This is a genomic window from Sphingobacterium paludis (assembly GCF_004364125.1).
GTDB classification, from domain to species: domain Bacteria; phylum Bacteroidota; class Bacteroidia; order Sphingobacteriales; family Sphingobacteriaceae; genus Sphingobacterium; species Sphingobacterium paludis.
In genome coordinates, this window is the sequence record NZ_SNZV01000007.1 from 1 (window position 1) to 57671 (window position 57671).

Annotated in this window: 46 protein-coding genes and 1 pseudogene (1 of these 47 running past the window's edge); 18 read left to right on the top strand and 29 right to left on the bottom strand. The window is 43.3% G+C overall.

Translation table 11 applies throughout. The features are described 5' to 3' along the window. Window positions 1–723: 723 nt before the first annotated feature. Window positions 724–2682, bottom strand: a complete 1959-nt coding sequence (locus B0I21_RS14095; protein WP_208292354.1) for a sensor histidine kinase — start codon at window positions 2680–2682, stop codon at window positions 724–726. A 207-nt stretch (window positions 2683–2889) separates the two neighbouring features. Between B0I21_RS14095 and B0I21_RS14100 the strand changes: the two genes are divergently transcribed. Both B0I21_RS14100 and B0I21_RS14105 read left to right on the top strand, forming a co-directional pair. Continuing rightward, a complete protein-coding gene (locus B0I21_RS14100) occupies window positions 2890–3261 on the top strand; it encodes a diacylglycerol kinase family protein (RefSeq protein WP_133641132.1) in 372 nt (123 codons plus the stop codon). Between the two features lie 781 nt (window positions 3262–4042). Then, window positions 4043–4792 carry a GIN domain-containing protein gene (locus B0I21_RS14105; protein ID WP_133641133.1) on the top strand — a complete coding sequence of 250 codons (750 nt, stop codon included), beginning with the start codon at window positions 4043–4045 and terminating at the stop codon, window positions 4790–4792. Window positions 4793–4857: 65 nt separating this feature from the next. On the opposite strand, the gene B0I21_RS14110 is transcribed toward B0I21_RS14105, so the two are convergent. Further along, window positions 4858–6813, bottom strand: a complete 1956-nt coding sequence (locus tag B0I21_RS14110; RefSeq protein ID WP_243836145.1) for a gamma-glutamyltransferase family protein — start codon at window positions 6811–6813, stop codon at window positions 4858–4860. Between the two features lie 537 nt (window positions 6814–7350). Here B0I21_RS14110 and B0I21_RS14115 point away from each other — a divergent pair. After that, entirely contained in the window at window positions 7351–7647 is a 297-nt protein-coding gene (locus tag B0I21_RS14115) for an HU family DNA-binding protein (protein ID WP_037494061.1), read from the top strand. A gap of 63 nt (window positions 7648–7710) precedes the next feature. Here the strand turns inward: B0I21_RS14115 and B0I21_RS14120 are convergent, their stop codons facing one another. The 6 genes from B0I21_RS14120 to B0I21_RS14145 form a co-directional block, all read right to left on the bottom strand. After that, the gene (locus B0I21_RS14120) at window positions 7711–8196 is read right to left on the bottom strand and encodes a hypothetical protein (RefSeq protein WP_133641134.1); all 486 of its coding nucleotides are present in this window, start codon (window positions 8194–8196) and stop codon (window positions 7711–7713) included. 142 nt (window positions 8197–8338) lie between these two features. Then, a complete protein-coding gene (locus tag B0I21_RS14125; protein WP_208292355.1) occupies window positions 8339–10606 on the bottom strand; it encodes an alpha/beta hydrolase family protein in 2268 nt (755 codons plus the stop codon). A 211-nt stretch (window positions 10607–10817) separates the two neighbouring features. Beyond that, the gene (locus B0I21_RS14130; protein WP_133641135.1) at window positions 10818–13076 is read right to left on the bottom strand and encodes a GH92 family glycosyl hydrolase; all 2259 of its coding nucleotides are present in this window, start codon (window positions 13074–13076) and stop codon (window positions 10818–10820) included. A 148-nt stretch (window positions 13077–13224) separates the two neighbouring features. Then, window positions 13225–13494: a hypothetical protein gene (locus B0I21_RS14135; protein ID WP_133641136.1), complete on the bottom strand. Its 270-nt coding sequence runs from the start codon at window positions 13492–13494 to the stop codon at window positions 13225–13227. A gap of 76 nt (window positions 13495–13570) precedes the next feature. Then, entirely contained in the window at window positions 13571–14755 is a 1185-nt protein-coding gene (locus tag B0I21_RS14140; protein ID WP_133641137.1) for a PepSY-associated TM helix domain-containing protein, read from the bottom strand. Between the two features lie 3 nt (window positions 14756–14758). Next, window positions 14759–17098, bottom strand: a complete 2340-nt coding sequence (locus tag B0I21_RS14145; protein WP_243836146.1) for a TonB-dependent receptor — start codon at window positions 17096–17098, stop codon at window positions 14759–14761. A 231-nt stretch (window positions 17099–17329) separates the two neighbouring features. On the opposite strand from B0I21_RS14145, the gene B0I21_RS14150 reads away from it, so the two are divergent. Then, the gene (locus B0I21_RS14150; protein ID WP_133641138.1) at window positions 17330–18604 is read left to right on the top strand and encodes a DEAD/DEAH box helicase; all 1275 of its coding nucleotides are present in this window, start codon (window positions 17330–17332) and stop codon (window positions 18602–18604) included. Window positions 18605–18672: 68 nt separating this feature from the next. Here the strand turns inward: B0I21_RS14150 and B0I21_RS14155 are convergent, their stop codons facing one another. From B0I21_RS14155 to B0I21_RS14175, 5 genes are all read right to left on the bottom strand, one after another. Then, window positions 18673–20130: an aldehyde dehydrogenase family protein gene (locus B0I21_RS14155; protein ID WP_133641139.1), complete on the bottom strand. Its 1458-nt coding sequence runs from the start codon at window positions 20128–20130 to the stop codon at window positions 18673–18675. Window positions 20131–20270: 140 nt separating this feature from the next. After that, window positions 20271–21422: a Gfo/Idh/MocA family protein gene (locus B0I21_RS14160; protein WP_133641140.1), complete on the bottom strand. Its 1152-nt coding sequence runs from the start codon at window positions 21420–21422 to the stop codon at window positions 20271–20273. 49 nt (window positions 21423–21471) lie between these two features. Further along, entirely contained in the window at window positions 21472–22056 is a 585-nt protein-coding gene (locus tag B0I21_RS14165) for a gluconate 2-dehydrogenase subunit 3 family protein (protein ID WP_133641141.1), read from the bottom strand. Window positions 22057–22060: 4 nt separating this feature from the next. After that, the gene (locus B0I21_RS14170) at window positions 22061–23740 is read right to left on the bottom strand and encodes a GMC oxidoreductase (protein ID WP_133641142.1); all 1680 of its coding nucleotides are present in this window, start codon (window positions 23738–23740) and stop codon (window positions 22061–22063) included. 686 nt (window positions 23741–24426) lie between these two features. Continuing rightward, on the bottom strand, window positions 24427–25647 hold the full coding sequence (locus B0I21_RS14175) for a DEAD/DEAH box helicase (protein WP_133641143.1): 1221 nt from the start codon (window positions 25645–25647) through the stop codon (window positions 24427–24429). 195 nt (window positions 25648–25842) lie between these two features. On the opposite strand from B0I21_RS14175, the gene B0I21_RS14180 reads away from it, so the two are divergent. Next, window positions 25843–26946: a mechanosensitive ion channel family protein gene (locus B0I21_RS14180; protein WP_133641144.1), complete on the top strand. Its 1104-nt coding sequence runs from the start codon at window positions 25843–25845 to the stop codon at window positions 26944–26946. 53 nt (window positions 26947–26999) lie between these two features. Here B0I21_RS14180 and B0I21_RS14185 read toward each other — a convergent pair whose 3' ends face one another. From B0I21_RS14185 to B0I21_RS14210, 6 genes and pseudogenes are all read right to left on the bottom strand, one after another. Beyond that, entirely contained in the window at window positions 27000–27857 is an 858-nt protein-coding gene (locus tag B0I21_RS14185) for a hypothetical protein (RefSeq protein WP_133641145.1), read from the bottom strand. A 71-nt stretch (window positions 27858–27928) separates the two neighbouring features. Next, entirely contained in the window at window positions 27929–28300 is a 372-nt protein-coding gene (locus tag B0I21_RS14190) for a GntR family transcriptional regulator (protein WP_133641146.1), read from the bottom strand. After that, complete coding sequence (locus B0I21_RS14195) at window positions 28301–29116, bottom strand: hypothetical protein (RefSeq protein ID WP_133641147.1); 816 nt, start codon at window positions 29114–29116, stop codon at window positions 28301–28303. It abuts the gene before it with no gap. Beyond that, window positions 29109–29951: an ABC transporter ATP-binding protein gene (locus B0I21_RS14200; RefSeq protein WP_133641148.1), complete on the bottom strand. Its 843-nt coding sequence runs from the start codon at window positions 29949–29951 to the stop codon at window positions 29109–29111. Before B0I21_RS14200 ends, B0I21_RS14195 begins: the two co-directional genes overlap by 8 nt. Window positions 29952–30085: 134 nt before the next feature. Continuing rightward, the gene (locus B0I21_RS14205) at window positions 30086–30433 is read right to left on the bottom strand and encodes a hypothetical protein (protein ID WP_133641149.1); all 348 of its coding nucleotides are present in this window, start codon (window positions 30431–30433) and stop codon (window positions 30086–30088) included. A 494-nt stretch (window positions 30434–30927) separates the two neighbouring features. Next, window positions 30928–31403: pseudogene (locus B0I21_RS14210) on the bottom strand (LIC11966 family surface protein). Between the two features lie 322 nt (window positions 31404–31725). Between B0I21_RS14210 and B0I21_RS14215 the strand changes: the two are divergent. The 3 genes from B0I21_RS14215 (at window position 31726) to B0I21_RS14225 (ending at window position 36003) form a co-directional block, all read left to right on the top strand. After that, window positions 31726–32685 carry a lipid A deacylase LpxR family protein gene (locus tag B0I21_RS14215; RefSeq protein WP_133641151.1) on the top strand — a complete coding sequence of 320 codons (960 nt, stop codon included), beginning with the start codon at window positions 31726–31728 and terminating at the stop codon, window positions 32683–32685. A gap of 240 nt (window positions 32686–32925) precedes the next feature. Next, a complete protein-coding gene (locus B0I21_RS20400) occupies window positions 32926–34347 on the top strand; it encodes a LuxR C-terminal-related transcriptional regulator (RefSeq protein ID WP_133641152.1) in 1422 nt (473 codons plus the stop codon). A gap of 357 nt (window positions 34348–34704) precedes the next feature. Next, window positions 34705–36003: a sensor histidine kinase gene (locus tag B0I21_RS14225; RefSeq protein WP_133641153.1), complete on the top strand. Its 1299-nt coding sequence runs from the start codon at window positions 34705–34707 to the stop codon at window positions 36001–36003. Window positions 36004–36070: 67 nt separating this feature from the next. Here the strand turns inward: B0I21_RS14225 and B0I21_RS14230 are convergent, their stop codons facing one another. From B0I21_RS14230 to B0I21_RS14245, 4 genes are read right to left on the bottom strand one after another with little or no spacing between them, the layout of a single operon-like run. Further along, the gene (locus B0I21_RS14230; RefSeq protein WP_133641154.1) at window positions 36071–36691 is read right to left on the bottom strand and encodes a response regulator; all 621 of its coding nucleotides are present in this window, start codon (window positions 36689–36691) and stop codon (window positions 36071–36073) included. After that, window positions 36684–38711, bottom strand: a complete 2028-nt coding sequence (locus tag B0I21_RS14235; protein ID WP_208292356.1) for a tetratricopeptide repeat-containing sensor histidine kinase — start codon at window positions 38709–38711, stop codon at window positions 36684–36686. The genes B0I21_RS14230 and B0I21_RS14235 overlap by 8 nt, the downstream gene beginning before the upstream one ends. 46 nt (window positions 38712–38757) lie before the next feature. Beyond that, complete coding sequence (locus B0I21_RS14240; RefSeq protein WP_133641156.1) at window positions 38758–39369, bottom strand: hypothetical protein; 612 nt, start codon at window positions 39367–39369, stop codon at window positions 38758–38760. A gap of 21 nt (window positions 39370–39390) precedes the next feature. Beyond that, entirely contained in the window at window positions 39391–40404 is a 1014-nt protein-coding gene (locus tag B0I21_RS14245) for a TolB family protein (protein WP_133641157.1), read from the bottom strand. A 241-nt stretch (window positions 40405–40645) separates the two neighbouring features. On the opposite strand from B0I21_RS14245, the gene B0I21_RS14250 reads away from it, so the two are divergent. Next, complete coding sequence (locus B0I21_RS14250) at window positions 40646–41488, top strand: SDR family oxidoreductase (RefSeq protein ID WP_208292357.1); 843 nt, start codon at window positions 40646–40648, stop codon at window positions 41486–41488. Window positions 41489–41654: 166 nt separating this feature from the next. Beyond that, window positions 41655–42554 (top strand): PepSY-like domain-containing protein, encoded by a 900-nt coding sequence (locus B0I21_RS14255; RefSeq protein WP_133641158.1) that lies wholly within the window; start codon window positions 41655–41657, stop codon window positions 42552–42554. Between the two features lie 229 nt (window positions 42555–42783). Here B0I21_RS14255 and B0I21_RS14260 read toward each other — a convergent pair whose 3' ends face one another. The 6 genes from B0I21_RS14260 to B0I21_RS14285 all read right to left on the bottom strand — a co-directional run bounded on the left by B0I21_RS14260 (window position 42784) and on the right by B0I21_RS14285 (window position 50485). Then, window positions 42784–43692 carry a LytR/AlgR family response regulator transcription factor gene (locus B0I21_RS14260; RefSeq protein ID WP_208292358.1) on the bottom strand — a complete coding sequence of 303 codons (909 nt, stop codon included), beginning with the start codon at window positions 43690–43692 and terminating at the stop codon, window positions 42784–42786. Between the two features lie 508 nt (window positions 43693–44200). Further along, entirely contained in the window at window positions 44201–44767 is a 567-nt protein-coding gene (locus B0I21_RS14265) for an NAD(P)H-dependent oxidoreductase (protein WP_133641160.1), read from the bottom strand. A gap of 323 nt (window positions 44768–45090) precedes the next feature. After that, on the bottom strand, window positions 45091–46110 hold the full coding sequence (locus tag B0I21_RS14270; protein ID WP_166637862.1) for an SDR family NAD(P)-dependent oxidoreductase: 1020 nt from the start codon (window positions 46108–46110) through the stop codon (window positions 45091–45093). A gap of 132 nt (window positions 46111–46242) precedes the next feature. Next, window positions 46243–47400, bottom strand: a complete 1158-nt coding sequence (locus B0I21_RS14275; protein WP_133641162.1) for a zinc-dependent alcohol dehydrogenase — start codon at window positions 47398–47400, stop codon at window positions 46243–46245. Between the two features lie 179 nt (window positions 47401–47579). Next, window positions 47580–49718 carry a catalase gene (locus tag B0I21_RS14280; protein WP_133641163.1) on the bottom strand — a complete coding sequence of 713 codons (2139 nt, stop codon included), beginning with the start codon at window positions 49716–49718 and terminating at the stop codon, window positions 47580–47582. A gap of 227 nt (window positions 49719–49945) precedes the next feature. After that, on the bottom strand, window positions 49946–50485 hold the full coding sequence (locus tag B0I21_RS14285; RefSeq protein WP_133641164.1) for a type 1 glutamine amidotransferase domain-containing protein: 540 nt from the start codon (window positions 50483–50485) through the stop codon (window positions 49946–49948). 87 nt (window positions 50486–50572) lie between these two features. On the opposite strand from B0I21_RS14285, the gene mnmE reads away from it, so the two are divergent. From mnmE to B0I21_RS14325, 8 genes are all read left to right on the top strand, one after another. After that, window positions 50573–51949: a tRNA uridine-5-carboxymethylaminomethyl(34) synthesis GTPase MnmE gene (gene mnmE, locus B0I21_RS14290; RefSeq protein ID WP_133641165.1), complete on the top strand. Its 1377-nt coding sequence runs from the start codon at window positions 50573–50575 to the stop codon at window positions 51947–51949. Between the two features lie 189 nt (window positions 51950–52138). Further along, on the top strand, window positions 52139–53266 hold the full coding sequence (locus B0I21_RS14295; RefSeq protein WP_133641166.1) for a tyrosine-type recombinase/integrase: 1128 nt from the start codon (window positions 52139–52141) through the stop codon (window positions 53264–53266). 4 nt (window positions 53267–53270) lie between these two features. After that, entirely contained in the window at window positions 53271–54455 is a 1185-nt protein-coding gene (locus B0I21_RS14300) for a hypothetical protein (protein WP_133641167.1), read from the top strand. 108 nt (window positions 54456–54563) lie between these two features. Next, window positions 54564–54905 carry a hypothetical protein gene (locus tag B0I21_RS14305; RefSeq protein WP_133641168.1) on the top strand — a complete coding sequence of 114 codons (342 nt, stop codon included), beginning with the start codon at window positions 54564–54566 and terminating at the stop codon, window positions 54903–54905. A 101-nt stretch (window positions 54906–55006) separates the two neighbouring features. Then, a complete protein-coding gene (locus tag B0I21_RS14310; protein ID WP_133641169.1) occupies window positions 55007–55264 on the top strand; it encodes a hypothetical protein in 258 nt (85 codons plus the stop codon). A 4-nt stretch (window positions 55265–55268) separates the two neighbouring features. Next, entirely contained in the window at window positions 55269–56183 is a 915-nt protein-coding gene (locus tag B0I21_RS14315) for a virulence-associated E family protein (RefSeq protein WP_262708493.1), read from the top strand. Window positions 56184–56422: 239 nt separating this feature from the next. Beyond that, window positions 56423–57334, top strand: coding sequence for a toprim domain-containing protein (locus B0I21_RS14320; protein WP_243836163.1), 912 nt, complete (start codon window positions 56423–56425; stop codon window positions 57332–57334). 101 nt (window positions 57335–57435) lie between these two features. Continuing rightward, window positions 57436–57671, top strand: the 5' portion of a protein-coding gene (locus tag B0I21_RS14325; RefSeq protein WP_133641172.1) for a hypothetical protein. 103 nt of this gene lie beyond the right edge of the window; the window shows 236 of its 339 coding nt (coding positions 1–236); its start codon is at window positions 57436–57438; the stop codon falls past the right edge of the window.

Genomic DNA, 57671 nt, shown 5'->3' on the forward strand with positions numbered 1-57671 from the left:
TTTTGTTGTATCTTACGTTCCGAACTGACAGGTTGATTTGTTTGTTAGTGTATAACTTTCATCTTCCGACTACTCGTTACGCTACATGATCATATCTCTTAAAGAACTGTTATCGCCGCCGCGTCGCGCTTTGGCATCCTATATATCGTGGCATCGCTGCCCGAACTATCTTTTTTTTGTTTCCCTCCGTTTCGTTGGGACTGCAAAGGTAGAAGATTTTTCCGGATCCGCAAAATAAAGTTTAACTTTTTTTTCGCTGCCCCAAAGGGCAAAAACCGGCGGAACGCCCCTTGTATACAGGCTTTTCCATCTCCACGTGTTCGCTTTTCAATCGTCCCTCCCTTGCGGAGTGGTGCAAAGATAGAACTTTGGCACAATCCCTGCAAACAATAACCGCTTATTTCTTGCCAAAACACCGCAAGACACTGGGGATCTGTGGGATATTTTTACCGAAGGGAGCTAAACGCTATACGTAGATTGCAGCCTATCGCTTTTAGCCAAATAAATAGGGTCTTTTATACGTTCTACTAAAGAGCAAACAACTGCGGGCAAAGTACAAGACGGAACGTCCTAATATATCGTACCCTACGAATACTATCTGTACTGCAACAAACCTAGTCATACGCAACCTCTCATCGCAAAGCAATACGGATCACTAAACAGCAGGATAGACATTCATGAACAACGTCTCGCGTGAACCCTGGACGCTACCGGCTTGCCTCACTAATCGACTTCAGAATAGTGATCGTGAGTTTCTTTCAATTTGGTATTTTTCGGGATACAAATGTAGAATGTACTACCAAGACCAATTGTACTCTCCATCCTGATGTACCAACCCATGCGGTTGGCAAATTCATGGCACAACATCAGACCTATACCCGCGCCTTTTTCTTGCAGAGTCCCTAGGTAGCTCTCCTGCACATCACGTTTTTGTAACTTTGATAGCTTCTCTTTATCCATCCCCGCCCCTTCATCAGCGATACCGATCACAACCTCTTTATCCAGATCTTCATGGCGTACAGTAATAGACTTTCCCAAGTAACTGAACTTAATTGCATTGCTTATGATGTTACGCAGAATAAATTCAAAACGTTTCAGATCGCCTTGAATCACGACGGTTGGATCAACGAGATTCTTTAAATGTAACTCCTTTAAGTCCAATCGATCGGAGAACAAGGATTTACAAACTTCGACCAGGTCGAACACAGCCAAAGATTGCATCTCCAAACTCTCATTTCCCATTTGCTGTGATGACCATACGAGCAACTCGTCTAACATTTTGGACGCCGTTTCTACCTCGTGGCCGATGGCAATCAAGGTCCGCTTAACATCATCCGCCGGCAGATCGATCAATTTAGAGACCGAAAGCAAAACCTGAAAATTAGCTATTGGCGCACGCAGATCGTGCGAGACCACGGAGAAAATACGCGACCGAAAGCGGTCGGCTTGAAAAAGTTCCTTGTGCTGTTCGTGAATACGTTCGGCCTGTTCTTTAATTTCATCACGTGCCTGCTCTACGTTTCGCTTCTCATTGCGCAACTGCACATTCTTGCGCTGTAGCAATATCAGCATAAGCACGAATGTCAGCAAAACCGCCAAGGCACCGCCCAATAACAGCTTAAACAACAACGTCTCCCCTTCTATGGCGACATTTTCAAGCTGCAAATTTTTATTTTCAAGTTCTTTCTTTTCTGTTTCGTACTTCTCCCGAAGCTCTTCGCGAACTTTCAAACGAAGCATCTCCATTTCTTCACTATCCGCAACGGTGGCGCTATCCACATCAGTAAGCACGACATGTTTATCATTTTCCTTTACCGCCTTGGCTATTTTTTGGAAGTCGGAACTAAATTCATCGAAAAGATCATGAAGTCCACTTTTCTGTATATTACGCCGGATGATCTCAACCTCCTTCTGTGCCAAATCAAACTGCCCCCGGCGCACAAAAATATTCGCTCTATTTATCCGCGAATAGCATATGCCGTATGTAAAATTACCAGCTTCGGCAATATTGATCGCTAAATCTGTGTAGTATTCGCTTTTCAGAACATCCTCATTCTTTAGATACAAATAACCTAGTAGTATATAGCAATTGTACAGGTCTACCTCTGGCGCTTTTCGTTTTGCAAAATCTATGGTTTTTAATAGGTATGTTATTGCGTTGACCACATCTGATTTATTAAACCCTTTCAATGCTCCCTGCGCTCGTATATTACCCATATTAATCGCGATATTCGCTTCGTTGCGTACATCGCCTATTTCCCGCGCGATAACCATAGCCTGCTCATAGTATACCAAGGCCTGCTTAGCATCTCTGCTCACGTTAAACACATTCCCTATATTCAGAAGGGAAAGCATAGCACCCTTTCTATCCCCCTTTTTTTCGCGAGCACGGAGGACTTTGAAATGTGTGTTGATACTCTCATCGAAATTATACAATTTTGATTCGATGACGCCGATCACATTCAAAAAAGAAAGCTGGATTTCTTCCATCTTATTTGCTACGGCTAATTGGTATCCCTTTTCCGCAATCTCTTTTGCTTCCTGAGGAGCACTTTTGTACAATTCCGTAGAAACTTTATAGTGTGCCATGACCTTCAGCGAGTCATCGCTCAGCTTCGCCAGCTCGCTGTTTAACTTGTCCCAACCTGTTTGCTGGCCCGAACTCAGCAGACAGCATACCATGAGTATGCAACTGAGAATGATTGATTTTGAAGTAGGTATCAAACGTTTCTTTGTTTAATGCGGTTAATAATAAATGCTACAAAAATAATAAAAGCTAGGAATTAGTGCCACTCGGTAAGACAGTTAATATAGAATATCTATCGCACACACTATCTTTTTTTGTATAATAGCATGATCTACGCTGCACAAGCAATTTAGCCAGGAGCTATGAAAAAACAAAAATTCAAACTTGAATCTAGCATGAAAAGCTTCCGTTACGCAGTTAATGGATTCGTGATTGCGCTTAAAGGGGAATTTAATTTACGGATACATGCCGTAGCAACATTGTTCGTCCTTACAGCGGGCATTTATTTCGACCTGCCCCTTGTGGAATGGATTCTTCTATGTTTAGCGATTGCCCTAGTAATCATTTCAGAATTGGTTAACACGGCGATAGAATATTTATGTGACGTTGTATCGCCACAGAAAAATCCGCAGATCGGGAAAGTGAAGGATGTCGCTGCAGCAGCGGTACTTTTTGCTTCGCTTATTGCATTAACCGTTGGCCTACTGGTCTTTCTCCCCAAGATCTCTTCGTAAGCAGACACACTGTACAAAAAAAAGGGCAACGACTGTAGTGTATACTCAACAACAGATTGGGAGTTATTCAACAAGCCGAATCCCCACGCTGACACAATGTAGAATAACAGCTACAAAGCCATACTCGTCCTGGCCGCAATCAAAAAATCCAGTATTGTAAAAATAAAGTGATGATCACAGTGTGGCATAGCGATTGTACAGTTAACAGTAATTCATAATTTTTAGGTTAATAATTGGTTAGTTTAAAAGAAATCCTGAAGCGCCTGCTACGGGATTTTTTTTTGCAAAACGAGGTTGTTTGGCTATCCTAATCTCCGCGCAAGTGAATCAAATAACCGCAACCAGATTCACATTCCATTCGTACGTACTTGACAGCGTGCGCTCCTTGACAGCTTATTTTGCTCAATTGTACATGCTAACATTGGTTTATAAATCCCTATCCATTTTCAAGAGGAAAAAATAATTAAAAAACTAGTGTTCAAATTTTGGTGAATTTAAAACTGATATGTACCTTTACTCCCGCATTACATTTAGACCGACACATTATTTGTGTTCTATTTTTAAATAGGTTGAAAAATTCCCTGTCCCATACAGGGAATTTTCTTTTTTCTACCTTAAAGATGACCACACAGCGTCGATTTAATCTATACAACGGAAATAGGAATGGAAATCCACGCCTTTTCCAAAGAATTACGGCTTTGAAAACATTTCATTCTAGACAAGATTATCAATTCGAGCTCATTTTTCCTAACTTCATGCCGAAGAATAAACAATCAATTTTATGAAAAAACTATTAACCCTTGTATTTATCCTAAGCATGATGCTGGCCCGCGGGCAGCATAAAGAAACACGTTCAATCCCTAGTCTGAAAGGCATCACTGTTTCCAGTTCTATCAAAGCGACCTATGTGCAATCCAACCGCAACGAAGTGGTGGTTGACGTGGAAGAACGCGGTCATTTGAACAAGCTACAGACAGGCGTGGAGCATGGAACGCTCATCATTCGATACGCACCAAACAGCAATATTCGCACTAGACAGGCTAACCGTGTGACGATTTACACATCCTCTCTATCGTTGGAGAAAATTAAGGTCACGTCTAGCGCGGAATTACATATCGAAGCACCAATTAAAAGCTCAAAAGCGCAGATCGAGGTGAACTCTTCAGGAAAATTGTATGCCTCGCATCTTGTGGCAGACAACGCCAGCATTAAAACAAGCTCGTCTGGACGTTTCGATGCAAAAATCACAGCCGCCTCCGTCACGATAGACGCATCCAGTTCTGCAAAAATCAACCTGCTTGGATCCGCGAGCTCTGCCAGTATAGCGATAAGCTCATCCGCAGAAGCGAACCTTTCCAAGCTGAAAATAAAGCATGCTGTTGTTGAAGCAAGCTCGTCGGCGAAAGCAACCGTTGATGTACGCGATAATCTGGCTGCAAAGGCATCATCTTCGGGAAAGATAATCTACGTAGAAAAACCTAGCCGCTTGACCGTAGATAAGTCATCAGGCGGCTCCGTGCGTCAGCAGTAGCTCCGCTCGCGCGTATGCCAGAGCGAAAGATCATTCTGGCATACGTTGGTAAACCATGGATAGCCTTACCAACCAATTCCGTAATCTTCACCATTGTTGCTGCTTCCCCCCCATAGGGTTTTGTGCTTTTCATCAAAGAAAATAGCGTTGATAGGACCACTGGTACGTTCGCCAAACTGAATGCTATAGCCCATAGTCTTTAATTTCTCGACAACCTCTTGCGTAACACGTTTGTCCAGCAACAGGCTGCCCGGCCTTGGCTTTCTATCGGCTATTTTTGTACCGCCTAAGGACAGCCAGAGCTGGTTACTATTTATATTTGGTGCTTCACTGGCCTCTTGTACCGTCATTCCAAACTCCACTACATTCAAGAAAAACTGCAATAAATTTTGGTCTTGCGTGTCTCCGCCCTGTACGGCGAATGACAAGAAGGGCTTTCCGTCTTTTAAAGCTAGTGAAGGTGTCAATGTGACCCTAGGGCGCTTACCGGGTGCAACCACATTGAACGGGCTGATCAAGGAATCGAGTACAAAACTTTGTAATCGTTGGCTCATACCAACGCCCGTGCGCCCGGCAATACAAGCGGGTAACCATCCACCACTAGGTGTAATCGATACTACCCAGCCAGCAGAATCAGCAGCTTCTACACTGGTCGTACCTCGTAGCAAACGATCCATATATGCGCTATCCACTGCGGATAAGTCTGCTGCCGATAAGGTGTTAGGGTTCGCGACGGTAACCGTTGGCGTGGCATCATGCTTCGGAACAAAATCTTTGATTCCGCTACCTGCCGTATCCAGTAATTTTGCGCGTTCCGTTAGGAGCGCCGAGAACGGATTCTTTTTTCCTTGCCATGCATAAGGATCGCCCGGTGCAGCGAGAGGATTATTTTGCGTGGGATTAATTTCTTTTGCACGGGCTCTTGCATAGTCTTCACTCAGCAAGCTTTCTATAGGCGTTTTCGGTAGAAAATAGGGGTCGCCGTAGTAAAAATCACGGTCGGCGAAAGCTAAATTCATCGTTTGATAAACCGTGTGGATGTAGCTTGCGGAATTGTATCCCATCGTTTTCAGATCGAAATGCTTCAGCATGTTTAGGCTTTGCAACAAGGCCGGCCCTTGCGTCCACTCTTGCAGCTTGTACACATCAATACCTTTATAATTTACGTGCAATGGTTCTTCTTCGATGGGCTTCCAATTTGCCAAATCGGCCTTGGTGATTAACCCGCCTTGTTCCTGACTACCGCGAACAAATTCTTCCGCAATATCACCGGTGTAAAAGCGGTCATAGGCAGCCATAATCGCTTCTTCCCGGCTTTTACCTGCACGCAGGGCTGTTTCTTCGGCGTTGATCATCTTCTGCAATGTAAGCAGGAGATCTTTCTGCACAAAAAGCTCACCAGCTTCCGGCGCTTCACGCTCCTCCCCTTCGTGCGTCAAAAACACATCTTTACTGTAAGGCCACTGCTTGATCCGATCTTTGCCGCGCTCGATACTGTTTGCTGTCTGTGCATCAATCGGGTAGCCGGCTGCCATTTCTATGGCGGGTTTTAAGACACTAGCAAGGCTTTTGGTGCCATAATGTGCCAACATATAACATAGTCCGCCCGGCGTTCCCGGCGTAACAGCCGCCAGCGGGCCATATTCCGGTGGAAAAGCGTACCCTTTTTTCTTAAAAAAGTCTACTGTGGCTCCCGTGGGCGCCACCCCCAATGCGTTGATGGCAATTACTTTCTTGAGCTTCGGATGGTAGATTAGTGCCTGCGTCTCGCCGCCCCAGCTCAGCACATCCCACATGGTGCAGGTGGCGGCTAACATCGCACAAGCTGCATCCACCGCGTTGCCCCCATCGTTGAATAGCTTTGCACCCGCAGTGGCTGCCAGCGGCTTTCCCGTTATAGCCATCCAATGTTTACCATGAAGCGGCGGCTTTTGTGTGCGCTGCGCCTGCGCGCTGTGAAGAATGCTGCAAAAAAGAATAAGCAAATACGGCGAAAAGCGAAAAGATGAAGTAGATGGCATAGTCAGTTTTTCGTACAAGATATGGTTTTGATTAAAAAAATACAAATGCCTATCCCCGTACGACTCCAACTTTTTTTTAGGGCTACAGATTCCTTTATTTAAACTATAATTTTTGAAATATTATTTTCACCATCTACTCAAAAGCCCCGTGCTGTATAGCGAAGAAGCAGATGCAACGATCGCACTACGTTACTTTCAGCAGGATATAGTATACATTAAATGGAAACTACAGCAGCACATTTACGTTGATAAATCATTCGTAGTCAAAGCTAAAACGATTAGAATATCAGTCAACAGAGCCCAATAGCTTATTGTAATATTTACCATTAGATTTATTGGAATAAATTTTTTTTTCTATATTCGATTCAGCTAACAGATTAATAATGAAGTACAATCTGATCATCGCGCATATTTTTACGCCGATTCATAAACGATAAAAAATAAATATAAATTGAAAATGACGCCATCTTGGCCGGGCTTAAAACGATTTATGGCATAGAATTAGTACTGATACTTACAATCTTAAATTTAAATATAATGAACAAAGCAGACTTGATCAAGCATATTGCCAGCGAGGCTGGAATTACGCAGTCACAGGCAGAGAAAGCAGTTAACAGTTTTACTGGTGCGGTATCCTCAACCTTATCAAAGGGAGAGTCCGTTACGTTAATCGGATTTGGAACATTCGGAATCTCTGACCGCGCGGCGCGCAATGGTAGAAATCCGCAAACTGGCGCAACAATCAAAATTGCCGCTAAAAAACTTCCAAAATTCACGGCAGGTAAGGCCTTAAAAGAGGCAGTCGATGCACCGAAAAAAGGCAAGAAAAAGTAAAGATAAAAAAGAAGGGAGCAATTGCTCCCTTCTTTTTTATTGCGCTAAGCTAAAACCGGCATATCACATCCATTTCATATGTCGAAAACCATGTAACCCTCCTATCCCAATGGATATGAATGGATATCCGCGATTATTCGGAAACATCACATCATAGCCTACACGCAGGTTTAGAATAGCACTGTATTCAAGATACAGGTGCGGACTGATACGGATTTGATTTTCATGATTTGAGTTGAAATCAAACATATACCCTGCTCCTGCCCCAACTGCCAGCAAATAGTTATAACGCTTACTATCCACAAGATAGTAATGTAGTGTTGTTTGAGGAACGAAGCCAGAAGGTACGGCCTTGTTTTTTGTCGTATAATCTACGCCGACCATAAATTCAAACGGACTGTATGCACTTAGTATAAACGGATAATTCAACGAAACCTGCACCATAGGTTTCTGCTGCTGTTTATAACCTAAGCTCACTATTTGCGCCTGACTTTTATTCACCTGCAACACAGCAGCGATTAGCATGAATAGTATGGAATAAATTCGCATCAGATAATATATTGTCTCTTGTAATCATAAAGATAGCTTGCAAATAGCCACAAACATATCCCTAATAAAAGGGATTTTACAAAATAAAGCTGCCCGCCGAAAATGGCGGGCAGCTTTTTCACATGTGAAAAACCGGATGGTATTAATTCAGATGTTTGCTAAAAAATCCAATCATCGCTTTATAAAACTCGATTTGGTTTTCTTCTTTTCCAAAGCCATGCCCTTCGTCATACTTTACCATGTAGGGCACGTCAACTCCTTTTTCCCGCAATGCTTTTACGATTTGATCGGCTTCTGCAATTTTTACGCGAGGATCATTCGCTCCCTGCACAACGAACAAGGGTGCCTTGATTTTGTCGATGTGAAATAATGGCGATACCTCTTTCGCTATCGCAGCCTCCTCTTCGTTATCCAAGTCATACCAAATTTCATACAACATGTCTTTATAGGGCTTCCAGTATTCAGGGATAGAACTCATCAATGTGAAAATATTGGAAACGCCTACATAATCTACGCCGGCTTTGTATAAATCTGGTGTTTTCGTAAGCCCACGCAGTACAGCATAGCCGCCATGGCTAGCACCATAAATAGCGATATTGCTTTTATCTGCCCAACCTTGATCGATGGCATACTGTATGCCATCTTCTACATCATCCATCGCCTTACGACCAATTTCTTTAAAACCTGCGCGCAGAAAATCTTTACCGTATCCGCCTGAGACGCGAAAGTTAACTTGTAATGTAGCGTATCCGCGGCTAGCGAAAAGCTGTGTTTCCGGATTGAAACCCCAGCTATCGCGAATCCCTTGCGGCCCGCCATGCGGATTAACAATCAACGGCACCTTTTTACCCGCTACGGCTTCTTTAGGTAAAGTAATGTAGCCGTGCAACGTCAGTCCATCACGCGACTTAAACGTGATCGGACGCATCTCGGCCATATCCTGCTCCTTCAATTGCGGCATGAGATCAACCAAAAGCGTAGCCTTTCCTGTTTTTGTATCGTAGTGGTAATAACGACCGTATAGCTTATCACTCTGCACCACGACCAAGAGCTGGTCTTCATCATCAGTTTTACCAGCGATAGAAAACTCATATCCTTTAAACTGCTTGTCTAAATTAGCGTAAATCTTTTTAAACGTATCACTAATTGGGTTGATGATTACCTTTTCCCCCTCGTATCCTACGAAATCTATTTCCCAATTGCGCTTGCGCGACAAGGAGATCAGGTTTGCATCATATTCTTTATGAGAATAAATCTCTTTAAGAACCTTTTTAGTCTTTAAATCATACAAGACAATACGCGATTTATCCGAATCTAGATTTGTCAACACGTATGCTTCATCTTTATTTTGCGAGGCATAGTTGAACGATACTACGCCAAACGTATCATCCCATTTTGTTGTGTGGAAAAGCGAAAAATCAGCGGCTCCTGCCGGCTTATAAAAAAATTGGGTATTGATTCCGTTAAGCATTTTCGCGTAGCCCCGAAGATTACCGTCTTTATCGAACTCATATCCAACGATGGCATTCTCCGGATCTTCGTTGGTAAATAGTTTCTCCATAGCGCCGGTATGGATGTTGACTTTATAGGGCTCAAAAACTTGCTTATTATCTTTATTCATTTGAATGATAATATAGTCCTTTTGCTCCTTCAGCATATTCAAGATTGAAGCCTGCACACCGTCGAATGGCGTGAGGTCAATATTTTTGCTGCCGTCAATGTTGATGGCATACAGGTGGTAATTTTCATCTCCACCTTGATCCATCACGTAAACCAAACGCTCGTCGTTAATCCAGCCCATTCCACGGATCAGTTCATCTTTTTCCTCAATGGCGCGCACGACGTTGCCTGTAGCCACCTCCTTTACCATAACATGACGTTTGTTTTTTTCGTCTTTCTCCCGATACGAGATGTACTTTCCATTCGGCGACAGCTGGAAACCAGACATTTTCGGCTTGGCAAAATAGTCTTCCACGCGATATTTAAAATCTCCCTGATCTCGAGCGATCAGGTCGGCTAACTGTTGTTGGGTTGATACAAGCGTCGTGTCGCCTGGTTTGGTGACTACCGTCTTTTTAAGTACTAGCGGCAAATCCATCCCTGCCTGGCTGTAATTTCCTGTAAAGGTTTCGCCTTCCCGCGTTCCCTTATATAGTATACCAGCCTGATCAATCGCTAAACTTAGTACATCTGCATTGTAAGTAATCGTCGACACGGGGATGCCGACTGCGCCTTGCAGCGGGACATCCATAGTGGCTTGCAGCACGCTATTTTCTTCCGTAATGTGAAAAATAATCTCGATGGCGGTACCTTGAAATTCCAGCGTACCCTTCCAATCGCCCTTAATTTGTGCAATGGTATTTGACATTCCCAAAACTACAAATACAAATGAATAAAAAATCTGTTTCATAATTAATTCAGTTATTTTAGTAATGAGTCGAATGTATCATAAAAAAGTTACAAGTTAATCTATCTTTTTTTAACATATATACGAATATGGTGGGTGACGTAACGTGCCTTCTGTATGGATTAGGACTTCCATAACTTCAACTATACGAAAAGAGCCAAACACCGCAGCGTTCAGCTCTTCTTTAAAACCGACTCCTATTCACCCTATTTCTTTAGTGGGGCATAGCGAAGGAAGGCGGAGGTATATCCGCTCCCCAGTTTCGGTTGGGCTTGTCGCCCATCTCCAAAATTAGCTCGCCACCCTGCATCAGATCTTTATGCGTTATCCATGAGGCGTGTAGCGGCTTTCCATTTAAAACTGCCGATTGTATGTACTTATTCTCTTTGGCAAAGTTTTTAGCCTTAACCCGGAATGTTTGTCCATTGGATAAGGCAATGCTTGCTGTTTCAAAGAACGGACTTCCGATAGTATAGGCCGGCAAGCCTGGCGTGACGGGATAAAATCCGATCGTAGAAAACACGACAAATGCAGACATCCCTCCGCCATCTTCGTCGCCTGGAACGCCCATAAGATCATTTCTAAACCATTGCCGAATGAGTTCGTGAATCCTCTTCTGCGTCATCCACGGCTGACCTGCATACGCGTATAGATAGGGAATATGCAAACTCGGTTCATTAGCCATCGAAAACTGCCCGACATTACCCGTGTGGTCGGGAAGTTGACTGTAAAAATCAAACTTACTTTTCCCGAGCGGCTCGCGAAATGTCTGATTGAGGTTGTCTAGGAAAGGCTTGTTGCCGCCCATCAGCGTGATCAGATCAGCCACGTTATGCGGAACATCCCAGCGATAAACCCAGCCATTGTTTTCTCCGTAATATCCTCGAGCGCCCTGTCCGCCCGCGTAGCGGTAATCAAACGGTTCAATAAAACGTCCTTCTTTATCTTTTGGATGGAAAAATCCGGTTTCGCTGTTATATAGGTTACGGTAGTTCGTGCCATTTTTCAACAACGAAGAGGCGTCAGCTTGCTTACCAAGGGCTAATGCCAGCTGTCCTAGCGCCCACTCATCATACGATGTTCCTAGGGTAACGGCCACTGGTTGTCGTTTTTCAAAACGGTGTACTTCCGGTACGGTCTCTTCCTCGCCCGCCTGAAGAGCGGGGATGTATCCCTTTTCTTTATAAAATTGATCCAACCAGCCTGCAGGCGCCGCGGACCAAGGTGCTAAAGTCTTATCGTGCACGGCATTCTTACCACTTTGATAAGCTTTCTCTACATCGAAGCTGCGTAACCCTTTTACATAGGCATCTGCAATGGTGACCACGGCATGGTTGGAATTCATACGCCGCGAATCACCCGTAATCTCTGGAAAGGTTGGCATCCAGAAGTTGTCCATTTGCTCCGCCATCCGCACAAACGAATTCAGGATCGAAGATTCCATCGGCGCATCGATCAATAAGCGCAAAGGATGCGTGGCGCGATAGGTATCCCATATCCAATCATCGGTATAAAAATCTTGACTATCGGTATGTACTTTACCATCAAAAGCGCTGAAATATCGTCCATCTTCCGTGATATTTACTGGGCGTTCAAAGCATCTGTATAACGAAGTATAAAAAAGACGCTTATCATCCTCATACGTCGTTTCTACTTTAACGGCAGACAGCGCTTTATCCCAAATTTTACGTCCCTTTTCTGCAACTTCTGAAACATCAAAACCTTTTATCTCGCGTCGCAGATTTTTAGCAGCCTGCTCTACACTGATAAATGATATGCCGTAGCGAAATTTCACCTTAGCTGTGCGCGCATCGAAATGAAATGCAGCTGCGACTCCCTTACCGCTGGCCTTCGTTTGCTTTTTCTCTATACGGTTGTCAACCAATATTCCGCCTTCGAGCGGGGCGACGTCTACCTCACCATATAGGTAAACTATCGTGTTGTTTTGCAGATGTTGCGATGCATAAATTTCTTTTCCTTGAATAGAAACATCACCGGATAAGGTATTAAATATTAAGTTCTTGTCCGATTTTTCATCAAATGTTAATTCATATATTGCAGACTGATGTGATGGTGCAAAGGTGACATCAATCTGCTCATCCAATAGGGAAACCCCGTAGGAATATGGTTTGATATGTTCATTATCATAGGTGTATAGGTAGACATGTTGAAGTTCGTTCTGGCGTTTTCCCTGCACGGGGCTGAGGTTAAATGCTGATCGCCCCCGATGGCTTGTTACGACTAAGGGAAGTCCTTTGATTTGATCGCTGGTGTAATCAGCGCGCTCAGGATAAACGCGCAGCATACTATTTGGCAAATGTATCGTTGGGAAAGTGGGAACTAACAAATGACTTATATTTCCCATATACGGATTTACGTAATCTACCGGAGCCTTATTTGCTTGTCCAAATACTGCTGTTTCCGGGGATTGGAAAACGCATAAAAGGCCGATTAGGCTTAGAACTTTCTTCATAGTTTTTCGTTGATGAGCAGCCAAGATAAAAAAATAATTAGCTCCATGCAGGCGCACGGAGCTATAACTATGTAACAAATTAATTAGACAGATCGGCGTAGCCCGAATGCGTAAAATTTGCACTGATACGTCTGCTAAAACATTTTTGTTAGTCTTCTAGAAATTCATGGAATAACGCGTCTAACTCATCGAGCTCCGTTTGAGTGGTTGGATATCCGGCAGACTCCTCTTGTCCTAACGGGTTTCCTTTAAAATCTTTGATCATTGCGATCGTACAATGTTCGTTATCCCCATGAAAGAGGCCTACCCCAACGTTTGCGCCGTCGCGCAATACATAGCGGAAAGCAACCTGTGTATTGTTTTCATCAGAATGTCGTTCTCGAATAACGTTTCCTTTTTTCAGTTCTTCTCTAGTCATAAATGTTAACGGTTACATGTACCTAACGAACATGTAGCTATCGAAATAGTTTCCAATGATCTGGCGAAAAATAGGATTAATATGCAGCCCTTGCCGCCGATGTCTTATTTCGCTTTTTTGATTTACGGCTTTTATGCCACCACAGGATATAGCCAGTGATGGGCAAACTTGCGCAAACCAAGGAGACAATACAGGCCAAAACCTTAGTTGTAAATCCACCGATGCTGCCCGTGTGTAGGTCAAAATTAAGTGAGGCAAGTTTATCCCCTGCTGGTAGGTGTTGGCTGTCCTGTACCTTGTCTACTTGAAGATTGTCTCGTCGGAAATAATACCATTTAAATTTTCCACTGCGATTTTCCTCCATCCTGATCTGTACATCGAGCAAAGGCGCGCTAGCATCCCTTAGGCGCACGGACATCATATCAGCAGATGGGTATTTTTCAAGTAGATAATGTAAGGCATTGTCTAATGGATCTGCAGAACGATATACCGTTGTATCAGGCCTTTCATCCCGCAGATCCTTTACATCCACTTGTGTGGAAAAGGCATTGAAAAAATCGATATAGGCTTTCTGAAAAGCAGGAAAGCTGAATACGAGACCCGTGATCCCCAAAATTATCGCGATGAAAAGGCTGTAAAAGCCAAGCACATTGTGCAAATCATAGTTCAGTCGCTTCCATTTGGTTTTCCAATCCAAGGATAATGCTCGCTTTAGCGGCTTTCCGCGCCACTTCTTCGGCCACCACAATATCACCCCAGAAAGGAGCAACAGCACAAAGACAAGCGTGCTATATCCGACCAAAGCATGCCCATATGTTTTCCCTAACAGTAAGTTCATATGCAACTGAAGGCAAAGTTGGAAAAATTCATTCTTGGTATCTTCCACCGCTAGCGTTTCGGCGGTATATGGATTTAAAAACACACGCTTGTTGTATCGGTGATAATTCCAATGACCAAAAGCGTTAGGATCGGTCTCCGCAGCACGGAAAACCCAAGATCTATTCTTCGCTGGATAAAGGTCGACGCGCGAAACCCGCTCTGTGGGGGATAGCTGAGCTTGCGCAGTCGCGATAAGTTCGCTTAAAGGTTTAGGATCCTGTTCCACCCTATCCACTCGTAGCACATACTTACTTGGATAGCACAACAACTTCAACTCGTCTTGAAAGGTATAGACTGCGCCGCTTAAGCTAACGAAGAAAACAACAATCCCTGTCAGTATTCCTAGCCATTTATGTATCCACAGTATTGTCTTTTTGACCATCTTTTAAAACCGGTAATTAAGATTTAACGACATTGTCGCTCCCTCTCCTTTCACATAGTTTGGATCTGTTGCCGAAAACTGACTGTATACTGAATAATAATCTTTATTGAAGAGGTTGGCCAATCCTACGCCGACTGACCATTGTCTATTAATCTTATATCCGCCATTAAAATTGAGTATATCCACGGGTTTGACCGGCCCTTGGTTTCCCAAATATACAGCATTTGCTGTTCGTTCGAAACGATCACGGTTGCCGGTGTGCACCCAAGATACCTGAAAATCTAATGCGCTTGTTGGCGAATAATGAACATAGCCTGTCGCTTTAGGTGGCATGATGCGACTTCCACCGAGATAGCTCTCCGTGCCATCGTCTCTTTTCAACTTTCCTTCGACGTATGAATAGGTGCCTCCTAGTGTAAGGTTGGACGATAGACGGACATCAAGGGCTAGCTCAACACCACTTACTCGTTCTGGCGCGCGCTCCGGAAAAAAGTAGCCATTTTCCTCTCGCGCAGTCAAATTAACGCCCAACTTCGATGTGCTAATAAAGTAAGCTACTGATACATTAACCATACCGATCTGGCTGGCGAACCCGAGCTCATAATTATTCGTCACGATCGGGTCTGTCTGAATGTTTTTTAGATCACTCTCGGTCGCATTTCGGACGATACGCCCGAGTTCATTAATGGTAAATCCTTGTGAGAAGCTGACAAACGGATTCAGGAATTGATATTTATTGTAGCGCAACCCTGCATTGAACGTTACCCCACGATAAGGGATCGTTCCGCCTTCAACGGCCACACTTCCTACGTTTCCGGGTCCGGTGGGCAAGGTTTCAAAATCCTTGATATTCACCGTGGCATCCTCATAGCGTAGTCCGCCTTTGAAAATTACATGGTCGACGAAGGTTAAGGTCAACTGTGCAAATGGCGCGTAATTGAACATATCCATTTTCGGAACAAAAACACGGCCGTCTGTTAGGTCCTGGAAAGTTATATCGTTCAACAAGTCAATACCGTAGGTTACACCCCCCATTACGGTTCCAATTTCGAAAGGCGTATGTAAATCTACACGGAGACCCTTTTTATTGGAATTGATCTGTGTTTGCCCGGGGCCATACCAAGAGTTCGATTCTTCGACGTAGCGGTTCATGGAGCTAAACGTATTGTAATACATGGCGGCATTAAGCGATGTCTCTCCAAACAGCTGATTTTTTGCAAACGTAAGCATGGCATTGTGGTTAAACCGTGTTCCCGTGCTCTTGCCCGGATCCACACCCAATATGCCAATAGTCGGGCTTTCGCCATATTTACCATTTTGGCTAACGTATCGCGCATGTTGTAGGCTATTGAAGAAATTGTAAACGAACGATAATGATGAACTTGCATCAATATCATAGCCCAATTTTACAAAAGCGTTGTACGATCTACTGTTAGATAGACCATCAGTTTGTCCTAAGGGAACCCCATCACCATCACGCTGCAGCCCGGTATAGTCCACGGTGCCACTCGCTGTATAACTAAATTTATCTTGCCGGCCGTAGAGGGTCTGCGAAAACCGATAGCCTTCGGTTTCTTTATTATGGTATGGATTAAGCGTACCGCGCAGTGTGGTGATACCACCGACTTTTGTCGCCTGCGCATCGTTTTTTCGTGTAATGTAGTTTATGATGCCCCCTGCGGATCCATTTCCATAGATAGAGGTTGCTCCTTTTATTACTTCGACGCGTTCAATCACACTCGGATCTATTGATCGAATATCACGGGCTCCATTCATCAAGGGCGTCGACTGCGGAATCCCATCGATGAGCACAAGTACTGCGCGACCCCGTAACGTTTGCCCGCTGTTCGTGCCTTTGCGTGCTGCAACGCCAAGACCTGGAATGGTATTCCCCAGCACGCTGGCAATGTCCGTACTTATCTGACTCTGCGCTTCGATTTCCTTCGTCGTTAGTATGGCCACTGACGAAGGGATGTTAGCCATACTTTCAGGTTTGCGGCCTGCTGTAACCACCACCTCGTCGAGCTTGCGTTGATCATCCATAGCAAGTTGAATAGCCGAAACCACCGTATCTAATTTCACTTGCTGCAAGCGGTCAGGATAGCCACTATGAGAAACACGGATTTGTATACCGTTTGTCGTCGGTCGCGGAAACACTAAACTCCCGGAAAGGTCTGTGACTCCTTGCAACTTTCCATTGATCCAAATATTCGCATAGGGAAGTGCTTTATTTTCCGTATCCCGTACCTGTACGGTGAGATCTTGCGCAAAGGCACATGTCCCGATAGCGCATAGCAAGACTGTAAGGGCGGCAATCACATACATTTTTGTATCAAACAACATTTTGCTTTTATTTAGATTGATTTTAAATTGAGCAAATATAGCCAACTTTTTTAAGCCACAACCCTTGGCGTTTGGGAATTTTAGAAAATGCCGTGGTGCGGAGTCGCTCGCAACTGCTGCGTTTCCGAATCAAAAAATAGCTATGCTATACGAGCACGCGGATTTCTCTATCCTCAACTGCGTTAAATTTTGATTACCTTTGTGGCTTGGTATTCAATTAAACATTCTGCCGTGTCTTTAGAGAAATTAAAACTTAGCAAGCGCCTTCATACATCCATGACCGATTTGGGTTATTTTACAGCGAAAGAAATTCAATTAAAATCACTCTCTCGTATTATCGGTGGACAAAGTATGATTGGCATTGCCCCGGAAGGCGCGGGAAAAACAACAACCTATGTACTTGGGGTGTTGATGCGTTTAAAGTATACACGAGATGAAGCGCCGAAGGTGTTAATTTTGGCACCCAACGAAGAAAAAATCAACGAAATAATTGATCGTTTTTTTACCATCAGTAAGAATAAAGACCTCCATATCATGGGGCTTAAAGCTAGCGGAAGCATGGAAGAAGAGATCGAGAACCTCGTTCGTGGTGTAGATATTGTCGTAGCAACGCCGAATCGCGCCCGAGCGGTATATTTGAAACTTGGGCTTAACCTGAATCGTATACAAACATTCATTATCGATGATGCGGAAGAAATGGTGAAGCAAGGCATGCAAACAAATGTAAGAGAGCTAGCGCAAAGTTGTGGTGATGTGCAGTACCTGGCATTCAGCACCGTAGAACATGATAAGTTGCATGTGATGGTCGATGATTTTATGCCATTTGCCACAATCGTAGAAGTCGATGAGCTTGGTGACGAAGTTGTAGAAACGCACGAACTTATGCTGTATCACGTACCGAACTTCACGACCAAAATCAACCTACTAAACACCTTGATGAGCGATGAGGAAATTTTTGATAAAGTTGTCGTGTTTGTGAACAACCGACTGACGGCACATAATCTTCTTAAACGCTTGCACGCGCCTAAAGGTGAGGCCGCGATTTACAAGCCGTTCTTTCATGAAGATGCTGGCATCGACGACATTCGCGATTTCCATCAAATACCCGAATGCCGCATCCTCCTTGTTGCGAATGAAGGGTTAACGAATCTTGATTTATCTAATATTCCCTTTATCTTTCACTTTGAAATTCCGGAAAGCAGTGACATTTTTGTGTCCCACATTTTAAAAACGCCTACTTCCGAATCTATTGCTATTACTTTTGCGACCGATATTGAACTTCCAGAACTTCGGAAAATAGAACAGTCGCTCGGAAAAAAAATTCCTGTTTCCCCCCTTCCTGACAATCTTATCATTTATCGCCCGACAGACCATCCGAAAGAAAAAGATTCATTTGACGAGTCGCAAGGTGGTGCATTTCATAAAAAAAAGGAAAGCAACAGCAAAACCTATAACTATGGTAGCGGCCTGAAAGCTAAAATGACCAAGAAAAATAAGAAACGATAGCGGGCAATCGACTGTAGACTACACCGCTCTTTTAATGATTTATCAGCAGACGCTAGGTAGGGCGATGTTTATGCTGTCGATGCCTTTTTTATTTTTATTTCAGATCGGCTATTAGGCATAAATCGTCGAAACAAACGCAGTAGACGCGTGGTTTTATCGGTATAAGGAAACCAAAAAAATTTCGATAGCGGCATCAGCTTCACATCGGCTATCGCGCGCTCATGGGAGAAAGCACGAAAGCCATACCAGCCAAAAGATTGGCCAATGCCCGAATTATTGACGCCGCCAAACGGTAAACTAGGGTGCATCACATGTACCATGGCGTCGTTCACACAGGTGCCACCCGCCGTCGTGTTCGCGATCACCCGCTTCACAAATGCCCTATTCTTACTAAAAATATACATGGCTAATGGCTTTTCATGGCCTTTTATTTCGACAAAAGCTTCGTCAACCTCGTTGTAGAAAACGATCGGCAATAGCGGACCAAAGATTTCTTCTTGCATGATGACAGCTTCTGGATCTACCGCTGTGATTACTGTGGGTGCAACAAAACGGCTACGGGCATCTGTTTGTCCACCGACAAGGGTAGAAGCGCCGCGCTGTACGGCATCACGCAACGCATCTGCTAAACGTCCGTATTGCCGATCATTGATAATACGCGCCAAGTCTGGAGACTGGCTAGCGTCTGCACCAAACGCGTGTTGTATCTCTTCGACAAATATGCGTTCCACCTGCCCCTTCCAAAAACTATCGATTAGTACATAATCCGGAGCAATACAGGTTTGACCGGCATTAATAAATTTTGCCCAGATCAAATTTTTGACTACCTCACGTATCGCTACATCCTTATCAACAATAGCCGGAGATTTGCCGCCCAATTCCAGTGTCACACCTGACAAGAAATGACTGGCTGCCTGCATAACCACTTTCCCAATGGCGGAAGAACCGGTAAAATGTATGTGGTCGAAGCGCAAGCCGAGTAAAAACGTAGTTTCTGCTACCGCCCCCTCTACCACACACACGTGCTCTTCTTCAAAGACATCCTGCACAATACGCCGAATGACCTGATTGCTGTGCCAGGCATGCTCTGAAAGCTTCAACATGACAGTATTTCCGGCCGCGACACTAGATACCAAGTGCGACATCGGTAATTGGAAAGGATAATTCCAGGGGGTAATAATCAGCGTATTGCCTTTAGGTTCATAATGCAGATAAGGTTTGATCGAAAAAAATTTCCAACTTCTTCGACAATTTCTGTCTTGCATCCAACGGTTTATATTGCTGGCCGCCTCCCTAATCTCCATCTGAACGGCCATAATTTCTGTGATTTCTGCTTCGACAGCATTTTTGTTAAAGTCTTGGTGCAGGGCCTGCTTTATATCCTCCTGATAGGCGTTGATCGTTGCCGATAATTTTTGTAGAAGTATCTTCCGCCAATTCGCATCCTTAAGCTTATAATAATCTTTTTTTGCGACTTGCTGTCGGTACAGGCGTTCTATTTCCGTAAACGGGGTATACTGCTCCATATGCTATCTCTTAACCTTCCCAAGATAAGCATTTTACACCATCCCCTAACGGGGTGCTCTGATTTTGTTCACGCCTCATTTTAGCTGATCGGCAACGCTAATGCTAAAGCAGGAGATTACCCCCAAAACGTCAGCAGCTTTTAAAATTGCGTCCATTTTTGATCGGAGCGTGACGAACGTAATACGGTATCGATAAACTTCATTCCTCTTACGCCATCTTCCACTGTAGGGAAGTCTAGCATCATTTCATTCGGTTTGCGCTCGTTAAGCCCCTCGAGCAACGTGGCGGCAAAATTCCGGTAGATATTTGCAAATGCTTCGATATAACCCTCCGGATGCCCGGCCGGAAGCCTGACATTGTGCTTAGCAGCATCGGTGAGGTATGCCTGTCCAGCCCGATAAATTTGCGCAGGCGCATCCAGCCATTTTACCAGCAGGGTATTGGGCTCCTGTTGATTCCATTCCATCCCCCCATGCTCGCCGTATACTCTTAACTTGAGCGCGTTCTCTTCTCCCGCAGCAACCTGCGAAGCGGAAAGCGCGCCACGAGCATCATTATCAAACCGCAACAAGATATTACCATCATCTTCCAGACGACGGCCGTCGACAAAGACATGCAGATCTGCACAGATTTTGGTGATTTTTAATCCTGACACGTACTCTGCCAAATGCGCGGCGTGTGTTCCTATATCGCCCATACATCCGCTTTGGCCAGCTTTTTCTGGATCGGTGCGCCATGCAGCAAGCGGCGTATCCGTCTCAATACGTGTACTCAGCCAACCTTGCGGATATTCGACCATAATTTTTCTGATTTTTCCGAGCTTACCTTCGGCAACGAGTTGCCGAGCTTGTTTCACCATGGGATAGCCGGAATAGGTATGGGTGAGGCAAATAAAAAGTCCAGTTTCCCTAACCTTCTCCTGTAATAGTTGGGCTTCTTCCAACGAAAAGCTAATTGGCTTTTCTAAAACGACGTGAAAGCCATGATCCAAAGCCATCATCGCCGGCTCAAAATGGGCGAAGTTGGGTGTCACGATGCTAATGAAATGGATGCGTTGATCCGCTGGGCGTTCGCTTTCCTTCGTTATCATTTCTTGATAGCCTTGGTAAATCCGATCTGAAGCTAACCCAAGTAGTTGGCCTGATTCTACCGCTCTCACGGGATCTGCGCTAAGTGCGCCGCAGCAAAATTCGATCTGCTCGTCTAGTGCTGCTGCCATGCGGTGCACCTCGCCTATAAAGGCGCCCTTGCCGCCGCCGATCATACCCATCCTAATTTTCTTTGTACTCATTTTTATTTCGTTACGTGATACACTGTGTATGGATACTGCACCAGCGCGATTAAGTCGCCCATGCTTTATCACCACGGCTATATGGAACATCGCCTTCATAGCGGCCAGGGATAGCCACGTACCTGAGCGCCTGCGTACAGCCGATCTCTGAGGTGAAATACCCCAATAAGGTCAATTGTTTGAACATCGGGAAATAATGTTTGGTTCTTTTCTCCGCGTCATTCTTTTTTTCATTAAATTCTTTTGCTTCTTTTTCTAGGGTCGTCAGCAACGATAGCCGTTGTTCGGGTGTAGCACCGATAAAAGACGACTGATAGGCTTTTTTGCATTGCTCATCCAGTTCTACTATACCGCTGATGAAAATTTGCTGATCTTCCGGTTCATAGCAATCGCGTACCATACCCGACATAAATAACCCGACATTTGCCGCTTTTGCACCCGGGCTCCGCGTTGTTGTCGGCAAAATGGTATCGGCGACTTCATTCAACAAAGCGATTTGAGATTCGCTAAAGAATAAACCTTGTTCGGTATTTTCTTTCTTACCGGATGTACAGCTTGTTAAAAACATGTTTCCACCGATTACCGCTCCTCCGGTAAGGAGGGCAACCATTTTTAATAATTCTCTACGATCCATAAGGCTATATATTATTTTTCTTGAGCTCACTTACCGCATAATCTGCAGCTCTGGCCGTCATGGCCATGTAGGTCAACGATGGGTTTTGACAAGCAGATGAGGTCATAAACGCACCATCCGTAACAAACACATTCAAGCAATCCCATACTTGGTTCCATTTGTTTAATACAGAGGTTTTGGGATCTAATCCCATGCGTGCTGTGCCCATTTCATGAATACCGTGCCCGATGGCGTGGCCCCCATCCCAGCTTCCTACATTTTTGGCTCCGGTTTTCTCCAGCATTTCCATAAGCTCGCTCTGCATGTCTTTACGCATTTTCCATTCGTTGTCTTTGAGCTCTGCATCCATAGCCAGCACAGGCAACCCCCACTTATCTTGTTTTGTTTGATCAAGTGAAATTTTATTTTCATGATAGGGCAAGATCTCGCCGAAACCTGTCGCACCGACCGACCATGCTCCGGGCTCTGTAAGCGCATCTTTGAAATTGCCTCCTAAACTTAGTTCGGCAACGCTCCTGCCCCAGCCTTCGCGACTTGCGCCTCCTTGGTAACCAAAGCCCCGCAAGTAGTCCCGTTTGTCGCCGCCCAGATTGACGAACCTCGGTATGTAGAAACCATTGGCCCGTCTGCCGTACGTATATTTGTCTTCATAGCCTTCCATAACACCGCTTGCGCCAACGTTATAATGATGATCCATCACGTTGTGCCCTAACTCTCCGCTTGAACTCCCTAATCCGCCAGGCCAAATATCGGTAGCTGAATTAAACAATATCCATGTACTATTTAATGCAGAAGCGCAGAGAAAGACGATCTTACTTTTAATTTCATAGGTTTTATTATCTTCTGTATCTAAAATCTCGACACCCTTGGCTTTTTTCGACTCTTTATCATACAGGACTTTCGTGACGAGCGAATAGGGACGTATGGTCAGATTTCCGGTTTTTTTTGCAGCAGGTAATGTAGATGATTGCGTACTAAAATAGCCTCCAAAAGGACAGCCTTCCCAACATCTGTTCCTATACTGGCAGTTTACGCGCCCTTCAATGGGTTTGGTAAGATTCGCTACCCGACCAATAATCAGGTGTCGTTTAGCATCATACGCTGTCTTTATCCGTTGCGCCATGTCTTTTTCTACGCAGTTCAATTCCATGGGCGGCAGAAATTGCCCATCGGGCAAATGGGGGATGTTTTCGTTTGATCCACTTATGCCAGCAAACTTTTCTACATAATCGTACCATGGTGCTACGTCGGAATAGCCAATAGGCCAGGGAACAGCGATACCGTCTCTCTCATTGGCTTCGAAGTCCATCTGACTTAGGCGGTAGGATTGCCTACCCCATAAGATGGATCGTCCACCCATTCGATAACTACGCCACCAAGTAAATGGCTTTATTTCGGTGTATGGGCTGTCTTCTTCATTCGCCCAACCATCCATCACTACTTCTGAAGCGGCCCATCCACGGTGTATAACGGGATATTTTTTCTTTTGCTCGGGCGTTGTTCTTCCGCGATGCGGAATATCCCAAGGGTCTTTGTTGGCTGTTTTGTAATCTTTGACATGATCATAAGGGCCGCCACGTTCCAATAATAAAACTTTTAACCCTTTCTCACATAGTTCTTTCGCAGCCCATCCGCCACTAATACCGGATCCGACCACAATGGCATCATAAGTGATATTTTCCATAATATATTCCTGTATAAAGTTTCTCCTTTATGGCCTTAGAGGCGCGCTCCTGTAAGCGACAGACTTCATGGCAAGTGAAGAACGAAAATGTTTCATCGCTAAAAGTTACATGACCATTGTTTTTTGGCCCCTCCGCGTCAACGCGTTTGCCTATCTACGTCGCTAGGTTATTCTCTATCTTTCCGCCCTTTGCAACGTAGGTATTTACTACCGCTAACCGGGACTAAGCTGCTATTTGAACGACGCCATACCTGCTTTTTTATATAAAGCGATACGCGCCCGAATTCGCTATTAAGCCAAGTCAACCGGTTGCATTATTTGCCAGAAGCTAATTTTCGCATATGCAGCTATTCTTTCAAAAAATCTGTACTGTCATTTATAAAATCGGTTGCTCTTCTCAATATCTCAGGTTTCCCCCTAAGTAATTAAACGCAAGGGTTAACAATAATAGTATTTTTATTTTAAAAAAACGATGGTAAGTAAAATTTTTTACTGATCCGGCATAATCGTGCCGCCAGTATCAAAAAAGCTGGGCGAGGATAAATAAGAATCAAGGGGGTAACTATGCGGAGTGCGATGGAGGTTTTGTAAACCGGCGGCGGTTAACGAAAAATACAATGGCGACAAAGATGCCATCCTCAGACCTTGTCCGAGGATATCGCAATCTTGTACTTTTTATTTTTCGTCTAGTCTGCTTTAGGCTTATGAACTTTTTTAAATTTCTTTTTTCTCTGTACAGGTTTACTTGGTCGTTTCGCTTTCGGCTCGTAAACTGGGCCAGCAGGAAATCCTTCCGGGAGTTCTTTTTTTGGAACTTCTTTTTCAATCAGTCGCTCAATACGCCCGAATCGCGATTGATCTTTCTCATTTATAAAGGTGATCGCCGTACCTGTTGTTGCAGCTCTGGCCGTTCGCCCAATACGGTGAACATAGTCTTCCGGATCTGGTGGTACATCAAAATTGACAACAAGACTGATGCCTACAATGTCGATACCGCGAGAAATGACATCCGTGCCGACCAAGATCCGTAAGCGCTTCGCTTTAAACCGGTGCATGACTTCTTCCCGTTGCGCTTGTTCAAGATCAGAGTGGAACCCTTCGGCAGAGAGCCCATTTTTTATAAGCTCGCGCGTGAGGCGTTTGACGAGATCCTTTTTGGAAGCGAATATAATGACGCTTTCATACATCGGATTCTCCAGAATGCTTTTAATAAGCGCTATTTTATTATCGTCATAGACAAGGAATGCCTGTTGATCAATTCCTTCACTAGGTTTGGAAATGGCCACATTGATTTCTTCTGGATTCAGCAAGATTTTCTTTGCCAGTGTTCGAATTTTCGGTGGCATAGTTGCGGAGAAAAGCAGGCTTTGCCTCTTCTTGGGCAAATAGCTGATGATGCGCATAATGTCATCGTGGAATCCCATATCCAGCATACGATCAGCCTCATCAAGGATAAGATGTTCTACGTGCGTAAAGTCGAACTTGCCAGAGGTCATATGCGCCAAAAGACGACCAGGTGTCGCAACGATAATGTTAACGCCTTCGCGGATAGCACGCTTTTGTTGCTCGTAGCCCATGCCGTCGCCGCCCCCATACACGCATATGGATGTGGCACCCGTGAAGTAGCCAAATCCCATAATCTGCTGGTCTATCTGTAGCGCCAACTCCCGAGTAGGCACCAAAATCAACGTGTTCACACGCTCTTGCGGATTGTTTGCTATCCGGTGAAGCACCGGCAGCAGGTAAGACGCTGTCTTACCGGTTCCTGTTTGTGCACAAGCTATTAAATCGTGTTGTTTTAAAATGACAGGGATGGCCTGCGCTTGTATGGGTGTGGGATCGACAAACCCCATGCTATCTAGGCCCTCTTCTAAAGTGGCAGAGAAACCAAATTCGGTAAATTTCAAATTATTGTATCGTTTTTTTAAAAGTACCGGAATATTTTAAATTTCACAACATATATCCCATATATAATTTCTACAACTTGCCCATTTCCAAGCATGACATATACAAATCGAAGCTCGGTTCCGCAAGCGAATCGAAATAAAAATAAACTGTAGCTAGTGTAAGCTGTTATTTAGGCGGAACAATTTTAGTAATCAATGACGCACTATATATCGTTACTCTCGGAAAAGATGCCTTCCTGGACCTGGAACCTTTTGGTTATTCTATTTGCGCTTTTGATGGGAATTCTTATCAAAGCGATTGCGGTTCCCTTGGTCAAAAAGCAATCATCAAGTTACACCAAGTATTCGGTCATACGATCTGTGATACGGCATTTCAGTAAAATATTTAGCTTTTTCATTCCGCTGCTGGTTTTTAATGCACTCCTCCCCTTCACGCGCTTTAATACAGCAACCCATCTTGTCGTTAGCAAAATCACGGAAATACTTTTTGTTGGGTGCTTTGCTATTCTTATCATCCGCATTATCCGGGTGTTCGAGGACTACCTGTACCACCGCTTTGATATTAGTAAGGAGAACAATCTTCGGGAGCGAAAGATCCGAACGCAGATTGTATTTATTCGGAAACTGCTGGTCAGTATTATTATATTGGTTGCGCTTGCGATTGTATTATTGAGTTTTGATAATATGCGAAAGATCGGGGCAGGTTTACTTACTGGCGTTGGGATTGGTGGTATCATCATCGGTTTTGCCGCACAAAAATCACTTGGAAATTTGTTAGCCGGCTTTCAGATTGCATTCACGCAGCCCATTCGTATGGATGATGTGTTGGTTGTGGAAGGCGAATGGGGGCGTGTGGAGGAGATTAACCTCACGTATGTCGTCGTAGCAATCTGGGACAAACGCCGGTTGGTACTGCCGATCAACTATTTTATCGAGAAGCCCTTCCAAAACTGGACGCGGACAACGGCCGAAATATTGGGCACCGTATTCTTGTATACGGATTTCGCGGTGCCGATTGATAAGCTACGGGATAAGCTTACCTCGCTTTTACAGGCCAACAGCTTGTGGGATGGACAGGTTAATGTGCTTCATGTGACCGATTTGCGGGAACACACCATGGAAATACGATGCTTGATGAGCTGTCGCAACTCGGGGCAGGCTTTCGAGCTCCGAGCCCATGTTCGGGAAGAAATGATTAAATACATCAGCACAAACTATCCCGAGAGCTTATCGCGAACCCGGGTTAGCCTATCGACGAACGATGGCAATAGCCCATTGGTCAATGACCACACCGTGTGATCGTAACGAGCCGGCCAAACGTCTCTATCGTTTGGCCGGCATAAAATCCGTCGTTATTTGTTTGTGATCAGCTTTCTTAACTGATGGATAGGCAGATCAATAGTCGTTTCCTCTGAAAGCGTTCCTTGTATGCCCCCTACCCGCAAGCTATCCAACGATACGATGTTTTCTCCCTGTGTATGCAATTCGAGCGTATGTATTGAACCTCCGGGTGATCGATTGTCAAAAACGACCTTCGACCGTTCCGATTTGATCTGCATCTTATCAACCTTGGGTGTTTCGATACGGAGATCAGAGCGGACGAGGTGTAATGTTGCATTTCTTATGGTGCCCATGGAGGAAGCCGCTTCTCGCGTTGGACTACTCATGTTTAGCGATGAATTTCTCATCTCGACAACGAGTTCCCCGATAGCAGATTCTGGCGAAAAGCGCAATTCCGTCACGCTGTCTGCCTGCACAGTGAGGCGCTCTGTATCGACTTCGATATTCGCGCCGACATGTTTCAAGATCAATTCTTGGGCACTAGGGGTGAAAATATAAATAATGTTATGATAGAAATAAGGCTCATCGCCTGTTATCGATAGTACTCCCTCTGCGTTTACGGTGGTCTTAAAATATGACGCCTTGTTCTTATCTATCTTGACGGCATACTTATCGCTCTTGACAAAAATCAGGTTAACGCTGCCGGGCCGCTCAGCGCTGCCCAATACCTGTACTTTTTGAAATGCGGTTAATGCCGTGGTCTTTAAATACTGGTCTTCCTTGTCTATTTGCGTCGCTTCGGCATGGAAAGTTTTGGAATATTCATCGATCCCAACACGACCTCGGCTAACGGTGTACGAAAGTATAGAAAAGGGAAGAATGAAGATCGCTATCGCGAGTGTGATCAATAATTTTGAGCTAGTTTTCATTTGTATAATTTGTCTTTTAGTGGCCAAATGGCATATTCCTATCAATTTTTAAAAACATGCGTATCCACGGGTTAATTAAAATTTTCGTCAACAAAATCCTGATATCGTTTCTTCAGTTCCTCCAAGGAGATATCAAGTAAATAGATGTTTCGGAATACCTGAGGAAGCTCATCTTCAAGAAAAATGTTCTTTCGATATGTTTGCACCTGTTTTAACGAATCTTTTGTAACAAAAAAACCTACACCTCTTTTATTGGCTATAATTTCCTTTTGTTGCAAAAGATCATAGGTTCGCATCACGGTATTGGGGTTTACTTCCAACTGCACGGCGAGCTCTCGCACAGAGGGCAATTTCTCTTCCTCCTTCCAAGTGCCTAGCATGATGTGCTCGCAGATATGTTCTGCGATTTGTATATAAATAGCCTTATTGTCGCTAAACTCCATTTAGACCTCCTTTTCTTTTAAGCGGAAGAACCCGATAACCCACAAGAAAACCGTGAGGAAGATACCGATCCCCAAAATCAACCGGAAAATAGCCAAGTCATCATTCCAAAATCCGTTATCCGTTACGGACATCGTATCGCGTGTTATTAGCTTCATCAGGTATACTAGACTTATGGTCCAGACGGCGATATAGATGATAACAGAAATCGCGGTTTTTATATATTGAAAGTTTTGGAACGCTATGGATCCTAACAGAAAAATGGCGCTCAACAAGCAGGGTAAAAAATAGAAGTATGGCAATTGTGGCGGGAAGTCTTTCATCGAAAGATAGGGGATTTTGCTATCGATAACCCCATGCCCTACCGCTGAAGAACTGTCTGATATAGACTCGGCTAAATTTCTAAAATACAGCACAAACCCAACATCAATAACGATGTACATCACGATGTAGGAACCTATCGTTACCACTAAACTAAAGAATAGGGCGGTTATAAATTTTTCGAGGCGGGAAGCAGGGATGAGTATTTCGAAGATCGCTTTTGGCTTCTGCCCCAGGTCAGAAAAATACGTACCTGCTATGATGGTTACAAAAAGTAAACCGAGAAAGATGAACAGTATTGGCCTAAACGATAATAGATCGTTGATAAAGCCGGGCTCAGCGGATAGATTGTAAAAAAACTCTTTTACAGCGTAGCCATAAAAAGCGGCTATCACGCCCGCAGCGATCCCTAACGACATGATATAAATTTTACCAAAGCTTATCCATTGCCTATTGATTAGAGACATTAATCTGCGCATATCAAGTGATTCAGACATATTCAGGTTTATTTAAGAGGTTCGTAATTTGTTCTTTGCGCTGTGTTACCGCGTTGAAAAGCAGTTCAAGATCCAGTTTAGAATCTTCCGCATGGTCGTTACGCTGTAACGTGTTGTACCCGCCCAGGGCGCTTTCTGCATACAGCACCGATTCAGAAAGCTCCTTCGTTTTTTTAAAGCAAAATTTCGTCGTGATATCTTCTACGGAAGCGTTTAATGCTACGCGGTACTCATCCAACAAAATAACGGCATCAATGAGGTTATCGAGATCACGTACCTGATGCGTAGATATCAGCACACAGCGATCTTCCGTCAGTGTCGCTGCCATAATTTTCCGGAACTGCGCCTTCGAAGGGATATCTAAGCCATTTGTTGGTTCATCCATAATGATGAGCTTGGTATTTGTTGCCAACCCAAAGGATATCAGATATTTCTTTTTCTGTCCGTAACTCATATCGGCAAGCTTTTGTGTCACGGGAATTTCGAACTCCCGCATCAGCTCGTTGAAATAGGCTTGGTCAAATTTGGGATAAAAGGGTGCATTGGCCCGCACAAATTTCTCGGAGCGGACGGAAGGCAAGTAAAACTCCTCTGGTATAAAGCTGATTTCGCGCAACAGTGATGGTTCCCGTTTTTGAGGATCTTGCCCGAAGACGCTGATCTTGCCTGCATGTGGAAAAACGAGCCCCGCAATATTCTTCAATAGCGTGGATTTTCCTGCGGCGTTTTTTCCGAGAAGGCCATAGATATGCCCCTGTTTGAGTTGCAGATCCATCTGTTTAAATAGCGGCCGGCTTTTGCTGTAGCTAAAATTAAGGTTTTGGATAGTTATCATACTAGTGTACTATTTAAATAATACACTAATGTAGCAAAGATTTTGTGAATGTCAATATTTTGTGAAAAAAAAATCTCGCTGCGGTATGCAGCGAGATCGTGATGTATAACTATTTTGTTAAATCTTGGAAGATATTAGTCTTTCTTTTTCGCATCGCGCTCTTCGATATACTTTCCGTAAAGTGGCTTTTGCTCATCCGTCAACTTCTCAATAATCTTCGCGTCTGCATTTGCTTTTAATGTTGTCGCTTGTTGTTCAGCAACATCTTTAGCGATAGTTGTGTCTGATTTGAGCGCCCATTTCGCTTTTGTATGCTCGAGCACGATGTCGTAGACTTCCGTCTTTTGTTCTGGTGTCAACATCAATTTCTCTGAAATCTTCTCGACCTTCGCTTTTGCTTTATCTTCAGGACTGCCCTCTTGAGCGAACGTAAGTGTCAGTGCAAATACTAAACTTAAACCTGTTAAAATTAACTTTTTCATACCTTAATTATTTTGATGAAATATTCTATTTATAAATTCTTTTCTTTTTATCAAACGAATAAAGGTGCGGAATAGTTTGAACTGTGTATCCATTATGTTACAAATTAACACTCTTTAACATGTTATTCTCGATGCTCCGGGATTGATATTGCAGTGGCCACAGCGGCTTACGGGGGTAAAAAAGAGAAAGGTTTCCATCCGGGCGAATGGAAACCTTTCAAAACCAATTATAACTTGCCGCCATGCTCATAGCGGCCTGAATTATGAACTTCCAATTTCGGGACATTTTTTTATATATGCAAATTTTATTTTAAAAATGTTTTCGTTTTTGGCGATTAGCTACGCGAAGATATGGGGCTTTGCCGCTGGCTAGTGGAGTACACTGTTGGCATGAGTACGCTCGCGGGCAACATGCGTTTCGCACTTTTATTCGACCAAAAGGAGTAAAAACCCCGATGGCAGACTAACGCGAGATTTATGTAATGCGCACCACATCACCTTCTGTTATATTTCTTTTCAAATGCATCGCTGGCACCATTAACTCCATTGGCCATATTTTCAAAAGCGCCGTTGATATTGCTCAACAATGTCGCTTCCGTCTCGGGATGGTCTGCTTTGGCTTGTTTGCGCATGTTGATCAATTTTGGATAGTCATCGGTAATAATTTTTGATAACCTTTTAAGCCGTTTAAAACGGCTCGCTGATAAAGCGTATCGCCATGAAAATCACCCAGCTCTTCTATCTTTTTGATGTCTCGATCAATGGATGCTTCCCACAGCTCGCAAATCTCTTCTGCTTTCCGGTAATCGGCTGTATTCACCGCTGTATTCATAGCAGAGACGTGCTTTTCGCTGTTATCGATAATACGCATGATTGTATTATTATAGGTGACTGCGTTCTCCAAATCGCTACAACTTGGCAAGCTCAGCGCAATTACGCTTATGCAGCGTACAAAAAATGTTTTTATCATTGGGTTTAATATTAAATTTTGCCCTATTTTGTTTCTATCACACACGTAAAGTACGGCATAGAACGTTTAATATCGTGTAAAATTAACCGATAGCGGGATATGTTTTTATCACCGAAAACAGTGATTTATTTACTTTACATTACAAAAAAACCTATCACTCCGCAATCAGCTAACCGTTACATTATTTCATCAGAAAATAAGTTTAACCAAAAATATTGTTTAAAAGGAATTAATTGTATATTGCGCCACATTTAACAAATAATCAAACTAAATATTGCTCAAATAAACATAATAATTCATTTAAAATTAACATACAAACTCTGTGACACACAAATTAAAACTACTTTACTTGACAATTGTCTTTTTATGTATTCAGCCTTATTATTTAAAATCTCAGGAACGTAGCCGCGAAATAGGGATACAAACGGATAACGATGCATATTTATGGTATGGGCAGGATCGTTATTACACCAATGGTTTGTTTATTTTTTATCGACAGAGTATGGATCAAAGTAAGCTTGAGGGTAAAAAACTACACAAGATAATATACGAAGTGGCGGTAGGCCAGGAAATGTACAACCCCTACTCTGGCTATGCCCCAACAAGGATGTTACATGACCGGCCATTTGCAGGCCACCTATTCGCCAAAGGGCAGCTTAACCTTTTCTACACAAACGAACAGGTCTTGAAAGTAGGACTGAGCCTAGGAACGGTAGGTCCTAATGCATTGGCGCAACAGGCTCAGGAGTTACTTCACCGAACCTTTGGCTTTTATTATCCTGACGGGTGGGACGGTCAGATAGGCAATGCTGTCGCAGTAAACCTACAATCTACCTACGCAACGCTCCTTTTCCGTGCGAAGAATGAATTTGATATTTCTCTTGAAGGCCATTTGAACGTCGGAACCACCTTTTCAAATGTAGGGATTGGTCCTTTATTTAGAATCGGAAATATCAACCCACTTTATCAGTCAGCGCATTACAACGCAACAATAAGCCGCAACAGCAGTATACCAAAGCGGGATAAGCATGAGTTTTATCTTTACGCAAAACCCCAGCTCCGCTATGTCGCCTATGACGCTACCGTACAGGGAAGCCTTTTTACAAACAATAGCCCACTAACTTTTGACATGCGTCCACTGGTTTTCGAGCAAAAAATAGGCATCAACCATTCTAGCGCTCGATTTACGATAGACTACGCGCTCACCTTCCGGTCAAAGGAAATAAAAAGCCCTGCGAGACACCACCAATATGGCAGTATATCTTCTTTCTATCGCTTTTAGCGCAGCATGCAGCAAAAACTTCACACATAGCGGTTGACGTGTGGAGCAAACATACTTGCATTAGCTACGAAAATAGCAATACGGTTATAATCGGATAAGTCAATATTATTCTGCGTTCAAACGTGAACGTAGTGGCTTATCCCTTATCGAATTTCGTGCAGAAAATAAATCTATATTTCTATTGAAATATCCTTACTTTAGTCATCTTTATTCAAATCGCCAAACTAGATATTCTAATCCATGCAATTCATAGCTTTTTATGCATATACCGTCATCTGGTTTTTATGTTGCGGAACCTTTCAATCGGCCAACGCTACCGAACATGCGACGCAAGCTCCAGTAGAATCACCATCAAAAGAACTATATCATAATGCAGACCTTCATTCGATGCAAACTGAATCCGGAGGCATCTGGGTAAAAGGTATTATACCTACGCATCTCCGAGGCAAGTCCCTCATTCTCCAAATTCCCTCGGCAAACCTCCACGACTATGAACTTTTCTTACACGAGGAAGGCGAACTTCGCAAGCAGTCTACGGTAGATGTGACATCACCGGTACATGCCCCAAGTAGATTTCCGCGCTTCCATATGCAAAGCACCGATTCGATTTACATCTTGCATTTTCCGGATCGAACACTCAAGATCGCAGAGGTTCAGCTTGAAGAACGCGGAGCATTCACCAGCTCGGAGTCCATGCGTTTCTTTCGCATCGGACTGTATTATGGTCTCGCTTTGATGTCTATTGTATTTAATTTTGTTTTCTATCTGATATTTAAAGACCGCCGCTTTATAACCTATTGCTTGCTGTTGCTTACCATATTCATAACATTCTTTTACGAGGATGGTATGTTTTACTTTTTTTCCGATGGAAAATGGACGCTAGACTACCTGATGGTATGGAACAATTCGATCACCGCATTGATCGCTGTCCCGTTTACAATGTACTTCCTGGATCTACAGGCATTTTTTCGTCGGTATAAATCGTGGTATCAATACGGCACGGTCTTGCTGTTGTTAGCGGCGCTACTATATACCTGCACGGACATCTTGTTTTTTTATGCCATGGTGTATATACTTTGCTTTGTTATTGCCGGATCCTGTATTGTTCGGGCTGCCATGCGGTTTCGAAAAGATGTATATGCGCGATTCTTAGTATTGGCATTTGGTTTGGTCTTGCTCACCGGAATTTTGTATGTTTTGTACACCCATATCGATTCCCACACCTTTTCTTTTTTTGATTTGGGCACCTTTCGCTTGATAAGTGCGTTGGAGATTATAAGCGTTAGTTTTGCCATCATTTATAAGGTTCGTGCGCTTCAGGACGAAAATGAAAAAAATCGGCGTGAGCTTGACAACTACCTTCGGTTCATCCATCAGGAAACACCCGCTGATGAGGCTTCACTAGGGTCTATCACAAGTCCGATTGACGAAAACCAACAGTCAGACGCCAAGAAATATGCTGTAAGCGAACGTTTGAAAGATCTACATGATCTTACTGAGCGCGAGACGGAGGTGTTATTGTGCATATGGGAAGGGCTGACGAATAAAGAAATTGCCGATAAGCTGTTCATATCGGTTAGCACCACAAAATACCATATCGGCAATCTATACGTCAAACTCGATGTAAAAAATAGAAATCAGGTGCAAACGCTTCGGGAGTAAGTGGCAAGGAAGAGTCTTTACCAGCTATGGGGTATTTCTATTCATGACATAACGCAGTCGGCTGGCTCAATTTCAGCAACCACCTCTCGTTTTAAGCAAATACACAATCAGACTATGGCTTAAAATAAAGAGATACACAACTACCATCATCCAACAAAACATTAACCCAATATAAAGATAGATCGAAGGTTTTGATCAGCACTTTGTATATAATGCGTCAGTTGAAGATTATTTCAGGATAAAAAAGCTATCTTTACCCCCGTAAATTTGCTCATTTTTTTAAGTAGAACAACATATACTTTTAAAAAACGCTAAGCGGTGATGCTTTATTATAACAGGAAAAATTGACGTATTCATATGGTTATATTTCAACATTGCTGGAGGATTTTGACTAATTTCTGGCTTAAAGTTGACTCTTTTGGCTTAACGACGGATATGTCTTATCTGGAAGATCGACGAGTTCGTATGGTTAATTTGATTGCGGCGTGGTCTTTCATCTGCGCTCTCTTTTACAGTATCGTGAATCTGGTGACCGATATTCTTATCCTTACCGCCGTCGACCTGACCTATTGTGTGCTCGTTCTATTCGTTTTTTACTTTCATCATCGGAAACGGTTTAAGCTAGCAAGAATATACTTATCGGTTATTACGATACTATTTTTGGGGACCATAAGCTATTTCTTTTATCACATTGCCGAGTATTATCTTTTTTGTGTCCTTATCGCTGGAATCTTAGTTTTTCATGATAAGCAAACACACGTACTGATCAGCATCTCTCTGGTATTGGCTATACTCATTCCCAAAGCTTTTTTTAGTGACTTTTCACCGGTAGATCCGCTTCCGCAAGCAAGGTTATTATTTAATCTTCCATTAGCCGTTTTTTTAATCTTTTTTATGGTTCGACATTTTAAGCATATCCAGCAGAACTATCAAGATGAGATAAAAAAGCAGCAACAGCACTTGGAAGTTCTTAATCGAGATAAAGAGCAGCTTTTTGCAATTATTGCACACGATATACGTTCGCCACTTGTTGCAACAAGCCAGATACTGCAGCATGTAAGCAACGAAGTGACCAGCGAAGAATTTAGGAAACAGTCTCTGTTACAGGTAACATCACAACTGCGTGTTATGACAGAAAACGTAGATAACCTGTTGCATTGGAGCAGCCAAAACTTACAAGGACTTATCAGTAGGCCTGTCAGTTTTAATTTGCACACGCTACTCCTAGATGTTCTTAAAAGCATGGAAGCGCAACGTAAGGCAAAGCGAATACAAACCGTTATCGATGTACCTGTCGATATTTATGTCTTCGCGGATTCCGAGCAGATTCACATCGTTCTACGAAACATTTTGAGCAATGCATTTAAGTTTAGCCATAAGCAAGGCGAAGTAAAGATTAGTGCAAAAAAAGCAGACGCTGCTATAAAGATTGCTATCGAAGATTGGGGCGTGGGGATGTCTAAGAAAAAGGTCAAAAAACTTTTTAATAATTTACAGCTGCCTAGCTACGGTACATCTGGCGAGCGCGGCACAGGCTTAGGATTGGTATTGGTGAACAACTTGATACAAATAAACCGTGGCGAGATCAAGGTGTCAAGTGTGGAGAATGCCGGCACCACGATCTTATTGAAATTCCCCGCTGTTGAGTCCTTATGATACATTGCCTCATTCGTAGCGGTAGCTCAACTCAACTACCTTCCTACACCTCCTCGTCATATTTCCTTCAAATGAATTTCATCTCGGTCGCTTTATGGATCAGCGAAGCTGCGTTGCTGACATTGAATTTCTGCAGCAAATTTCTTCGGTGTGTTTCTACCGTGAGTTTGCTGATGAACAACAGGTCTGCGATTTCAGGTGTTGTCTTGCCTTCTGCTAAGAGCCCCAACACTTCTTTTTCTCTGGGTGTCACAACCGGAATCTCCTTCTGTCGGTCCTCCATGGCAAACTGCATTTCCTTGCTAACGACTTTTTGATCGTTGTCTATATCGTGTATAGCCTGAATGAGTTCATTTGCTGCGATATTTTTGAGCAGGTAACCCGAAGCGCCGCTTTGAAGCATACGGTCTGCAACACTGGCTTCGTTCAAATTGCTGATCGCTACGACGTGCGTGGCCGGATGTTTTTTCTTAATAGCTAGGGTAGCATCGATGCCATTCATGTCGGGCATATTGATATCCATAAGCACAACATCCACTGTTTCAATTGCTAAAAACTCCAGCGCATCCAGTGCCGAAATAAAACAGCCTTTCAGGTTGATAGCTTTGCTGTTGCGCAGAATAAACTGAAGCCCATTCAGTACCAAAGGATGGTCATCAACGATGATGACGGAAATAACATTATCCATTTAAATCAATATCGATATGAAAAGAAGCGCCTCTTCCTATAACGGAATCGACTTCCAATTGTCCATTAAGTAGTTCCACCCGATTACGAATGTTTGATAGGCCGATACCGCTGGGCGTTTCCGGCTCAACGTGGTAGAGAAAGCCTTTGCCATTATCTTCCACGGAAAGATAAAAATGGCCGTCATTTTCATTGCATTGCACCCAGACCTTTTGTGCTTCGCTGTGTTTAACAGCATTTGTCAGCAACTCTTGCACGATTCTGTAAACAGAAATCAAGAAAGACTGGTCGTAGTCCGTGCGTAAATCTCGCGCTTCAAATTCAATATCTAACCCTTTATGGCTCATAGCATTGCAAAGATCCCGTAATGCGGCCTCCAAGCCCATGTAGAGTAGCGATTCGGGCATCATATTTCTTGCGACGCGCCGTAACTCGTTAACCGATTGATCCAACTGATTTATAATGGTGTACAGTTCCATATCTGTTTCCTCCGTTTGCTGTCCAAATTGTTTTTCGTCTGCCACAGCAGACAGTTTTAATTTTACACTTGCTAACATCCCTCCCAGCCCATCATGCAGATCGCGGGCTATTCGGCTTCGTTCCTTCTCCTGCCCTTGCACCATGGCATTAAATACGCTGATCTTCTCGCGCTGTTGTACATTCTTCAACTCCTGATGTAACAACAACTCCTGCTGTATGGCTAGCTTTTTTCGGTTGCGTAACGTTGTATACCACAAGAGGCTTAACATGGCGAGCAACACACAAGCAAAACCCATAATAATTAACCAATTTTGAGATCGTTTTAGCGAGAGTTGCTGTTCTTGGAACTTTCCCTTCGTGAGCAACAGCTCGTTTTCTCGTTCTGCTGTTTTATATTTTTGTTCCAATCCCAGAATCTTTTCTTCTCCAGCGTGCGCAAAAACACTATCGGAAACGAGCTTAAACTTTTCATACCATTGTGTTGCTTCCCTAAAGTTTCCGGTCAGTGTATGCAAATTTGCGATATGGTAATATAAGGTCTGTTTATTGCGCAACAGTGCCTTACCTTCTACATAGGGCAGGACGTCTAAAAGTGCTTTTTTTGCGTCTTCATATCGCCTGCTTCGCTTGAAAGCTTCATATCGTCCGTAGAATATTTGCGGGAAAAGATCTCTCGAATCCAACTCTTTCGCCCCAACCAATGCTTTATCATAGTGCTCGAGCGATGTCCCGACCTCATTTTTTCGCTCCCAATAACTCCCTTCCACGACGTGGTAAACCGGCATGTAACTTGAAAAGGGAATCACTTTTAACACCGTCTGCGCACTATCGAGAAACTTTCGCGCATTGCCCATATCCTGTTGGTATATGGCATTCCGAGCACCGTTTACAAACAAGGTTAATCGCTGCTCTTCGCTATGTGCTTTGCCTTGCAAGAGCAGCAGCGCCTCTTCGTAGTATCGATTTGCTTTTTCATAGTGCTGCATATTCATCATAGCCATGGCAACATTCTGTAAGTTGTTGCCGAGCAGCACGGAATCACGTATACCTTTTGCCATCGGTATTATTTTCTCCAACAACACCGATACATATTCTTCAGCAAAGCCTTCTCGCTGCAGCAGTGCTCCATAGCTACCCAATCCTCGAATACGGTAGCGAATAGCCTGCTCATTTTTTGGTAAGTTTTTCAGTATGTTATCCGAAGTTAGGTAAGCTTTTTTGGCTCTTTCTGGGTCGGCTTCAAACAGTGTAGAAGCGCGATAAAACCAAAGTAAGCCACGATAATAGGTATCCTTTGCTTTAGGCCCCAACAGGTTCTTGGCTTCGTCGATATATTGAAAAGCTTTTACAGTGTCGTAGTCGCTCCAGAAGAAACTCAGATCAAGCAAGGCTTGCGCTTTCTTTTCTGAATCTGAAAGCGTCGACAAGGTGCGGTACATGCTGTCACCGTAGGTTTTTATACTTTCCCTTGACTGCGCAGAAAGGGAGCTAGCAAAAAAGAAAAGCTGCAATATGCATAATAAGTAGTGAACCTGGCGCATCGTGTTTATTGGCTGTACGTGCTGAATATACATATTAAACACCGGATTAGCAATCCGGAACCATGCCCATGGTTACGCCCGAAGGACTCCAGATCGGAACCAACCGCATCGCACATCCTTCCCCATCATCTGTTTCCATATCCCTCGATGTATCGAAATTCAAATTCAAGACGGCATTTTTGCGAAAGGCGCCGACCTCTTCCAGAAACTGGACCCGCATAGTGACAATGGCCTTTTCACGCTCAAACCGTCCGTTAAAATCCATCGTTTGCGATACATTGACTATGGTCCCCGTCAAATTGTTGCTGCTGATCGAGAATGATGATTTTGGATCGTTTTCTCCGGCCTGAAAATTTTGGTCGCGGTAAGCGCCGCGGATCTTAAAATTTATTTCGCCCTCGTCTCCGAAATCGGCCAAGAACACCAGCGAAACAGAATCTGCTGTTGGCTCGATCAATGCGATATGTGCATCGCCCGCCCAATTGTAATCCACTTGTCCATTCATCGACCGCTGGCCTTTTGCCTCCCCCTTGAACGGCTTTGATCCGTAGAGGGAAACAAAATTTGTATTGTCCAACGGCTCATCAGCTTGTTTGGAACAGCTTGTTATTAAACAAGCTGCAGCTGCAAAATAGCGTATCAAATAGTTTGCCTTCATGATGATGTTATTTACTGAAATTTATCGCCACAGCATTTGTCCTCCGGCTGATTCAATTTTATCCTTATCTTTCCATATAACTGGAATGACTTCCCTAGAGTTCTCCTCAACAGGATCAACATGATACGGACCACCTGTGCTTGGAATAATTTTTAACTGCCAAATATAGCCGAAAGGCCCCGTTTGCCTGTATTCCGTTCCGATCAATATGTGCTTTCCATCCGGTGAGAAAACGGGTTCCGCTTCCTTGAAGTTACTTGTTGTCAACTGCGTTAAGTTTGTTCCGTCCATATTCATGGTATGGAGATGGTTTCCTATCCGTACCACCAACATAGTACCTTGCAGGTTTACCTGGAGATCGCCCCAATCAGCATAATCCATTTGTTTGACCAAGGTTCCGGAATTGTAGGGTGGATCCAAACGGATGATATAGTTCTTATGCTTCATCAATAGGCTATTGTTAGGAAGCCAAAGCACAGTCTGGTTAAATTCAAACTGTTCTCCATTGATATCATGTAGCCGACCAAAAAACTCACCGTTGCGCTTTAATATGGTGATACCATCCTCTTGATCGTTAGATGTTACCACGATCAAACTATTATCGGGCGATAAATAGCCTTTACAAAAGGTGTTTCCTCCCGGGCTATTATACACGAACTCGTCCACAATGCTTCCATCCCCCATATTGCTCGTCGTAAACCGAACATCATACTGCCCTAGCGTACTTGCATTGACAACGGTGAGCCTTAAGTTGCCATCCCGGGATATATCAAAGTTGTTTAACTTCGTATTGTCTGGAATAAACGAGCCACCGGTACCATCTGGCAAGCTCATTTTTAGAATTCCTTCCGTGGCCCAATCGTAATAAATAGTACCGTTTAAGTTGTTTGGGTATTGACCAGGGCCGACCTCGCCCGGGCCATCATTTTTTGAACAGCTTGCCAAGAACAGGAAAGAGCTAAGCAGCAGTAAATAGATCTGGCGCATATCGGGCAGGGGTTCTGTTAGGCGTATCTTTATTTTCTTTACGTTCATTGCTTTACGAATTATGGTATACTGATTAAACAAAATTATTTAAAGGATCTTGGGTAGACAATCCACGAAAACTAGTAATTTATGCATTGGCCAACCTAAAAAGCACGTTAGGGTGTGTGCGCTCTGGTCGTAGCGCTTCATTACCCAAGAAAATAAGTAAAAACCAAGGTGTATCCATCCGTTCATAAAAGTGTAGATTTGGGTGTCAAATACAACGATTTAGAAAACTCTCGATTTAGATATGGTGAATAAGCAAAAAACATGGTTTATAACTGGCGCATCTCGTGGCTTTGGTCTGGCATTGACGAAGCGACTACTGACACATGGTGATCGGGTTGTGGCGACCAGCAGGGATTTGGAAGCTCTTCGTTTAAGCGTAGGAAACGATACTGGCAATTTCCTGCCCCTACAGGTAGATCTGACGTCTGACCTCGCGGTGAGGGAGGCAATAGCCCACGCTATCGAACACTTTGAAAACCTAGATGTGGTCGTCAACAATGCTGGATATGCCTTGGTGGGCAGTGTCGAGGAAATGAGCGACGAAGAGTTTCGCGCTACGATGGATGTCAACTTTTTTGGAACGGTTAATGTCCTGCGGCATTTGATTCCTCATTTCCGATCACGGCGGGCTGGTCATATCATTAACATATCGTCTATTGCCGGCTATACGGGCATTGCGCTAGCCAGCAGCTACAGTGCTTCAAAATATGCCGTTGTGGGACTTACAGAAAGCTTGATGAAAGAAGTTACCCTTTTTGATGTGAAGGTGACACTGCTGGCGCCGGGGGAATTTCGCACAAATTTTATGGACGAGGTTTCCATACGCTATGTCAGCAATCGTGTGCGCGAATACCAACTAGATCAGACGCAACAAGCGTGGACAGAAGCTAGTGGCGAACAGCCCGGAGATCCTGAAAAACTCGTTGAAATTATCGAAGATATTGCTGCAATGGAGATGCCACCACAACGACTGATCTTGGGAGAAGACGCTTATCAATTATTTACAGCACAGCAACGTGTCGAGTCCGAAGACGTGGAGAAATATAAGGCGCTAAGTTTATCGACTAATTTTAATAACGGTTAGCGTAGCGAGATACATCGCTGTCTTGTTTCTGTTGGCGACTGGTAGCTGTCAATGAACGTCTACATTTTATTGTTAAGGATGCGGCTGTGAAGCATCCAGAAAAAAACACCTCCTTTTTGGCCTGGATCTTGTAAGACGACGACTATCAAAAAAATACATAATAAGAATGAAAATGTACAAGAACATCTCCACCGTTTTTTTCGCTGTTTTAGTAGCTATGGGCTTTGCTGGCTGTAGTAACCATAATGACGATATTAATCATCCAGATGGCGATACAATTGAAGCCTCGGCCTTACCTCAGGCATCACGCACAACGCTGAACACGTACTTCAACGATGCGACTATTACTTCGGCAAGAAGGTCAGGCAGCGCAAATATCTATGGTTCTATTTACAAAGCGCTACTAAGCAACGGTTTTGAGATAGATTTTGATAAGGATGGCTTATGGACCGAGGTGGAAAGCGAGAAAAATCTACCGATACCAAGCAAATTTTTCGAAGATCAATTGCCGGAGATTCAAGCTTACATCGAAGCGAACTATGCACGTAGTCATGTTGTCGAGATAGAACGTGAACAATTTGGTTTCACCGTCGAACTCGATAACGGTATCGATCTGGTTTTCGATCGCGAGCAAAGATTCATTGGAATCGATTTAGATGATAATGACGATGATGAAATTCGTATCCCGTTAGAGCAGCTACCTGAAAAAGCGCGCATGTTCTTGAGCACATCTTTTAGTGGTGCGAAAGCAATTACTATCAAAAAAGACCGAGATGATAACGAGACCACCTTTGAAGTTTATTTGGACAACGGTATCAAAGTACAATTCAATGAGGGCGGCGATTGGATCGAAATAGAGAGCAAACGAAACGTCATCATCCCAGCAGCTCTTATTCCTACGACTATTGCAGCGTATATTCTTCAATCGTATCCGGCCTATGCTGTGAAAGAAATCGAGAAGAATCGCAATGGCAGTTTTACGATCGAAATCCAACATACCTCGACAGGACTAGATCTGGAACTCGATTTTGATGCGAATGGTAATTTTGTTCGCGTAGACGATTAAGCCGGTCGTTCTTAACAAACAAACAAACAAACAAACGATTATGCGTGCGGCTGTCACATTGGGGCGGCCGCTGGTATGAAGAAGCCGGGAATCACGGGAGAAAGGGAGTTGGTGAACGGACAAGTGAACTCGAGCACAGTACACAAACAGAAAAACGTTCACCTTCCCTTTCCCTAACCGCGACAGTTATAATTGGAATATAAATGTTAAGGGCTAGAACTAAGCAGCGCTACCTGACAGGCTCATACCAACTTTTAAACTCTTTTGCGAAATCTCGGCTAACTACGATTTCTTTTACATGCTTTACAGAGCGCTTTAATTGTACCAGAATGCGACCGTGCCTTGCAGCCTCATAACCCAGGATGATATCCCGGTTAACCAAATAACGACGGCTTACCTTGAAGAAAAGGTTTGGATCGAGGCTTTCTGCCAATGTATCTAATGCATAGTCAAATTCATAAGTAAATCCACCTTCTTTCAACATGCAACTACGTCCTTGAGCAGAAGCTTCGAAAAGACCGATACTTTCCACGAGGATGATTTCTTTGCGAAAGCCTACACGAACATCCAGAGCCTTTAAGTAGGGATTTAAAACCCCTGATCGTTCAAAGTCCGACAGTTTTTGTTCGGCAGAATCGCATGCTTGCGCGACTAGCCCATACCTACTCGATGTGAAAAGGCAAAAATCCACCAAGAACCACACCGTGTAAACCAGATTAATGACAATGAGAAAACTGAATAGCATAGGATGCAGTATAATAGCAAACCTTCTCGTTGCAGACACATCGCCAGTATAAAAAAATAGTGCAAGCGACAGAACGCCTGTGAGCATGACACTTGGCAACACGACTATGCTTAGCGCCTGCGTCGTTAACCTAGAAACGAAATGTAGCGGCCAAGGCATGCGCCTATCAAAAAATAACACTATTTTTTGGACGCTTATCCATAGCGCTAGGAGAAGCAGATACGTAATTACGAGCGCGGGGATGGCATAGACATGAATGGCACTGTCGCGCAAGCTTTCTAAAAAAATGGGATAGGTATAACATGCAAGAATGAAACTCAGCAAACACTGCAACGATAAAGGAACGTAAGACAGTTTAACATGATCACGAAACTCATAAGTTAACTCTTTCAAATGCATACACGTTATAGTTAAATGAAAAAATTGGTTAAGCATCTTTGCGCTACTGCTAAAGTAGAAATTCCATTTTATTAACCCATATGATTTATAAATTTCGTTAATAGATTTTAGACGAAATGCATCAGGTGCCCTAGAAAACTACGCGGAGCACACCGCTGAAAGGGATTTGGAATTCGTTTTCCGCCGGACGTCACCGACCCATCGAAAACAACTGTTATTCAATTGGTTAAATTAACAATTATAAGTCGCATTGATGGACGTCGACTATCGTTCAGGAAAACATCACAAGACTGTTGCAGCAGGCATGCTGTCGTTTTAAAAAGCGATATGAATAGCGCATCGCCATGGTTAATCTGCACAAAAAGCGCACATAAGCATATGCAAAAAAATGACACCTGTATTTTTCTTGCATAGTATAAGAGGGTTTTTTACGGCCCTACACGAAACCTTGGTAACTATACGGCAGTAGATGGAGCTAATAACGGCCCGCGCTGTAGCAACTCTAAATGGCTTTTACGCCAAAGCCGTGAAGCTTAGCGGTCCATTTACGACTATAATTATTATCTAGTTGATGGAGATGGCCTATCGTCGCTGTATTGACCGGGTGAAAATGCACACGTTTAAATACATCTTTTTTTATAGCCATAAAGTTAGCCTTTTTTTCAAGCGACCATTCCTCAAACAATCGCTCGTCAAGAATCGAGACAATACGAGCAGACCGGCCCTGCAGCGTTCGATTTGTCCACGCATGGATAGCATGCTCCGCTTGGTTGAACAGCCGTTCAAAAAAACCACTTACCTTGGACGGAATGTAGGTGGCAAATACAGGACAGAATAGCACAACGTGATTCGCCCACAGGATCTGTCGCCAAGCGGCTTCCAAATCAGTTTCTAATCGCGCTGTATGGCTATGCGGAAATTGCCTATTGAAATTAAAAAGGTGATCGGCAATGGCAATAGTTTTTACGCGGTGATTCCCATCTTTAGCTCCCATGGCATAGGCATTGATCAAAAACTCGGTCGCTTCTGTCTTAAATAAGTCGCCATTAATAATGAGAATGTTCTTCATGTCGTTCTGAAACCTGGAATGTTGTTGTACAACTAGCCCCTTAATCCTGCTGGATTATACCGGCAAAAATACAATAATAATCGACAATTTAAGCGGGCAACAGGCATTTACAGGGCTGATTCTTTCCTGATTCGGCACAGAAGGCATGCGAACGTAAAAGGGTCGCTGGATTGGCTTGTATAGCCCAGCATTTTGAATGCAGGCCTTCACATCTGAAGCCTGCTTTTAAAGGGCGTTATTACATTTACGAGAAATGCTCTAGCAAGATCCAAGCACGAAATAGACGAGGTATCGAGGGAAACACATCCATATAACCCCTCCCGTCAAAACTGATTATATTTTCGGGCGGACTTGTCTGCCAAAAATCCAGCAATCGTTTTGGTTAACCACGATTCACTTTGGTAGCCTTTTTTCGAAGTCTTATCGCTACCAGAGGGTAACATAGCACCTACTTTTTCGGTAAGCACGGCTGTAGTTTCTGGAAGCAGCGCCTGTAGGCCTATGGCTAGCTTTGCGTTCAAACTTAAGGTGATGTTTCGCTTCCGATCTTCGATGCCCGCAATAATTGTTTTTGCTGCTACGGCAGCATGTTGCGACAGTAGCGGCAACGAATCTGCCAGCTTAAACCAGGCGTATTCCGCTTTATGCTTGCCTTTGACATCTATATTTCGAGGGCTGCCAGTACGCATGAGGCTTGGCACAACGGTAGTCACCCGCACATTTTCCTGCGCGAGTTCAGCAGCAAAGCCTTGCGAAAGCCCGACGAGTGCAAATTTACTCACACTATACGGCAACATATGCGGCACCGACAATTTACCACCAATGGATGCAATGTTGACAATATGACCTACCTGCTGCGCTCTGAAATGTGGCAGAATAGCTTTCGTAGTAAATAAGCTCGACCAACAATTGGTCTCCATAATGTGTTTGTAGTCTGCAATTTCCATGGTTTCTTCCGGCCCTACTATCATCGCCCCAGCGTTATTTATTAAAACATCCACGCGGCCGTAATGCGCTATTACCGCTGCGACCATGTCTTCTACCTCAGCTGCTTGGCTGACATCCGCGGTAACGGTAAACACTGTACCCCCGGCAGCTTGCAGCACGGCCTCCGCTTGCGCGAGGTTTTCGGCATCGCGGGCACACAACGCCAGCATAGCACCTTTCTTTACCAGTTCTTGCGCAAGCGCAAATCCCAGACCGCGAGATCCTCCTGTGATCAGGACAACGTTGCCATCAAGATTTTGCTTCCTACCCGAGCGTGATACCTTATCCATGACCACGCGTGTTGCAATAGCAAGCAATGCTATTTTAAGCGTACTCGATAGTATGTTTGTTTTCATCGTATACATTTTTGGAGTTCGTTTACCTTTCTATAAAAACGAAGGTGGGCAAAAATAGTTCGAAAAAAAGAAGCCGATGATTCACCGGCTTCTTGATCGTATTACAGCTTGTTACGTAGTCGGATAGTTTCGCTATGGCTTCAGCACCACCTTAACACAATCTTCCTGTTTCTTTTCGAAAATTTCATAGCCGAAAGTGGCTTCCGAGAGCGGCAAGGTATGGGTAATGATATCATCCAGCACCACTTTATCTTCTTTAACCAGATCGATCAGCTTATCGATGTAGTTCAAAACCGGCGCTTGACCTTGCTTGATGGTGATACCCTTGTCGAAAATGCGATGCAATGGAAAATTATCGTAGGTTGATCCGTATACACCGACGATGGAAACGGTTCCCATACGCCTTACCGCTTGGAAGCAGAGATCCAACACTTTCATAGAGCCCATTTCAAAGTTGACGGTGGCTTTCACTTTATCCAAGAAATTGCGCTCGGGCTCAAACCCGACCGCGTCAACACAGACATCTGCCCCTCGTCCTCCGGTCATTTCGCGAATAGCTTCTACGACATCCACGTTATTCGGATTCAGTGTATCGACTTTATTGACCGCCCGCGCTTTGTCCAATCTGTAGTCCAAGGGGTCGATAGCGATAACGCGGCTCGCACCATTTAACCAAGCAGCCTTCTGCGCCATAAGCCCTACTGGTCCTGAGCCAAAAATAGCGACTACCTCCCCGCCTTTGAGCTGTGCCCAATCGATCGCAGACCATCCTGTAGGAAAGATATCGGTAAGAAATAGCGCTTGCTCATCACTTAGATGGTCGGGTACAATACGCGGGCTGATGTCTGCATAGGGTACACGAACATATTCCGCTTGGCCGCCAGAGTACCCTCCATAAAGGTCCGTATAACCAAAAAGGGCTGCCCCTTTCTGGTCCAGCATATCGCCGTTGGGTCCGTAATGTTTATAGTTTGAATTTTCACAGGCTGTAGATGCTTCATGATTACAAAAAAAACATTGTCCACAGGCTATCGGAAAAGGCACAACTACACGATCTCCCTTTTTCAGCTTGGTAACTGCCGAACCCACCTCTTCTACAATACCCATAAATTCATGACCCATAATAAGCTCTTCTTTTTGAGGGACGGCTCCACTCAATATATGAAGATCACTGCCGCATATTGCGGTCGATGTGACTTTTAAAATAACATCCTGTGGATCCAAAATCGATGGATCCGCTACCGTATCTACCCGGATGTCTCCGGGTTTGTGAAACACTGCTGCTTTCATAGTTTATCGTGATTATGTGTAAACAATATGCTGCTATCCCTTGACCACTGCCGTGGAATAGCTGCCATTGTTTGAACGTAGATTTTACCTTTTGGTTCTTACGTCTAGTTTTTGATCGATTTATTTAAACAGACAAGGGGCTTTAGCCCCTTGTCCAAAAAAATATCCGCGCGGCGATATTAAACCGCAATGTGCGTGGTTTGAGGTTCACGGTCCCAATTTCGATGCTGCGCTATGGCCGCTATGAATTTCTCTGGTTCGGCATCTACCAATATCGCTTTGTCGTTTGGAAAATCTTTCGCAGCAGATTTTTCAAACAATGCTTTCGCGCGCCCCTCGAAAGCAATGGCTTTACAATGTTTAACGGCTTCATTGATAAATTTAAACACCTTCCCCTGTTTCGCCAGTGATGTTACGCTTTCTTCTCCGCAGGGAATGTAAACCGCATCAAATAGCACGCTCTCCGTAGTCGGCAATGCTGCGTCTACCTTATGCTCCATACCCTTGTTACACGTGATTACTCCACCTTTTGGCGCAATCAATTTGACTATTGCTTTTTCGGCCAACAGGGCAGCTTGCATTTTTCCGAAACCGTCCATGTCGAAGCCATTGTCTACCAAAACGGCAACTTGGCGCGTAGCAATTGGCGACAGCTTTGATGTCTCTTGACTTAAAGCCGGAGATTTTTCTAAATAGACCACTGGTTTTCCTGGCTGGTGGGCTTCTACATCTTCATCAGCGCCAACATTGCGATTCACAGGTCCTTCAATTTCGGATGGAATCGCTAAACCGATACCTTCTGCCACACGCTGCGCCAGACCATTGTCTATCTGATCAAGCAAATACAACATTCTTGATTTTATGGCATCAATCGTGCACTTCCCTAATTCAAAGGTATAAGCGCCGATGATATGCTCTTTTTCCCAGTGGGATAGACTGCGGTATAGCAACGCCGGTTGGGAGAAGTGATCGCTGAAACTTGCTGAGCGTGTGCGCACTTTATTTCCATCGATTCGTTCTTCATAACTTGAAAAGCCTCCATCAGCTATTTTGGAAAGAAATGGACATCCTCCGCCCATCGAATTTGGATGGTACGCTACCTTTCCCTTATTGATAGTCGTCCGCATCTGTGCATCGCGCTGGTTATTATGTACCGGCGCTACAGAACGGTTGATAGGCAGCTCGTGGAAGTTAGGGCTGCCGAGTCGGGAAAGCTGCGTATCGGTATAAGAAAACAAACGCCCCTGTAGCAGCGGATCATTGGTGAAATCTATTCCCGGCACAATATGCCCAGGGTGAAAGGCCACTTGTTCAGTTTCCGCAAAGAAATTGTCTGGATTTCTGTCTAATGTAAGTTTACCTACGATTTTTACCGGCACCATTTCTTCGGGGATAAGCTTCGTCGCATCCAAGAGGTCGAAATCAAATTTATGTTCGTCTTCCTCTGGAATAACTTGCAAGCCTAGTTCCCAAGAAGGATAATTGCCGCTTTCTATGGCATCCCAAAGATCCCTTCGGTGAAAATCAGGATCTGCTCCGTTTATTTTCAACGCTTCATCCCAGGTTACAGAATGCACGCCCAACATCGGTTTCCAATGAAAGCGAACAAAATGCGCTTTACCGGCATCGTTTATCAGCCTGAACGTATGAATGCCAAACCCTTCCATCATGCGTAGGCTGCGGGGAATTGCGCGATCGCTCATGGCCCACATATGGTTGTGCAACGTTTCCGTCGCGAGGGACACAAAATCGTAAAACGTATCATGTGCTGATGCCGCCTGTGGTATTTCATTATCCGGTTCAGGTTTTACCGAGTGGATCAAATCAGGAAACTTCATCGCATCCTGAATAAAAAATACCGGGGTATTATTTCCGACCAAGTCAAACACGCCCTCATCCGTATAAAACTTCACCGCAAAGCCACGTATATCCCGCGCGAGGTCAGCCGACCCTTTGCTACCTGCCACGGTGGAAAACCGAACAAAGACTGGCACCTTCTGACTGGTATTTGTTAGAAAGGAAGCTCGTGTAAGGGTGCTCAAATCTTCGTAAAGCTCGAAATATCCATGCGCACCACTTCCTCGGGCATGCACGATCCTTTCGGGGATACGTTCATGATCAAAATGGGTGATCTTTTCGCGCAGTATAAAATCTTCCAACAAGGTAGCCCCTCTGCTCCCTGCTTTCAAAGAATTTGCATCGTTGTTGATCTTTAGTCCCTGATCGGTGGTCATAGGTTGGCCGGCATCATCTTGCGTAAAGTTGGCGAGATCCTGCTGTTTTGATAACTGGTCAGTCTTTATTGTGCTCTTCTCCATTTCGCTATTGATTTATGTTTCCTATCGAACAATAATCGCATGGCTTCGTTCACTTAAGTTCTTTATTATATCATTTAAATATACGTGGATAGGCGGCGTAGCGATTTTGTGACAAAATCGATCAGGATCTCGCTATACAAAGAAAAAAAAGAAGGCTCCCAATCGAACCTTCTTTTCTAATCTAAAATTTAAATATAGCGTTGCGCTTTCAAGCTCGCGAGGCTTTGTTATTCCTCTTTATCTGCCGCTAGATAATCTATTATGGCATCATTAAAGGCGTCGAGATCTTCAGGCGTACGACTTGTAATGAGGTTGTCGTCCACGACAACTTCGCTGTCTTCCCATTCCGCTCCGGCATGCACCAAGTCCGTTTTGATGTTTTTTACAGAGGTCAGGCGTTTGCCACCCACGTACCCATTTTCTGTCAGAATAAGTGGGCCGTGGCAGATCGCTGCGATAAGCTTGCCCTCATCTATAAACTTGTTCAGAAAAACCACGCTTTCTTCGCTGACGCGTAATTTGTCTGGATTCAACACGCCACCGGGCAGAATGATACCGCGGTAATCAGCGGCATTTGCTTCCGTTACATGGACATCTACGGGAAAATCCTTTCCCCAATCGGTCTTGTCCCAAGATTTGATGCTACTCTTGTCATTTGGTGATATAATATGGACCTCGTATCCCTGCTCTTCAAGTTTTTGCTTTGGCGACGTCAATTCCACTTCTTCAAATCCAAGTTCTGTCAATATTGCTATTTTTTCTTTCATCACGTTGTTTTTTTGTTACCATGAAACGAACGCCTATGAACGTATAAAGTTTTGATCGAAATAAATTCTAAAACGTACCTTTGCAGGATGTCAACTGATTTAATTTCGCAAGATACCATTGTCGCACTTGCCACATCCTCCGGGGCAAATGGCGCTATTGCAGTCATTCGACTATCGGGTTCGGAAGCCATAGCGATAACAAATGCGGTATTCAAAGGGAAAGATCTCCTCCAGCAAGCTTCGCATACGATTCACTTCGGTACAATTCGTGACGGTGAGGAAATAATAGATGAGGTACTGGTTTCTTTATTTATAGGGCCAAACTCCTATACCAAAGAAAACGTCGTCGAAATCTCGACACATAATTCCAAGTATATCGTTGAACGCCTTATTGGTTTGCTGCTTAAAAAAGGCGCGCGGGCGGCGCGGGCCGGAGAGTTTACTTTGCGCGCATTTTTGAACGGCGGTTTAGACCTATCCCAGGCGGAAGCTGTTGCCGACCTCATCGCATCTACCTCTGCGGCATCGCATCAAGTGGCTATGCAGCAAATGCGCGGTGGCTTTTCCAATCAGCTGAAAAAATTACGGGAAGACCTTGTTCATTTTGCATCGCTAATCGAGCTGGAACTGGATTTCGGCGAGGAGGATGTAGAGTTCGCGAATCGCGATCAGTTGAAGTCGCTTATTCTCCATATCGAGCAGGTTATTCGTAGACTCATATCGTCGTTCGAGCAGGGCAACGTGCTGAAAAACGGCGTTCCTGTTGTTATCGCTGGTAAACCCAATGTAGGGAAATCTACGTTGCTTAACGCGTTATTGAATGAAGAACGGGCCATCGTTTCTGATATTGCAGGGACAACGCGGGATACCATAGAAGACGAAATCAATATCCAAGGTATCACGTTTCGTTTTATCGACACCGCCGGCATTCGGGAAACGCTGGATGTCATCGAAGCAAAAGGCGTCGAACGCACCCGTGATAAGATGAAACAAGCACGGTTGATTATTTACTTATTCGACCCCACACAAGACTCACTGGAAACTGCCCAGCAACAGATCACAGAACTTTCTGCGTTAAACATTGCATTTGTAACGCTGATCAATAAATCTGACCTGCTCTCGGCGGAGCAACGCCGCGACTTTGAAGTGTTGACTCCCGTATATATATCGGCAAAAGAACAGGTGGGTATCGAAGAATTAAAGACAGAGCTGCTTCGCCAGGTAAACCTGCTCCATATACAGACCGACGATGTGCTGGTAACCAACATCCGACACGTAGAGGCGCTACAGAAAACGGAGGACGCTTTAGCACGCGTGCGCTATGGCATAGATAATCCCGTGACGTCTGATTTCTTGGCCATGGATATTCGGCAGGCGCTGCACCACCTCGGTGAAATTACCGGCAGCGTAACAACCGATGATTTGCTGGAAAACATCTTTTCTAAGTTTTGTATTGGCAAGTAGTTGCATATTACTGGATATAACTAGATATTAGTAAATAAATATAAAGCATTGAAGATGAATTATTTTCAATGCTTTATTGTTTGTAATGCATTAGCTTTGAAACGATGCATTTTTAATGGATTTGTACGTGGTTTGTATTTTTTGATTTTGCCACGTACATGACGTACAAATTTTAAAAACTAATATCTTATGAAATCTTACAGAGTTACGCTACGTGAGCAAAAGAACAAGTCAGGTAGAACCAGTCTTTACTTGGACATCTACCCACCGATTTACGATGAAAAGAAAAAGAAAGAAACGCGTCGTAAGTTTTTAGATCTTTATCTGTTTGAAAAGCCGACAAACAAGATCGAACGTGAGCATAATAAGTTCACTCTAGTTAAAGCCAAACAGATAGAGAGTGAATGGCAAATGGATCTGCTAGGTCAAACGCTTGATATGCCATTTATCTCCAGTAAAGATTTAGACTTTCTAGCATACTTTAAAAGTATCGTCAAGAAACGGTATACTTCTAAAGGAAATTACGACAATTGGTTGTCAACGTATAACTATTTGGAAGACTATACTGACGGACAATGCCAAATGTCTACAATTGATGAAGCCTTTTGTCAAGGTTTCAAAGATTACTTGGATAGCTGCTATACAAAGAAATCTTCCGCTTATAAACTATCTGCCAATTCAAAATACAGCTACTTCAATAAATTCCGTGCAGCTATCAAGCAGGCAATGGAAGATAAGCACCTTCACTATAATCCGATTTTGAGAATTAAAGCGTTTCCGCAAGGAGAAAGCTTCCGTGAATTTTTGACACTGGATGAAGTTAAAAAATTGAAAGCTGTCCGCTGTGACAATCCCGTTCTGGAAAAAGCTGCATTCTGGTCGATCCGTACGGGTATGCGCTGGGGAGATTGTATGAAGCTAAAATGGGAAAAAATACAGTATTCAGAAACGAGTGGTTACTTTATTCGTTATTTTCAAGGAAAAACACAGACTTGGGAAACACTGCCGATCACAAATGAAGCAGTAGCGGATTTAGGAGAGTTTTCTAAAAATCAGTCCGATCTTGTTTTTAGTGGATTGACTTATAGCTCCCATAATAATTTTCTGCTTGCAAAATGGGCAATGAATGCCGGTATTAATAAGCATATTACCTTTCATTGTTTTCGCCACACCAACGCTACGTTATTGATTAGTGCTGGAGAAGATATTTATACGGTTTCAAAAATGTTAGGACACAAAGAGCTCAGAACTACGGAAATATATGCCAAAGTGTTAAATTCAAAGAAGGTTGAGGCTGCTAATCGTATAAAATTTTAATGTTATGAATAAATTATCAGGAAGATTCTATGTTATATTAATTACAGAATGGATTGGGGTAAATGAATCCCTAAGTTTTGAATCTCGTTATAAAGTTCTGAAAGCGACTATCGGTATTCTGATAAACGACATGCCTCTTGAAGATATATGGAGATTTTATCGGAAAAGAGAGATGTTTTACGGTAGTCTTAGACTACTAACTATGTTTTCTTTGCTGATGTTTCTTTTTCAGTTGTATAATGACTTTTACAGTTACTTTTTTCAACTTAGTCCCTTATTGGTGACTTCATACGTGTGTACATTGCCCATTTTGAGACCTGGGTATCGGTATTCTGACATATGGGAAGATAAAAGTGAATTTCTCAATTTAGTTCGCTCAAAAGATATAGAAGATTATAAAATGCAAAAAGATAATTTTTGGAACTATAAAAATATAAATGCTGAAGAACGGGTATTAACATTGCACAACCATTTTAATTTCGATATTATGGTTGTGCAAACGCCGCAACGAAGACGAAATCCGGAATATGATCGGTTTTTTCGGAAAGTGGAGGCTGGTAGATTTTTTCATGGAATTCCACCGGAAGAGTACTTCGATATTTCGAAGGATTTCGTCTTTATCTTAAAGAGCAAGATTGATGGTCAAGAATATTCATTCTCGTACGATACTATATTCAATAAAATCAAGAGCGATGTGGTGCAGTCCCTGAATGCTGAGAAAGGAAAAAAGGCCTACTTAGACCCATCGTTATCGTTTGATGCTAGAATCCAGTCTTTAATGTGTTGCGAAAACAGCTTTAATCTCCTTCCTATGCGGAGTGTGATTTTGTTCTTTGATCCTTTGCGTCTCCGTAGTGATTGTGATCCAAAGCTAAAGAAGTTCGGTTTGACGGATGAGCAATTTATTACTTTTATCGTTTCCAGATTTGTTGAAAAAGATGGAGTGGACTTAAATCTAAGTTTAAACAAGGACGCTAACAAGGGCTTTGCAGCAACATTTTTCCATCATTTCTACGTCTATTCGACGAAAACAACGGGTGAACCGAAGAGAAACGGATTGAAAAAATATTATATTCTTCTATCGAGTACCTTTTGCGAATTTAAAAAAGAAAAGACAGACAATTTTGCATCGACAGATCTGGAATTGATCGGAAACCATGAGTCATATCAGAAATCGGTAGAAATATGACTTGTATGATTGTCAAACTCAATTTTATATTTATTTCGATATTTTATAATTAGCTGAGGCGCGTACCTATATCCATTATTATTGACTCAAATTAAGTCATATAATACTATGGAATACAGACAGAATCCCTTCCTGTTTTTGGAACAGCGCCTTAATCGAATCGAAGATTTGATTGGCAATTTAAATCAAACTTTTGCTAAATTACACTTAGACGGTGTACGTGAAGACCGAGAACCTGAATTTATAGACGCCGTCGAAGTATCCACTATTGCGAAAGTCAAACTCAATACCATTTACGCGTATAACACACGTGGTACCATTCCCATTTATTCTTCGGAAACACCGATTATCTACAAACGCGATGAAATAGTCGAGTGGTTGGGTAATGGCAAGAAGTTAACTCCAAGGCTTGAAAAGCTAATGGAAGAGCGGAAGTTAATAAAAAAATAAAGCAGGTTCTGCTAAAACCTGCTTTACAATTTCTTACGGATGGGTGTCCTTGATTTCTCTATTCAAAGATAGGGCATACCATCCATTTACACAAATAATATATGATGAAAATGGATAACATCTATCACTTCGACCATGAATCGGAGTCAATTTATAATCAGGTGCACCGCTACATTACCGAACGGTACAAAATCTATTTCAATGAACTTAGTTTGTCATATGAGATAGCACCAATGACGGATATGTTGCAGATACACGAAATGAATGAGAATTCGCTGCTGATCGAACTGGATCAGGCCGGTATAAAGATCAGTCGCGAGAAATTCATTAACTATTTGAAATCTTATAGAAAAATATAATCCTATTCGTAGGTATTTTGAATCGTTACCTGTTTGGGATGGGTTCGATTACATCAAACAATATTGCAGCTATGCCAAAACCGATAACGACGATCTCTACTATTATCACATGAAAAAATGGGCTGTTCGCGCAGTCAAGACATCGCTCATACCCGATGAAATCAATAAGCATGCAATAATTCTGGGAAACGGCCTACAAAACGCAGGTAAGAGTACGTATCTGAAAAAATTGATGCCTGTATCGTTGCTAAAATATTACGGTGAGAATCTTTCACTGGATAAGGACGGAAGAGTCAAGCTTTGTAAAACATTTATAACCAATTTGGAGGAGTTACAGTCGTTGAATAGGCACGATACCGATAAGGTTAAAGCAATGATTTCGCTGCAAACCGTCAATGACCGCTTGCCTTTTGACAAAAAGAATTCATTTCTGAGCCGCACATGCAGTTTTGTGGGAAGTACGAACAAATCTGAATTTCTAATTGATGAAACGGGAAATGTGCGCTGGATCGTCTTTGAGATATCCGGGAGAATCGATTACGAACGCTACAACATTGAGTTTGATGTCGATAAGTTTTGGACGCAAGCCTATCATATTTTTCAACACGTGCCAACCTTCAATTCAGCGTTGACGGCAGAAGATGTAAGAATAAACGAAGAGCGAAATGAGCGCTTTATGATCCTGTCTGTAGAATGTGAAGGGGTACTCAAATTTTACGAAAATAGTGAGGATATGGATGATTTCAGGACAGCTACGGAGATAATCTCCGAACTTTCGTTGATAGGAATGAAACTGAATAGCATAAGGATGGGATCCGCTTTAAAGAAATATGGATTTCAACGAGTGAAACATGCCCAAAGGCAAGTATACGGCTATTTAGCTAAGCCGAAATTCACTGATTTACCCATTAAGTTTTAAAAAATATCAAATAGAGTTACCTAGTTACCTAAAGTTACCTAAGCTATCTTATAATCAGGTGTTTGTATAGGTAGGTAACTATAAAATATTACTTACCTATCCTACCTAAACGCTATAAAAAGGTAAGCAAGGTAAGCTTAGGTAACCTACTCTTAAATCATTAATGAGCAGATTGTCAGGTTTTTAGGTAGGCTAGGTAACTAGGTAAGTGTTTTTATAAAAAAATCATTGTGAATACTATGAATTGTACACAAGCAAAACAGATTTCGTTACTGCAGATTTTATATAAGTTGGGACATAAAGAAGTCTTTACCCGAACGAATAGGGGAACAACATATTATTGGTTTATCTCGCCATTCAGGTCTTCGGAGGCAAAGCCTAGTTTTTCGCTCAATAGCGAGTTGAATACCTTTTACGATTACGGTAATGGCATCTCTGGGACAGTCATCGACTATATCTGTGCTTATTATCACTGTGAAATTCCCAAAGCCCTTGAACTGCTTGACGATTTTGATTTTTCTTTTTCCCAGCAAAATATAACTAATGAATTTATTGCTGAGAAAAGAGAAAATAAGCTTGGAGAATATGAAATAACAGCTATCAATACAATAAAACACCCAGCCTTGGTAAAATACCTAGCTAAGCGCAAGATAGCCGCAAGTCTTTATTCAAAGTATCTTGTCGAGATCAAATACAATATGAATAGACGTTCTTTTTTTTGTGTTGCTTTTCAAAATGTCAACAAGGGTTATGAGGTTAGCTACGAATATAAAAAGAATGGCACCGATGAATTCATACGTGTAAAAACATGTCTTGTCTGTAAAGATATTAGCTTTTTTGCTAGGGGCAGTACGAGCGTGGTTGTTACAGAATCCTGGAGCGATTTCTTAGCGCTATTAACACTGTACCCAAAGATGGAAGATCGTAATGATTTTATTATTCTCAACAGTGTTTCTATGCGTGAACGATTAATCGATAAAATCAAACTTTTGAATTACTTGACGATTTATTCGGCGGTCGATAATGATCCGGCAGGCAATGATATTTTGAAAGTGCTCGTTGAGAATTTTGCCGATCGAGTGATTCCCCTAAATCCGTTTTATTCCGATTATAAAGATGTCGCAGAGTATCTTGAAAAGGAATGCAAATGATTACAAAAATTAGGATAGCAAGACATGGATAGAGTCCCTCTCAATAATATTGAGAAGGTCTTCTATCCGCTTGCTATCCTCAAACTGCACTTTGTTTAGTTATGAAGAAAAGAAAATTACATCCTGATGAAAAGCGGGTTTTTGAAGTAAAAATCCGCTTGAATATTGAAGAGAAACAAAAGCTTGAAAAGATTATTGATCTGACCAACACTCATGCTCCCGATATATTCAGAAAGCTGTTAATGAAAGGAAAGCTACCTGATGCGTCAGTTCCGCTTTTAGATATACAAACATACTACCAAGTGAGAAAGATCGGTCTGACCTATAATGCATATAT

Coding starts and splice junctions, on each gene's coding strand:
- B0I21_RS14095 (WP_208292354.1), bottom strand. CDS start 2,682: ATGGTATGCTGTCTGCTGAGTTCGGGCCAGCAAACAGGTTGGGACAAG.
- B0I21_RS14100 (WP_133641132.1), top strand. CDS start 2,890: ATGAAAAAACAAAAATTCAAACTTGAATCTAGCATGAAAAGCTTCCGT.
- B0I21_RS14105 (WP_133641133.1), top strand. CDS start 4,043: ATGAAAAAACTATTAACCCTTGTATTTATCCTAAGCATGATGCTGGCC.
- B0I21_RS14110 (WP_243836145.1), bottom strand. CDS start 6,813: ATGCCATCTACTTCATCTTTTCGCTTTTCGCCGTATTTGCTTATTCTT.
- B0I21_RS14115 (WP_037494061.1), top strand. CDS start 7,351: ATGAACAAAGCAGACTTGATCAAGCATATTGCCAGCGAGGCTGGAATT.
- B0I21_RS14120 (WP_133641134.1), bottom strand. CDS start 8,196: ATGCGAATTTATTCCATACTATTCATGCTAATCGCTGCTGTGTTGCAG.
- B0I21_RS14125 (WP_208292355.1), bottom strand. CDS start 10,606: ATGAAACAGATTTTTTATTCATTTGTATTTGTAGTTTTGGGAATGTCA.
- B0I21_RS14130 (WP_133641135.1), bottom strand. CDS start 13,076: ATGAAGAAAGTTCTAAGCCTAATCGGCCTTTTATGCGTTTTCCAATCC.
- B0I21_RS14135 (WP_133641136.1), bottom strand. CDS start 13,494: ATGACTAGAGAAGAACTGAAAAAAGGAAACGTTATTCGAGAACGACAT.
- B0I21_RS14140 (WP_133641137.1), bottom strand. CDS start 14,755: ATGGTCAAAAAGACAATACTGTGGATACATAAATGGCTAGGAATACTG.
- B0I21_RS14145 (WP_243836146.1), bottom strand. CDS start 17,098: ATGTTGTTTGATACAAAAATGTATGTGATTGCCGCCCTTACAGTCTTG.
- B0I21_RS14155 (WP_133641139.1), bottom strand. CDS start 20,130: ATGGAGCAGTATACCCCGTTTACGGAAATAGAACGCCTGTACCGACAG.
- B0I21_RS14160 (WP_133641140.1), bottom strand. CDS start 21,422: ATGAGTACAAAGAAAATTAGGATGGGTATGATCGGCGGCGGCAAGGGC.
- B0I21_RS14165 (WP_133641141.1), bottom strand. CDS start 22,056: ATGGATCGTAGAGAATTATTAAAAATGGTTGCCCTCCTTACCGGAGGA.
- B0I21_RS14170 (WP_133641142.1), bottom strand. CDS start 23,740: ATGGAAAATATCACTTATGATGCCATTGTGGTCGGATCCGGTATTAGT.
- B0I21_RS14180 (WP_133641144.1), top strand. CDS start 25,843: ATGACGCACTATATATCGTTACTCTCGGAAAAGATGCCTTCCTGGACC.
- B0I21_RS14185 (WP_133641145.1), bottom strand. CDS start 27,857: ATGAAAACTAGCTCAAAATTATTGATCACACTCGCGATAGCGATCTTC.
- B0I21_RS14190 (WP_133641146.1), bottom strand. CDS start 28,300: ATGGAGTTTAGCGACAATAAGGCTATTTATATACAAATCGCAGAACAT.
- B0I21_RS14195 (WP_133641147.1), bottom strand. CDS start 29,116: ATGTCTGAATCACTTGATATGCGCAGATTAATGTCTCTAATCAATAGG.
- B0I21_RS14200 (WP_133641148.1), bottom strand. CDS start 29,951: ATGATAACTATCCAAAACCTTAATTTTAGCTACAGCAAAAGCCGGCCG.
- B0I21_RS14205 (WP_133641149.1), bottom strand. CDS start 30,433: ATGAAAAAGTTAATTTTAACAGGTTTAAGTTTAGTATTTGCACTGACA.
- B0I21_RS20400 (WP_133641152.1), top strand. CDS start 32,926: ATGCAATTCATAGCTTTTTATGCATATACCGTCATCTGGTTTTTATGT.
- B0I21_RS14225 (WP_133641153.1), top strand. CDS start 34,705: ATGGTTATATTTCAACATTGCTGGAGGATTTTGACTAATTTCTGGCTT.
- B0I21_RS14230 (WP_133641154.1), bottom strand. CDS start 36,691: ATGGATAATGTTATTTCCGTCATCATCGTTGATGACCATCCTTTGGTA.
- B0I21_RS14235 (WP_208292356.1), bottom strand. CDS start 38,711: ATGCGCCAGGTTCACTACTTATTATGCATATTGCAGCTTTTCTTTTTT.
- B0I21_RS14240 (WP_133641156.1), bottom strand. CDS start 39,369: ATGAAGGCAAACTATTTGATACGCTATTTTGCAGCTGCAGCTTGTTTA.
- B0I21_RS14245 (WP_133641157.1), bottom strand. CDS start 40,404: ATGAACGTAAAGAAAATAAAGATACGCCTAACAGAACCCCTGCCCGAT.
- B0I21_RS14250 (WP_208292357.1), top strand. CDS start 40,646: ATGGTGAATAAGCAAAAAACATGGTTTATAACTGGCGCATCTCGTGGC.
- B0I21_RS14255 (WP_133641158.1), top strand. CDS start 41,655: ATGAAAATGTACAAGAACATCTCCACCGTTTTTTTCGCTGTTTTAGTA.
- B0I21_RS14265 (WP_133641160.1), bottom strand. CDS start 44,767: ATGAAGAACATTCTCATTATTAATGGCGACTTATTTAAGACAGAAGCG.
- B0I21_RS14270 (WP_166637862.1), bottom strand. CDS start 46,110: ATGAAAACAAACATACTATCGAGTACGCTTAAAATAGCATTGCTTGCT.
- B0I21_RS14275 (WP_133641162.1), bottom strand. CDS start 47,400: ATGAAAGCAGCAGTGTTTCACAAACCCGGAGACATCCGGGTAGATACG.
- B0I21_RS14280 (WP_133641163.1), bottom strand. CDS start 49,718: ATGGAGAAGAGCACAATAAAGACTGACCAGTTATCAAAACAGCAGGAT.
- B0I21_RS14285 (WP_133641164.1), bottom strand. CDS start 50,485: ATGAAAGAAAAAATAGCAATATTGACAGAACTTGGATTTGAAGAAGTG.
- mnmE (WP_133641165.1), top strand. CDS start 50,573: ATGTCAACTGATTTAATTTCGCAAGATACCATTGTCGCACTTGCCACA.
- B0I21_RS14295 (WP_133641166.1), top strand. CDS start 52,139: ATGAAATCTTACAGAGTTACGCTACGTGAGCAAAAGAACAAGTCAGGT.
- B0I21_RS14300 (WP_133641167.1), top strand. CDS start 53,271: ATGAATAAATTATCAGGAAGATTCTATGTTATATTAATTACAGAATGG.
- B0I21_RS14305 (WP_133641168.1), top strand. CDS start 54,564: ATGGAATACAGACAGAATCCCTTCCTGTTTTTGGAACAGCGCCTTAAT.
- B0I21_RS14310 (WP_133641169.1), top strand. CDS start 55,007: ATGATGAAAATGGATAACATCTATCACTTCGACCATGAATCGGAGTCA.
- B0I21_RS14320 (WP_243836163.1), top strand. CDS start 56,423: ATGAATTGTACACAAGCAAAACAGATTTCGTTACTGCAGATTTTATAT.